The organism is Planococcus kocurii, from assembly GCF_001465835.2.
Lineage (GTDB): Bacteria > Bacillota > Bacilli > Bacillales_A > Planococcaceae > Planococcus > Planococcus kocurii.
This window is the reverse complement of the sequence record NZ_CP013661.2, coordinates 980,415-1,038,085: the sequence shown is the minus strand read 5'-3', so window position 1 is coordinate 1,038,085 and position 57,671 is coordinate 980,415. Positions and strand designations below refer to the sequence as shown.

At 40.8% G+C, this 57,671-nt stretch carries 50 protein-coding genes (2 of these 50 cut by a window edge); 31 read left to right on the top strand and 19 right to left on the bottom strand.

All coding sequences use genetic code 11. The features are described 5' to 3' along the window. The 7 genes from AUO94_RS05165 to AUO94_RS05135 form a co-directional block, all read left to right on the top strand. Positions 1-2,068: the 3' portion of a glycoside hydrolase family 2 TIM barrel-domain containing protein gene (locus tag AUO94_RS05165; protein ID WP_058386221.1), read on the top strand. Its footprint begins 995 nt before the window's first position; the window shows 2,068 of its 3,063 coding nt (coding positions 996-3,063); its start codon lies off the left edge, out of view; its stop codon occupies positions 2,066-2,068. A gap of 147 nt (positions 2,069-2,215) precedes the next feature. Beyond that, entirely contained in the window at positions 2,216-3,772 is a 1,557-nt protein-coding gene (locus AUO94_RS05160; protein WP_237150177.1) for an amylo-alpha-1,6-glucosidase, read from the top strand. Continuing rightward, entirely contained in the window at positions 3,773-4,654 is an 882-nt protein-coding gene (locus tag AUO94_RS05155) for a DMT family transporter (RefSeq protein ID WP_058386219.1), read from the top strand. A 46-nt stretch (positions 4,655-4,700) separates the two neighbouring features. After that, entirely contained in the window at positions 4,701-5,696 is a 996-nt protein-coding gene (locus AUO94_RS05150; protein ID WP_058386218.1) for a LacI family DNA-binding transcriptional regulator, read from the top strand. Between the two features lie 357 nt (positions 5,697-6,053). Then, positions 6,054-6,731, top strand: a complete 678-nt coding sequence (locus AUO94_RS05145; RefSeq protein ID WP_058386217.1) for a type 1 glutamine amidotransferase domain-containing protein — start codon at positions 6,054-6,056, stop codon at positions 6,729-6,731. 3 nt (positions 6,732-6,734) lie between these two features. Then, on the top strand, positions 6,735-7,019 hold the full coding sequence (locus tag AUO94_RS05140) for a putative quinol monooxygenase (RefSeq protein WP_058386216.1): 285 nt from the start codon (positions 6,735-6,737) through the stop codon (positions 7,017-7,019). A gap of 213 nt (positions 7,020-7,232) precedes the next feature. Further along, positions 7,233-7,967, top strand: a complete 735-nt coding sequence (locus AUO94_RS05135) for a plasmid pRiA4b ORF-3 family protein (RefSeq protein ID WP_058386215.1) — start codon at positions 7,233-7,235, stop codon at positions 7,965-7,967. Positions 7,968-8,147: 180 nt separating this feature from the next. On the opposite strand, the gene AUO94_RS05130 is transcribed toward AUO94_RS05135, so the two are convergent. Continuing rightward, positions 8,148-9,023 carry a YitT family protein gene (locus AUO94_RS05130; protein WP_058386214.1) on the bottom strand — a complete coding sequence of 292 codons (876 nt, stop codon included), beginning with the start codon at positions 9,021-9,023 and terminating at the stop codon, positions 8,148-8,150. A gap of 326 nt (positions 9,024-9,349) precedes the next feature. On the opposite strand from AUO94_RS05130, the gene AUO94_RS05125 reads away from it, so the two are divergent. After that, positions 9,350-9,868 carry a YcxB family protein gene (locus AUO94_RS05125; protein WP_058386213.1) on the top strand — a complete coding sequence of 173 codons (519 nt, stop codon included), beginning with the start codon at positions 9,350-9,352 and terminating at the stop codon, positions 9,866-9,868. A gap of 109 nt (positions 9,869-9,977) precedes the next feature. Here the strand turns inward: AUO94_RS05125 and AUO94_RS05120 are convergent, their stop codons facing one another. Beyond that, entirely contained in the window at positions 9,978-10,493 is a 516-nt protein-coding gene (locus tag AUO94_RS05120; RefSeq protein WP_058386212.1) for a DUF2812 domain-containing protein, read from the bottom strand. Beyond that, positions 10,471-10,809: a PadR family transcriptional regulator gene (locus AUO94_RS05115; protein ID WP_058386211.1), complete on the bottom strand. Its 339-nt coding sequence runs from the start codon at positions 10,807-10,809 to the stop codon at positions 10,471-10,473. Before AUO94_RS05115 ends, AUO94_RS05120 begins: the two co-directional genes overlap by 23 nt. 186 nt (positions 10,810-10,995) lie before the next feature. Here AUO94_RS05115 and AUO94_RS05110 point away from each other — a divergent pair, with 186 nt between their 5' ends. From AUO94_RS05110 to AUO94_RS05095, 4 genes are all read left to right on the top strand, one after another. Then, entirely contained in the window at positions 10,996-11,562 is a 567-nt protein-coding gene (locus tag AUO94_RS05110) for a DUF488 domain-containing protein (RefSeq protein ID WP_058386210.1), read from the top strand. Between the two features lie 203 nt (positions 11,563-11,765). Then, positions 11,766-12,227 carry an inner membrane protein YiaA gene (gene yiaA / locus AUO94_RS05105; protein WP_058386209.1) on the top strand — a complete coding sequence of 154 codons (462 nt, stop codon included), beginning with the start codon at positions 11,766-11,768 and terminating at the stop codon, positions 12,225-12,227. Positions 12,228-12,313: 86 nt separating this feature from the next. After that, positions 12,314-13,204, top strand: a complete 891-nt coding sequence (locus AUO94_RS05100; RefSeq protein WP_237150176.1) for a hypothetical protein — start codon at positions 12,314-12,316, stop codon at positions 13,202-13,204. A gap of 448 nt (positions 13,205-13,652) precedes the next feature. After that, a complete protein-coding gene (locus AUO94_RS05095) occupies positions 13,653-16,427 on the top strand; it encodes a bifunctional diguanylate cyclase/phosphodiesterase (RefSeq protein WP_058386208.1) in 2,775 nt (924 codons plus the stop codon). A gap of 196 nt (positions 16,428-16,623) precedes the next feature. Here AUO94_RS05095 and AUO94_RS05090 read toward each other — a convergent pair whose 3' ends face one another. From AUO94_RS05090 to AUO94_RS05055, 8 genes are all read right to left on the bottom strand, one after another. Further along, a complete protein-coding gene (locus tag AUO94_RS05090) occupies positions 16,624-18,357 on the bottom strand; it encodes an AMP-binding protein (RefSeq protein ID WP_058386207.1) in 1,734 nt (577 codons plus the stop codon). A 38-nt stretch (positions 18,358-18,395) separates the two neighbouring features. After that, positions 18,396-19,874 carry an aldehyde dehydrogenase family protein gene (locus tag AUO94_RS05085; protein ID WP_058386206.1) on the bottom strand — a complete coding sequence of 493 codons (1,479 nt, stop codon included), beginning with the start codon at positions 19,872-19,874 and terminating at the stop codon, positions 18,396-18,398. Between the two features lie 38 nt (positions 19,875-19,912). Then, a complete protein-coding gene (locus AUO94_RS05080; protein ID WP_058386205.1) occupies positions 19,913-21,061 on the bottom strand; it encodes an acyl-CoA dehydrogenase family protein in 1,149 nt (382 codons plus the stop codon). Between the two features lie 21 nt (positions 21,062-21,082). Then, positions 21,083-22,276 carry an acyl-CoA dehydrogenase family protein gene (locus AUO94_RS05075; RefSeq protein WP_058386204.1) on the bottom strand — a complete coding sequence of 398 codons (1,194 nt, stop codon included), beginning with the start codon at positions 22,274-22,276 and terminating at the stop codon, positions 21,083-21,085. A gap of 82 nt (positions 22,277-22,358) precedes the next feature. Continuing rightward, on the bottom strand, positions 22,359-22,793 hold the full coding sequence (locus AUO94_RS05070) for a Zn-ribbon domain-containing OB-fold protein (protein WP_058386203.1): 435 nt from the start codon (positions 22,791-22,793) through the stop codon (positions 22,359-22,361). A 12-nt stretch (positions 22,794-22,805) separates the two neighbouring features. Continuing rightward, positions 22,806-23,969 carry a thiolase C-terminal domain-containing protein gene (locus tag AUO94_RS05065; protein ID WP_058386202.1) on the bottom strand — a complete coding sequence of 388 codons (1,164 nt, stop codon included), beginning with the start codon at positions 23,967-23,969 and terminating at the stop codon, positions 22,806-22,808. Between the two features lie 17 nt (positions 23,970-23,986). Further along, complete coding sequence (locus tag AUO94_RS05060) at positions 23,987-24,430, bottom strand: MaoC/PaaZ C-terminal domain-containing protein (protein ID WP_082707501.1); 444 nt, start codon at positions 24,428-24,430, stop codon at positions 23,987-23,989. Beyond that, complete coding sequence (locus tag AUO94_RS05055) at positions 24,431-24,880, bottom strand: MaoC family dehydratase N-terminal domain-containing protein (protein ID WP_058386201.1); 450 nt, start codon at positions 24,878-24,880, stop codon at positions 24,431-24,433. A 137-nt stretch (positions 24,881-25,017) separates the two neighbouring features. Between AUO94_RS05055 and AUO94_RS05050 the strand changes: the two genes are divergently transcribed. Then, positions 25,018-27,066, top strand: a complete 2,049-nt coding sequence (locus tag AUO94_RS05050; protein WP_058386200.1) for a helix-turn-helix domain-containing protein — start codon at positions 25,018-25,020, stop codon at positions 27,064-27,066. A 420-nt stretch (positions 27,067-27,486) separates the two neighbouring features. Here the strand turns inward: AUO94_RS05050 and AUO94_RS05045 are convergent, their stop codons facing one another. Together AUO94_RS05045 and AUO94_RS05040 are read right to left on the bottom strand one after the other, a co-directional pair. After that, complete coding sequence (locus tag AUO94_RS05045) at positions 27,487-28,824, bottom strand: DUF4179 domain-containing protein (RefSeq protein ID WP_058386199.1); 1,338 nt, start codon at positions 28,822-28,824, stop codon at positions 27,487-27,489. Continuing rightward, the gene (locus AUO94_RS05040) at positions 28,817-29,335 is read right to left on the bottom strand and encodes a sigma-70 family RNA polymerase sigma factor (RefSeq protein WP_058386957.1); all 519 of its coding nucleotides are present in this window, start codon (positions 29,333-29,335) and stop codon (positions 28,817-28,819) included. The genes AUO94_RS05045 and AUO94_RS05040 overlap by 8 nt, the downstream gene beginning before the upstream one ends. A 749-nt stretch (positions 29,336-30,084) precedes the next feature. Here AUO94_RS05040 and AUO94_RS05035 point away from each other — a divergent pair. Next, the gene (locus tag AUO94_RS05035; RefSeq protein WP_058386198.1) at positions 30,085-30,531 is read left to right on the top strand and encodes an SRPBCC family protein; all 447 of its coding nucleotides are present in this window, start codon (positions 30,085-30,087) and stop codon (positions 30,529-30,531) included. A 145-nt stretch (positions 30,532-30,676) separates the two neighbouring features. Here the strand turns inward: AUO94_RS05035 and AUO94_RS17230 are convergent, their stop codons facing one another. Then, positions 30,677-30,880, bottom strand: a complete 204-nt coding sequence (locus AUO94_RS17230) for an adenine nucleotide alpha hydrolase family protein (protein WP_156423929.1) — start codon at positions 30,878-30,880, stop codon at positions 30,677-30,679. A 301-nt stretch (positions 30,881-31,181) separates the two neighbouring features. On the opposite strand from AUO94_RS17230, the gene AUO94_RS05030 reads away from it, so the two are divergent. Then, positions 31,182-31,421 carry an SHOCT domain-containing protein gene (locus AUO94_RS05030; protein ID WP_058386197.1) on the top strand — a complete coding sequence of 80 codons (240 nt, stop codon included), beginning with the start codon at positions 31,182-31,184 and terminating at the stop codon, positions 31,419-31,421. A gap of 160 nt (positions 31,422-31,581) precedes the next feature. On the opposite strand, the gene AUO94_RS05025 is transcribed toward AUO94_RS05030, so the two are convergent. Next, the gene (locus tag AUO94_RS05025) at positions 31,582-32,406 is read right to left on the bottom strand and encodes an STAS domain-containing protein (RefSeq protein WP_058386196.1); all 825 of its coding nucleotides are present in this window, start codon (positions 32,404-32,406) and stop codon (positions 31,582-31,584) included. A gap of 244 nt (positions 32,407-32,650) precedes the next feature. Further along, on the bottom strand, positions 32,651-33,322 hold the full coding sequence (locus tag AUO94_RS05020) for a hypothetical protein (RefSeq protein ID WP_058386195.1): 672 nt from the start codon (positions 33,320-33,322) through the stop codon (positions 32,651-32,653). 316 nt (positions 33,323-33,638) lie between these two features. On the opposite strand from AUO94_RS05020, the gene AUO94_RS05015 reads away from it, so the two are divergent. Further along, positions 33,639-35,144 (top strand): phytoene desaturase family protein, encoded by a 1,506-nt coding sequence (locus AUO94_RS05015; protein ID WP_058386194.1) that lies wholly within the window; start codon positions 33,639-33,641, stop codon positions 35,142-35,144. Positions 35,145-35,541: 397 nt separating this feature from the next. Here the strand turns inward: AUO94_RS05015 and AUO94_RS05010 are convergent, their stop codons facing one another. Next, on the bottom strand, positions 35,542-36,237 hold the full coding sequence (locus AUO94_RS05010) for a FadR/GntR family transcriptional regulator (protein WP_058386193.1): 696 nt from the start codon (positions 36,235-36,237) through the stop codon (positions 35,542-35,544). 153 nt (positions 36,238-36,390) lie between these two features. Here AUO94_RS05010 and AUO94_RS05005 point away from each other — a divergent pair, with 153 nt between their 5' ends. Further along, on the top strand, positions 36,391-37,794 hold the full coding sequence (locus AUO94_RS05005) for an FAD-binding oxidoreductase (protein ID WP_058386192.1): 1,404 nt from the start codon (positions 36,391-36,393) through the stop codon (positions 37,792-37,794). Beyond that, positions 37,791-38,774: a bile acid:sodium symporter family protein gene (locus AUO94_RS05000; RefSeq protein WP_058386191.1), complete on the top strand. Its 984-nt coding sequence runs from the start codon at positions 37,791-37,793 to the stop codon at positions 38,772-38,774. The genes AUO94_RS05005 and AUO94_RS05000 overlap by 4 nt, the downstream gene beginning before the upstream one ends. Before the next feature lie 57 nt (positions 38,775-38,831). Here AUO94_RS05000 and AUO94_RS04995 read toward each other — a convergent pair whose 3' ends face one another. Beyond that, on the bottom strand, positions 38,832-39,578 hold the full coding sequence (locus tag AUO94_RS04995) for an SDR family NAD(P)-dependent oxidoreductase (protein WP_058386190.1): 747 nt from the start codon (positions 39,576-39,578) through the stop codon (positions 38,832-38,834). A gap of 175 nt (positions 39,579-39,753) precedes the next feature. On the opposite strand from AUO94_RS04995, the gene nadX reads away from it, so the two are divergent. Together nadX and AUO94_RS17350 are read left to right on the top strand one after the other, a co-directional pair. Continuing rightward, a complete protein-coding gene (gene nadX, locus AUO94_RS04990) occupies positions 39,754-40,533 on the top strand; it encodes an aspartate dehydrogenase (protein WP_058386189.1) in 780 nt (259 codons plus the stop codon). 115 nt (positions 40,534-40,648) lie between these two features. Further along, on the top strand, positions 40,649-40,792 hold the full coding sequence (locus AUO94_RS17350) for a hypothetical protein (RefSeq protein WP_169793160.1): 144 nt from the start codon (positions 40,649-40,651) through the stop codon (positions 40,790-40,792). 125 nt (positions 40,793-40,917) lie between these two features. Here AUO94_RS17350 and AUO94_RS04985 read toward each other — a convergent pair whose 3' ends face one another. After that, positions 40,918-41,994: a CdaR family transcriptional regulator gene (locus AUO94_RS04985; protein ID WP_058386188.1), complete on the bottom strand. Its 1,077-nt coding sequence runs from the start codon at positions 41,992-41,994 to the stop codon at positions 40,918-40,920. Between the two features lie 133 nt (positions 41,995-42,127). Between AUO94_RS04985 and AUO94_RS04980 the strand changes: the two genes are divergently transcribed. The 11 genes from AUO94_RS04980 to ltaS all read left to right on the top strand — a co-directional run. After that, positions 42,128-43,270 (top strand): glycerate kinase, encoded by a 1,143-nt coding sequence (locus AUO94_RS04980; protein WP_058386187.1) that lies wholly within the window; start codon positions 42,128-42,130, stop codon positions 43,268-43,270. Position 43,271: 1 nt separating this feature from the next. Beyond that, positions 43,272-44,621 carry a GntP family permease gene (locus AUO94_RS04975; protein WP_058386186.1) on the top strand — a complete coding sequence of 450 codons (1,350 nt, stop codon included), beginning with the start codon at positions 43,272-43,274 and terminating at the stop codon, positions 44,619-44,621. Positions 44,622-44,837: 216 nt separating this feature from the next. Continuing rightward, positions 44,838-45,191: a helix-turn-helix domain-containing protein gene (locus AUO94_RS04970; RefSeq protein WP_058386185.1), complete on the top strand. Its 354-nt coding sequence runs from the start codon at positions 44,838-44,840 to the stop codon at positions 45,189-45,191. A gap of 236 nt (positions 45,192-45,427) precedes the next feature. Further along, complete coding sequence (locus AUO94_RS04965; protein WP_058386184.1) at positions 45,428-45,982, top strand: restriction endonuclease; 555 nt, start codon at positions 45,428-45,430, stop codon at positions 45,980-45,982. Between the two features lie 556 nt (positions 45,983-46,538). After that, positions 46,539-47,846 carry a hypothetical protein gene (locus AUO94_RS04960; protein ID WP_058386183.1) on the top strand — a complete coding sequence of 436 codons (1,308 nt, stop codon included), beginning with the start codon at positions 46,539-46,541 and terminating at the stop codon, positions 47,844-47,846. A 168-nt stretch (positions 47,847-48,014) separates the two neighbouring features. Next, positions 48,015-49,430, top strand: coding sequence for a YfcC family protein (locus AUO94_RS04955; RefSeq protein ID WP_058386182.1), 1,416 nt, complete (start codon positions 48,015-48,017; stop codon positions 49,428-49,430). 33 nt (positions 49,431-49,463) lie between these two features. Then, on the top strand, positions 49,464-50,681 hold the full coding sequence (locus AUO94_RS04950) for a M20 metallopeptidase family protein (protein WP_058386181.1): 1,218 nt from the start codon (positions 49,464-49,466) through the stop codon (positions 50,679-50,681). 197 nt (positions 50,682-50,878) lie between these two features. Then, positions 50,879-51,442: a PepSY domain-containing protein gene (locus AUO94_RS04945; RefSeq protein WP_058386180.1), complete on the top strand. Its 564-nt coding sequence runs from the start codon at positions 50,879-50,881 to the stop codon at positions 51,440-51,442. A gap of 301 nt (positions 51,443-51,743) precedes the next feature. Next, the gene (locus AUO94_RS04940) at positions 51,744-55,580 is read left to right on the top strand and encodes an AAA domain-containing protein (protein ID WP_082707500.1); all 3,837 of its coding nucleotides are present in this window, start codon (positions 51,744-51,746) and stop codon (positions 55,578-55,580) included. 4 nt (positions 55,581-55,584) lie between these two features. Beyond that, the gene (locus AUO94_RS04935; RefSeq protein ID WP_058386179.1) at positions 55,585-56,346 is read left to right on the top strand and encodes a hypothetical protein; all 762 of its coding nucleotides are present in this window, start codon (positions 55,585-55,587) and stop codon (positions 56,344-56,346) included. Positions 56,347-56,605: 259 nt separating this feature from the next. Next, a protein-coding gene (gene ltaS / locus AUO94_RS04930; protein ID WP_058386178.1) for a lipoteichoic acid synthase crosses the window boundary here: on the top strand, positions 56,606-57,671 show its 5' portion. The gene runs 887 nt beyond the window's last position; 1,066 of the gene's 1,953 nt are visible here — the first part of the coding sequence; its start codon is at positions 56,606-56,608; the stop codon falls past the right edge of the window.

The following is a 57,671-nucleotide window of genomic DNA, read 5'->3' as shown; positions in this document are numbered from 1 at the left end:
CTTTAACGGAGTAAATCGTCACGATTTCAATCCAGATCAGGGAAGAACGGTTACTTATGAAGATATGTTGCAGGACGTTTTATTGATGAAGCAACACAACATCAACGCAGTCCGAACAGCTCACTACCCGAATCAGGATGTTTTTTATGACCTATGCGACGAATACGGACTTTATGTGATAGATGAGACAGACCTGGAATGTCATGGATTTGAAAACACCGGAAATTACAACTGGATCAGCGACAACGAACAGTGGGAAAAGCAATACGTCGATCGTGCGATTCGGATGGTAAAGAGAGACCGGAACCATCCGAGTGTCATCATTTGGTCTTTAGGAAATGAATCGGGTGTGGGCCGAAACTTTACAGCCATGTACGATGCCATCAAGAAAACGGATGCGACTAGGCTTGTTCACTACGAAGGAGACCGAGTGGCGGCTTACAGTGACATGTACACAACGATGTATACTCGGTTGAATGCACTCGAAGAAATCGGACAGAATGCGGAAGGCAAAAAACCACATTTGCTTTGCGAATATGGTCATGCTATGGGAAATGGACCTGGCGGCTTGACGGAATACCAAGAAGTCATGAGAAAATACCCGAGACTACAAGGTGGGTTTATTTGGGAATGGTACGATCATGGCATCCGGAAGACTGATGACGAGGGAAACACTTATTTTCTTTATGGTGGGGATTACGGAGACTTCCCTACTAACGGAAACTTCTGTATCGATGGACTGGTCTTTCCGGACCGCACACCCTCTCCTGCGTTAATTGAATACAAAAAAGTAATTGAACCCATTGTGACAGAAGCAACAGCGGGCAATCCGTTTCGTGTGAAACTAAAAAACCGTTACGACTTCCGAAATTTGAAAGGCATCCATCTTCGCATTCGAGTGGAATCATTTTCAGAATTAATCGAAGAAGTGGAAGTCGAACTGCCCAGTCTTTCAGCAGGTGAAGAACTCGAATATACGTTGCCAATCGATCAAGCAAAAGCATTGGCGCATGAAGAGGTTTGGCTGCGGTTCATCTACAGTGAACCAGAAGCTACAAATTACGCAGAAAAAGGACACCCAATCACGCGTGAGAGTTTCTTGGTTGAGGTGACGAAGCGAAATAAGACCGTTAAAGATCTATCCCTTACTTCAAGAAATCAGATTTGGGTTGAGGAAACACCGGTAAGGTTGCGGGTAACGAGTGCACATTTTCAAGCGGAATTTTCAAAAGTGGAAGGGGCCTTAATCTCTTTTGCTCTCGACGGAGAAAAAATTATTGAAGAGGGTCCGGAACTAACCTTATGGCGAGCATCAATCGACAATGATATGTACAAACGGGATGCTTGGCTCAACAAATACTTCATAAAAAATGCCAAGGAACAAATGGTGTCACTGGAACATCATGTTGGCGATGGATTTGTCGATGTAGAAATTCAAAAGTATATGTCTAGCCTCAACCAAGCATGGGGTTTTAACGTTCGCTATCATTATCGAATTACATCACACGGCGTATTAAATCTTCAATTGGTTGGTGAAAAAGTAATTAGAGGAAACGAAATACCGGACATGCTTCCGAGAATTGGCATCAATATGAAGCTTAACCAGGCTTATAACGAAGTGACGTGGTACGGTCGTGGCGACTCTGAAAATTATCAGGACTCCAAGCGCAGTCAGCCAATTGGTCTCTATACGAAATCGGTTGAAGAGTTGCATACGGACTATGTCTATCCTCAAGAAAATGGATCGAGATGTGATGTCTCCTTCCTGGCATTGTCAAAAGGACAGCAGTCAATCCTAATTAACTTCAAGGAGATTCGCGACTTCACCATTCATGATTACGAAGTAGCAGCGCTTGAAGCGGCACAGCATCGTGGAAAAATTGAGAAATCCCCCTATAATGTGTTGACTGTCGACTACAGACAAAGCGGCCTGGGCAGCAACAGCTGTGGTGAAGAACAGTTACCACCGTATAGAGTAGGGGTAGAAGACTTTGAAATGACGCTTGAAATCAGAGCGATTCCTAAGTCCAACCTTATTGAAGAAAGTCGATTTTTTGTGGCAAGATAAAAAAGGGCTAGGAGAGATCGGATGAAACTAGATATTAAAGAAATCCCGTTTTCCAGATATGGCTCGTATTTTTGCATTTCGGAAGAGAAGGATTCGAAGGATGTTTATATAAGAGATGTTCACGGAGGGGATGATGCCCCTTCTCGGTTGTTCAAAATTGCTTTGGTAGAGAATGGAATTGAGCAGGATTTTGAAGTCCATGCTTCGGAAGTTTCTGTTCAATTCCACATTAAAGGACGTTCCGAAGCCGCTGTAGAAATGATAATTCCAAAAGAAAATGAACTTCATATAGAAGTGAAAAATATTGAACTTAAGCTGACTGCAGATAAAGGTAAGTATGATTCCATTATGGAATTAGCGAGAGGTATGTTTGAATATCATATTTATCCTAAAGAATTAAAACTGATGCTACTTAATCTTGGCGGGACTCTAAATGTTCAAGCGCCTTGGAACATTATTGGAAATGATTATATCGATATTTGTTTGAGTAAAGGACATTTTGTCTTTGAAAGTTACCAAACCGTTTACAAGGAGAAGAAATACTCGTCGTTTCACGAAGGCAAGGACCAGGTCACTAGACAATACAAGGCATGGTTTCAATCAATGAAACCTCTTCAGGCAGATGATCAGTATCTTTCTTCTATTGAAAGAGCGGCTTACATCACCTGGTCGAGCGTCGTTCACCCCCACGGACTATTGCGGGAGCCTGCCATGTATATGTCCAAGTTATGGATGTATAATATTTGGTCATGGGATAATTGTTTTAATGCTTTAAATTTAGGAAGAGAACACCCGGAACTGGCTTATAAGCAATTGAAAATTTTTATGGATACACAGGACGAATCCGGAGCTTATCCAGATTTTGTGAACGATAAATTTATTTCTTATAACTGCACGAAGCCGCCAATATTTGCGTTAGTGTATGATCAGCTGATGCAAAAAAATGATTATTTTAAAGAAACATCGCGAATAAGGGAAGTCTTTGAATCTACTAAAAAAGTAATGTCTTATTACGACAACTACCGGACATTCAAAGAGCGTCTTCCGCATTATAAACATGGCAATGATTCAGGTTGGGACAATGCTTCACTATTTCATGAAGGCATGCCAGTAGAAGCGCCGGACCTCGCCAGTTTTCTCATCCGTTCATCCGATATTTTAGCTTCTTTTGCGGAAATTCTGGGTGAAAAAGAAGAAGCCGTATCCTTTAAAGAAAGAGCCGATTCCATGTTTGAGTTATTGATGAGCCGGCTGTATGACGCAGATGGTTTTTATGGTAGAGTCGGAAAGGAAGGCAAAATCATAACGAATCGTTCCAGCTTGATTCTTAGGCTGCCGTTGCTGATTGCCTACCGGTTGGATAAAACCATTGCAGAAGAACTTGTTAACGACCTTGAGCAAGACTTTGAAACTCGCTTTGGACTTGCAACCGAAAATCCTTCAAGTCCTTATTACAAAGAAAATGGCTACTGGCTTGGTCCAATTTGGGCACCAGTCACTTATTTGTTCATTCACGCATTGGAGGCAAATGGTTACACGGTAGCAGCAGACAGGTTGCGGAAAAAGTTCCTTGACCTGACTTTGGAAGGCGGCATGGCGGAAAACTTTGACCCATTTACTGGGGAAGGGTTGGTCGATACATCGTTCACTTGGACATCAAGTGTGTTTTTACAACTTTTACATGAACACTATGGGGATGATTAAATGCGCAAGTACCTGGGAGAAACGCTTCTTATCATTACAGCGATTATATGGGGTAGCGGTTTTGTAGCAAATGCCATTGCGTTGGATCATTGGACACCTTACCAAATCTTGGCGGGTAGATTTCTGATCGGGGCGGTTATGCTAATCGCTATTTTTTATCGCAGTATTCGCAATCTCAACAAAAAAATAATCATCCAAGGCGTCATATTGGGAATCTTCCTTTATGCAGCTTTTGCGCTCCAGACAGTAGGACTACAATATACAACACCATCAAAAAATGCGTTTTTGACGGCTGTTAATGTGGTGATTGTTCCTTTTTTAGCGCTCGTTATCTATAGAAGAAGAATAGACTTTTTCGAATTAGGCGGTGCCTTTTTGGCGATGCTCGGCGTCGGCGTACTTTCGCTGAAAATAAATTCGACTATCAATATCGGGGATTTGTTGACCCTCGGTTGTGCCGTGTTTTTTGCACTTCAAATTTTTTATACAGCCAAGTACGTAAAAGACTCAGATCCGATACTCCTGACGCTTGTACAGATTACTGTGGCTGCAGTGATTGGTGTACTGGTTGTCGTTTTCAAGGGAGATCCGCTTGTTGTAGCTGAAAAAGAAGGGATTCTATCTCTCGTCTACTTAGGTGTTTTTTCAACTACGATTGCCTATCTTCTTCAAACCGTCGCTCAGAAGTGGTTATCTGAAACGACCGCGGCGATTATTCTTTCAACCGAATCTTTTTGGGGGATGGTCTTTTCCGTAGCGCTTCTCGCAGAAGTGATGACGTTCAAAATGATCGTGGGTGCTGCATTGATTTTATGTGCCATTGTCGTTTCAGAAACGAAATTTTCGTTTCTCAAAAAGAATAAATTAGAAAGAATCAGCTGAACATGTATATAATGGAAGAAAGAGAAAAGTTAGTAGGAGATTAATGATGGCCACAATCAAAGATATAGCCAATCTGGCTAATGTTTCAATTACGACCGTGTCGAGAGTTCTGAATTACGATGAGACACTCAATGTCTCGCCAGAAACTAGAAGAAGAGTATTTGAGTCAGCGGAGGATTTGTCCTATGTAGTGGCGCCGAAAAAAAAGAAAAAAAGTAAATGGCGAGTCGGCATCTATGACTCTTTCTCAATGGAAGAAGAACTGGTCGACACCTATTACCTATCGATTCGCGTAGCTCTTGAAAAAAAGCTGATCGAAAAACAAATCGAATTCTACCGGATCGACGAAGAACAAAATGGCAATAAGCCAAAAAATCTCGATGGCATACTAGCACTGGGTACTTTCAAGAAAAAAGACATTGAAAAAATTCTCGATTTTGGAAAACCGTGCATTTTCGTGGATTCAAATCCGGATCCTCAGTATTATGATTCAGTCATTATTGATTTTAATTCGGCGACGCGAAAAGCACTTGATCACTTGATTGAATTGGGTCATGAATTTATTGGATTTATTGGCGGGGTAGAAACCGACATGTACGGCAACCGATTTAAAGATTTGAGACAAGATGTATTTGAAAAATACTTAAAAGAAAAAAACATATTCAATGAAGAGTTAGTGAAAATTGGGGGCTACGATCCAAAGGACGGGTACACAAACTTAAGAGAAATGCTGGCAGGCAAGGTTAAACCAACGGCTGTATTTGTTGCTAATGATACGATTGCTGTTGGATGCTACAAAGCTGCTTTTGAACTGGGAGTAAAGATACCTGAGGACTTAAGTATTGTGGGATTCAACGATGTAGCTACAGCTAAATATATGATGCCTCCTTTAACTACTGTTAAGCTCTATACAGAAGTAATGGGAGAAACGGCGGTTGATTTGTTAATTGATAGATTGACGACTAAACGGGAAGTCAGTAAGAAAATAATTATCGATACCAAATTAGTCATTCGAGAAAGTTCCGCTAAGCCACAAAAGTGACCGGGTACCGTTTACACATAGACACTTACCACTTCAACAGTTGAAAAAGACGATGGTGAATGTTCTAGTGGAGAGCGGCGAAACGGATGTGGCAGAGCAAAACGAAAAAGTTTGATGGACTAGAAGATAGGTAAATATAGAATATCTGTAATTCAATTGAACCGAGAAAGCACAAGAGGATGCGCGTAACATGCATCCTCTTTTTTGACATGCCCCCTTTTTTCATACCTTGTACTAAAATGTAAGTAGATTAACTAGGTGCTAGAAATTGTCTGTTTTGTCTGCTTGTTTAGACGTGAAAAATTCGGGGATATACTAGTATTAGGATTTTTTATAACCTAGAGGAGGAAATTTAACATGGCAAAAGTATTAGCAGTCTTATCAAGTGGACATAAGGACACTGAAAATAATTACGAAACTGGCTGGTGGGCAGAAGAGTTGTTCGCACCGAAAGAGATATTGGAAAAAGCAGGACATCAAGTAGACTTGGCTTCACCACTCGGTGGCAAACCGACACTTGATCAAGTCAGCATTAGTGAAGATTATGACCCTGAAGGCAAATACAAGAAAATGTATGAATCGGGAATCGCGGACAATACTGCTGCTCTTTCTGACGTCAATGCTAAAGACTACGATGTCGTATTCATCGTGGGTGGTCACGGAGCAATGTATGACTTGACTGAAAGTGAAGAGCTTCGTAATATCATCAATACCGTGTACGACAATGGCAACATCGTTTCGGCTGTCTGCCACGGACCGGCTCCATTAGTTTGGACAATGCGTCCAAATGGCAAAAGCATCATCGATGGGTTAGACGTAACCGGCTACCCAGAAGCGGTTGAACCTGAAGGCCTTCCAGAAATTCTCCCATTTAGCTTGGAAGCGAAAATGAGCGAAGTTGCCAATTATAGTGCTGACAACAAAGTGGTATGGGGCAATGATCAATTGGTAACTGGCCGCGATCCATTTTCTGCTGAAGAATTGGCAGAGGAATTGGTGAAGGCTTTGGAAAAACGAAACAACAAAGGAAACTAAATGATGGAACCTATCGTCATTACCGCGATTCTAAAGCCAAAAGAAAACATGGCAGATCAATTATTAACGGAACTGAACACAGTTCTAATTGCGTCACGCGCAGAAGCGGGGTGCGTAAGCTATGTTCTCCATCAATCGATTGAAGACGACACGTTTGTTCTTCACGAGACCTGGCAAGACAAAAACGCGCTCAAGAATCATGTCGCTACTCGTCATTATCAAGAATACCGGACGCATACGGCGGACTTGGTTGAGAAGCGAGAAGTCTTTAAGTTAAAGGCTCTTTGATTTAGTGGGAATGTTAAAAGTAGAACTTTGCGGTGATTCACTGCAAAGTTCTACTTTTTTTGTGCTGAATTGTCTGTTGGCAGGATGGAGAACGTCGTAAAGTGTGATAGGGTTAAATGAGCCATTGATATTCCTGTTAATTCCTAATGGACTGCTCGTTTTGCTGTGGACAAGAACATAAAATAATCTCAAAAGAAAGCCAGGTGGTCAAAGATGAAATCGTATATTATCCGAATTGAATTGGAACACTCAAATCCACTTATTTGGCGCAAAGTAATCATGCCAGCAGGTGCCACATTTAATATGCTGCACGACATTGTGCAACAGACTAGCAATTTTCAGAGTGGCTATCCGTCGGAAGGCTATCATCTATTCGAATTTGAGTTAGCGGAAGACGGCATTCGAGTGACAAATGACGAAGAAGCTTACGAAGAACACCAAGGGTTTAAAAAGAACAAAAAGATGTTCGCGGAGCGACTAAAGAATATGGAACCGCAGTATAGAAAGTTTGAAGAGGCTTATCAAGAGCGGTTATCGGCAGTTGTTCGGAAACCTTCGGGCATTAAAATTGATGAATTTTTGGAGAAGCACAAAGAGTTAGTATACAGCTACGATTTTGGTGATGGCTGGCAGTTCCGTATCAAGCTTGAAACTATCGTCGACGATTATTATTTCGGTTTCCCAACGCTACTAGACGGGGCAGAGACAGCACCACCGGAAGATGTAGGAGGCATTCCAGGATTTTATGACTTCTTGCAAATTTACCGAGATCAAAAGCATACGGAGCATAAAGAGATGAAAGACTGGGCAGATAGCCAGTCTTTTAGAGAGTATGATCCTGAATGGATTAATCAGCGATTGAAAAGCCGGATGTACAAAAAGACGGAATGGGATAAAATCCACCATGACAATTACCGGATTATTGAGGATAAGTACAGGAAAAGTTAGAGATAGATTTACAGACGCTTACTAAATAAAAAGTTAACTGAAAAACCGCCGATGGAAGTTACTCCGTCGGCGGTTTTTGGGTAATAAAGAAATTAAGAAAATTTTTGAAAATCTTCTAATTTCAATCGTGCTTTTGTTGTAACAGAGCAATTGATACGTTTTTAGTATACGGCAACAAACTCAGTGAATGTCCCGTTTTTTGAAATTACCGCCTCGAACTTCGGCAACGTCGTAAACCGCAACAAAGGCGTTGTTATCAATTTCAAAAATGATTTCTTTCATCTTACTGTCTTCGAGTCGGTTGATGATGCACGTGATTTCTTTGTAGTCCTCATTTGTGTAAGCCCCTTTGACGATATTGTAGGTAGCATTACGTCCGAGACGGTCGTAGATGGTTTGGACGAGCAGTTCGGGGTCACGCGAAATAATTTTATACGTTTTAGAACCACTAAATCCTTCTTCGACCAAGTGGATTACTTTGGCTGCAATGTAATAAGCGATTCCCGACAGAAAAGCGCCTTGCAGACCAAAGACGAATGAGACGATGATAAAGACGAACATGTTGAGAAATAAGATCAGGTCACTCGTCCCAAATGGCAATTTGCGCGACAAGAGTACCGCCAGCATATCGATTCCATCAAGCGCACCCCCGTTTCGCAAAGCAACCCCCATTCCAAAACCAATGATGATTCCGCCAATGACTGTAATCAGTAAGGTATCTCCTACGATGATGGGTGGGAGATGGTGCATGAGGGTCGTTGCATAGGCAAGGGAAGCGATGCCGATGGTGGAATAGATGGCAAAGCTTTTCCCGATTTGTTTATAGCCTAAATAGACAAATGGAATATTCAAGACAGCAATCAGCAAACCTAAAGGCATTCCGGTCAATTGGGAGCCGACGATGCTGATGCCAGTGACCCCGCCGTCCGATACATTGTTTGGAATCAGCACGGTTTCAAGACCATAGGCGGTGATAAAAGCACCGATGATAATGGGCAGTGCTCGTAAAAACAACTTCGCTTTATGGAATTTTCGTTTTTTATTTGTTGCAGTCATGCGATTCCTCTTTTCTGTCATTTCATGTTGTTTTTATCCTCAACTATTAACTATAATGCTTTTACTCCTCGTTTAGTAGGACCAAGTTCAATGGAATCGAGTAAATTTCTAGAGGATGATATACAATCAATCACTCTTGTGATGAAGAGAAAGCTTCTTCAGTGGAGGGAAGACCGATTTACATGACCGCAGTCTGCGCGTTTGGTGCAGGAAGATAATTTTATGAAATGAGGCTATCCAAAAAATTCCTTTCACATGATATGATAGAAGCTTATCAAAGTGTTGAAATGCTATATAGACGGATAAGAATAGGAGCTAACTAAGCAATGGAGATTACCTACGATGTAACCGAAGAGGCGTATATTGACTTTAATTTATACCACGCAAAAAATTCTAAAACGTTAAAAAAGACAATGACTATGCAACGAGTGTTGGTGCCTATTATTTATTTGGTGATGGCCGTCGTTCTTTCGTTTGTATTAGATATCCCCATCTTGTTTATGGTAATTCCATTTCTCATCATCGGAATTTTATGGGCTATTTTTTATCCGAAATATTTTTATCGTCATATCCAGAAATCATCCAAAAAACTGCTTCGAGAAGGGAAAAACGAAGGAGTACTTGGAACACATACGATGATATTCACAGAAGCGGGTCTTCGGGAAGTCAGTGCGACAGGTGAAAAACTCGTATCATGGGCTGGTATTGAACATATCGGCGAAGATGCATCCAATTTGTACTTATACAATAGCGGATTGTCTGCTTTTATTGTGCCAAAAGGCAAGTTAGCTGATGTTTCGGAAGTGCGACAGTTTTTGTTAGCCAAGGTCAAAGGACGAATCTAAAAGTCCACTGTTTTTAGAAAGCGTTATCTACACTAGACGATATCTGACTATACGTAGGAACACAGTAAAACCCTCGAATCTTTGGTCAAAGATTCGAGGGTTTTCGCTGTCAAATCAGTTTTTCGTTTTTCTTCATTTGCTGCGTAAGTTTGATGAACAAGTAAACATAAAGTAAGAGTACGGCAGTAACCAGCGCTAAAACGAATTTTGAGAACAGGTTGCCATCCCACGTCAGCAATAAACCGATTTGAGTAACGAGCATACAAGCAAAGATGACAAGATAGAAGGAAAACATTCTTTTATACATTCCTTTAATAGAAGCGGGATCTGAATAAATCCGTTTGTTGCCAATGATGGTAGTGTCGGCACGGAAATAATGAAATTGCATCACTTCTGTATGCATATGTTCCCAGCCGACTTGTTTATACAAGTCAAAATACTCATCGGTCGCCTCTTGGAAATCGACTTGGTAAATATACGAAATTTCAAGATTTTCTTCGAAATAATAAAATCCCCATTTGTATTTAACGAAATGCCATCCTTTGGCTGACATTTCCGTTAGCCAGTTGGCTTCTTTTTCGATATCATTCGCGAGCGACAGTTTAAACTTCTTCATTGTTTTCATCAGTTTCCGCTCCTTTTAAAATGTCATCACTAATCGTCAGCATCTTTTTAAAGCGTTGATATTCTAATTTGAAAACTACATGACCTTCATCTGTCAGTTGATATGTTTTCTTTTGTCTACTTTCTTTTTCAGCAGTGACAAGTTCAATAAGTTGTTGTTTTTGCAAGTTGGTCAACACGCCATACAAGGTGCCAGGTGCTAAAACAATAGCGCCATCGCTGTATTGTTCGATTTTTTTTATAATTCCATAACCATGCAAAGGTTTTTTCGTTAAGGCTAATAACACTAAATATGTGGACTCGGATAGAGATTGCATTAAATCACCTCTTTTTATATATCGTCACTCGATATATCGTTACTCGTAGTATAAGGGGTAATATATTGAGTGTCAAGTTGGTAGAAAGCGACGTTTGGTTCAACTGGATAGTTTTAAAAAGGTGTTTAACCTTACTAACTGACAGGAATAGTAAAAGTAAATCGCTCGAAAAGGATGGAGAGTCAGATGGACATTTACACAATTGGTCACTCGAGTCACTCAAAGGAATTTTTTAGAAAGATGCTGAAAGACAATTCGATTGAGGTACTGGCAGACGTGCGAGCGTTTCCTGGCAGTCGCAAATGGCCACAGTTTTCGAAAGACATTTTTCCAGAATGGCTGGAAGCGGACAATATCCACTATCAGCATTTTCCAAAGCTCGGCGGTCGGCGCCGCAAATCGAAAGAAATTGAAGGAGAGGTAAACGCAGGGTGGAACAATCAGTCGTTTCACAATTACGCCGATTACACATTGACTGATGAATTTAAAGAAGGCATAGATGCGTTAGTGACAATCGCAAGCGAAAAGCGTGTTGCTTACTGTTGCTCGGAGCGGCACCCTTCTCGCTGCCATCGTTTTCTGATCAGTAATTGGCTTGTTGCGAATGGCCATCAGGTTTTTCACATTATTGATGGGAAAGACGAAACGGTAGAGCTAGTCAAACATGAAATTGCCATGTGGGGCGCTCGGGCTGAAGTGAAAAAAGAAGATGGAGTAGAGGTTGTTTATCCGGAAGATAAAAAAGAACGTTGAAAGCAGGAGGCTGAACCAATGGGTTCGTCCTCCTGCTTTTTATGTGTAAATTATTTTTTTAAAATTTTTAGCTAGTTTATTTAAATCAGCCGTATCATCTTCTGCTGTATATGGTAAAATAGTCTTAATTAAAATTTGTAAAATTAAGACATCTTTTCAGTAGAAAGTAAGATTTACACTATTAATAGAGAGGGGTTGTATGTATGTTAGGGGATAAAGATGAAGATGTGTTTACGAAAAAAACAGTGGAGAAACGCAGGCTCGGAGAACCGACTGGCGCGTTTAAAGGTGCAGCATGGGGAGCATTGCTCATAGGGGTATCAACTTATTTGATTGGATTATACAATGCAACGATGGAGTTAAACGAGAAAGGGTATTACATCACAGTCATGATCCTTGGCCTTTATTCCGCTGTGTCACTTCAAAAAGCAGTTCGAGACCGCGATGAAGGAATACGTGTTACAAATCTGTATTATGGCATCAGCTGGTTTGCGCTCATTTCAGCAATCGCACTTATGGCGATTGGCTTGTTTAATGCAGGCAGTATCATCTTGAGCGAAAAAGGATTCTACGGCATTTCGTTTGTCTTGAGTTTGTTTGCAGTAGTGACGGTACAAAAGAACGTCCGCGATACAGAAGAAGCGAACAATATGGATAAATCGTGAAATTGGTAGAACAGTTTTGTCAGATCCATTAAGAAATCAGAGGAATAACAACGATAAAAGTTTACTAAACAGAAAGAGGAAACCAATTGAAAATCCAATTTAAGAAACTGATGGTCTCTATTTTTTTAATCAGCATGTTGTTTACAGGAGGAGTTGGCAACGTTTTTGCACAGGAAACGTCGACTACTGTTCAACAAGCACAACAACATAAACAAGATACCAAGTATTCCAAAAAAGTTATGGAAGCCGTACGTGTTGGTTTAGGAGAAGATGCTAAATCTACACAGCTGGATAGTGTCATCAACAAAATGCCGAAAGTGAAAGTCATGGATCATTACGTAGCTTCCTTTGGTAAAAAGCTGAAAGGCAATGAAGTTCGTCGTGCAGTAGACGAAGTTTTTTCAGTTGATTTAAATCTAGTTTCCAAAAAGGATTATGGCAGTAAGCTGAGCATTTATTCGGATGAAATTATGAAAAGTTTGCGAGTATCTCTGAAAGAATCAGCAGAATCAACAGCTAAAGACGCGAAGATTATGAAGATGAAGAAAAACGAAGTGATGGACCGCTATATAAAAGAACATGACTATGCGCTTACAGGAGCAGCGAATCGAACGCTGATTAACGAGATTTATGGCGTTAACTTAGAGGGGATTTCTGGATTGGAATACTTACAAATAGCCATCTACTCTAAAGGACAGTGGATTATAAAAAGCGATAAGGATTTATTCATGCTAACATCTAGTTTAGACGATGTGGATGTGTCGATTTCGACAACTCCGTACTTTAAAAAAATGACAGGCAGCGACCAACTGCCACCGTCTTTAAAGAGCCAATTTCTAGAAATGGGTTTTACTTATGTGGAAGAAACAAACCTTCTGTATTATAAAGACCCGGCCGGTCATTCTGTTCCAGATCAATTTAAAGGCCAAGTAATCGGTCTTCTTGCTAAAACAGTCGTGACGCAATATCAAAAGTAATCAATAGCAGTTTGAATAGCATTACTAACTATATAGACCGCAAGAGAAAAGTTCACCATTTTCTCTTGCGGTTTTTGATTTGACTTAAAAATAAGTAGAAGTTTAGAAGGAGTGAGTAAAATTGAATCGACTGAGTAAGTTCTTTGCTTTCACTGTACAGAAAGAAGTCGCCAATAGGATGCTGAGAGTAGATTTTTTAAAATTTATCGCTAACAGATAAATTATCTGAATATCAATTAAATTATTATTAACTTTTAACGAGTCTTTGTCGATATTAATGATAGAATGATTGTACAAAAAATACATGAATAACCTATTGTCTAAATAGAATAGGTAAAAAAGAAGTTCTAAGTGTTAAAAAAAGGTAATTTTTATTTTGGATGTTTCGATGGCAGTTTGTCACCTTTTATAACATAGATAACGAAGTCAGTGAATGGAGGTTGTGCTAATGAAGATTGAACAAACCCGTTATTCCCGGTTGGCCGATATTACGAAATTAATCAACACGAATTTTGAACTCCGTCCACTTCTTGAACATGTGATTACGGCTATATCCGAAGAAGTTGTGCAATGTGACTCGGTTGGAATTTACTTGCCGCAAGAAGATGGGAGTTTCCGTGGATACGTGGGGAAGCCGAAAGTTATTAATGGTATGACACTCGATATGCATGTAGTAGATACAGAATATGATTTATTAGCAAAAGAAGTAATTGAAACGCAACAAACCATTTATATCGCAGATACGTCAAAAGACAATCGTCCGGATCCAAGAGCAGTTGCAGGATTTGGCATCAAATCACTATTAGCACTTCCTATTTCATATGAAGGTGAATTGTTCGGACTGGTTTTTCTGTTTGACTACGGCATCCCGATGAATTTGACCGCAGATGAAATACAAACGGTAGAAGCCTATGTCAATATGGCAGGTGTAGCAATTCGAAACGTCAACAATTTACAACGTAAGGAAAGTATCCTTGCTGAAAAGCAATTGCTGCTAGATTTGACGCGTGACTTATCTATGACTTCCTCAATGACAGATGTAATGGAAAAATGTTTTCATTATGTCGGTAAGGTTTTAAAAAATGATAATATAGGTGTTCATTTATTAGATCCAATAGTAGGTGCGAAGATGAAACCGACTAATTTAAGTACGAAAAGTGAATGGGCTGAAGAAGACTGGCTGGACAAGCACGAGGAGTTGCAGTTTGATCCATCAAATGATCGTGTGTTTGATGCCGTAGTCGTTTCTAAAAAGCCGCTGTATATTCGAGACGTGACAAAAGACGAACGAGTTAACCAAGAGGTTTCTAAAACATTTGGGTTTGAAGCGATGTTGATGCTTCCTTTTGTATCGATGGGGGAAGTTTTAGGAGCGCTTGTCCTCGTCAGTTTTAATAAAACGGAGCAATTCTTCAGTGAATCCGATATCGAACTAGCTCAATCGATTGCAGAAGCTACTGCCTCCACACTATCTAATTTGCTCTATATGGAAAAACAAGAAATGCTAATTGAAAAAAGAACTTCAGAGGTTGTTTTGAAAAATAATGAACTTAAAACAGTGGTTACAGAATTAGAAAACTTGAGTCGTGAAAAAGAGCTGATTTTAAATTCGGTAGATGAAGGTATTTTCGGTTTTGATTTAGAAAACAAGATCACGTTCTGCAACCGAGCGGCAGAGTCTATATTAGGTTATAACACGGGCGAACTGATCGGACAGTCTTACAAGACCTTGTTACACGAAAACCAAAACCTGATGATTACTTCGGTTTCTTTAGAAGAGGACTTGAAATTTCTAAAAAAAGATGGGCATGGTTTTTCTGTTGAGTACGTCGTTTCTGCTATAAAAGAAAACAACCAGATTATTGGTGAAGTTGTTACATTCAGAGACATTACCAAGAGAAAGCAATTAGAAAAGGAAATTAGTCACTTAGCTTACTACGATCATTTGACAGATTTGCCAAATCGAATTTTACTTGAAGATTATTTGAAAAAAGAAACAGAAAAAGCGGGACTGTCGGGTCAGAAAGTCGCAGTATTATTCTTGGATTTGGATCGCTTTAAAATGATAAACGATAGTTTTGGGCATAGTTATGGAGATATGTTACTGAAAAATGTTGCCAATCGATTAAGGCGGTGTGTACCAGAAGGCGCGTTTGTATCGCGTCAAGGAGGCGATGAATTTACGATCGTCTTGCCGAACTACAACAAAAATCAAGATGTATTAAAAATTGTGGATAAGTTAGTTGAATCCTTTAAAGAACCGTTTTCGTTAAAAGGAAACGAAGTATATATTAAAGCGAGTATTGGCATTAGCTTATTTCCAGAACACGGCGACACAGCTGAAATTTTGATCAAAAATGCTGATGCTGCCATGTATAAATCGAAAGAAAAATCCGGTACCTATCATCATTTCTTTAAGAGTGAAATGAGTGACTGGAGTATGGAAAGCATTTACTTGGAAAATGCATTGTACAAAGCTTTAGAAAATGGTGAACTGAGTCTCCATTATCAACCACAAGTAAATAGCAAAACCAACAGCATCGTCGGAGCAGAAGCGTTGCTGAGATGGAATCATCCAACTCGAGGCATGATCTCTCCAATTGAATTTATTCCGGTTGCAGAAGAAACCGGATTGATCGTCCCCATTGGCAAATGGGTACTTTTGAACGCCTGCAAGCAATTGAATACATGGCACAGTCAAGGGCATTCCCAGTTGTCGGTTTCTGTGAATTTGTCAGGTAGACAGTTTGAGGAAGACGACTTGATTTCAATGATTGAAAGTATCTTAATAGATACAAAGATAGCACCAGAATTTTTGCATATCGAATTGACTGAAAATCAGATTTTCAAAAATACACATGTGACATTGGAGAAAATGAGAGAAATCAAAGCATTGGGCATAAAAATAGCACTAGATGACTTTGGAACGGGCTATTCGTCATTAGGTTATTTGAAAGATTTTCCAATCGATACGTTAAAAATAGACAGATCGTTTATGCTTGATATTTTAACGGATAAAGACAATGCGGCGATTACGAGTACGATCATTACCTTGGCTCAAAATCTTAACTTGAATGTTATTGCTGAAGGTGTAGAAACAAAAGAGCAGTTAGACTTTTTAATCGCTAGAGATTGCCTTAATATCCAAGGGTATTATTATAGTAAACCTTTACCAGTCGAAGAATTGGAATTCTTCATGGATCGATTTGCACCAAAAATATAAAATTTGTAAGCAAAAACCACTGCTGGCAAAGCCATCTCGAAATAGTTTATGATTCAAAACGCCAATAACACTAATGAACAAACTAATAGCACGTTAAAAACAGCCGATCAAATTATTATAGAAGATAGAAAAACTCGCCATTTCAAGAAGAAATGGCGAGTTTTTATTGTTACCCCAGGTGTTTTTTCATGTGATATTAGTGCTTTTCCAGTTCTTGTTTCTTCAAATGGATTTTTGAAATCTTTCCTGCTGCTGTCATCGGGAACTGCTCAAGGAATTCGAGTTCTCGTACTTTTGAATAGTGGACGACGCGTTCATTTGTATAGGTCATGAGTTCTTCCTCAGACAAGCCACTGCCGGGTTTGAGGATGACGAATGCCTTTGGAATTTCACCGATGCCTTCTACAGGTTTTCCGATGACAATAGCGTTTTGGACGTCGGGATGAGAGACAAGAACTTCTTCAATCCGGCTTGGATAGACGTTGTAGCCGTTGTAGATGAGCATCTCTTTTTTTCGATCGACAATCGCGAGATAGCCGTCTTCATCAATGATGCCGATATCTCCAGTATGCAGCCAGCCACTTCGAAGTGTCGCAGCCGTTTCTTCCGGCTTATTGAAATAGCCTTTCATGACTTGTGGACCGTAAATACAAATTTCTCCAGCCTGTCCAGTCGGAAGAGGGTCTTCGCTCATGCCGTCGAGCGATACGACTTTGATTTTTGTATTGTAGGTTGGCAAACCAACTGTTCCGACTTTATGAACGCCGCCTGCGACCATGACACTGCCGGCTACAGATGCCGTCGCTTCTGTCAGTCCATAACCTTCGCCAACACGTGCATTCGGGAACATTTCTTTTAGCAGTCCTAACTCTTTTTGTGAGAGAGGAGCTGCACCAGAACTGATGTTGCGGATTGTCGAGAAATCGTATGAGTCGACTCCAGGCAAGTTTAATAAGATATTCCACATTGCAGGTGCTCCGTTAATAGAAGACACACTGTATTTTTCGATTAAATCTAGAAATTGTGTAGGAACGAACCGGTCCGGTAACAAAGTCGTGACTCCTTGTGCCATCGGAGAGACAATCATTCCAATACCACCCGTAATATGAAATAGCGGAGAAGGACTTAACCGCACTTCTTCACCGAGAGGAATTAAGTATTTTTTCTTGTAGATTTCACGGTCTTGTTCGACCGCTACGAAACGCAGTGCACCGTCACTATCTAAAATAGGTAACGCCCCAGCCGTCCATGCGGCAATTTGTGTAATATTACTGACTAAATTCGCGTGGGTAATCATCACGCCTTTCGGACTGCCTGTTGTGCCTCCTGTATAGGCGATATGAGCAAGATCAAGTTCCGGAACGATACCCGCATCAAAGTCGTCTTCTGATGCCGCTGCTTTTAATGCTGCAAAACTATAACAGCCATCGTAGTCATCCATTGGTACAGGCGTTTCGTTGGAATAGATTTCGGACTCTCCAGTGAGAATCACATGTTTGACTTGCGTATTGGTAAGCACTTCTCGAATGGAATGTGCAACCGATTCATGTGTCACGACAACTTGAGTTTCGGAATCATTCAATTGGTGCGTTAAATCTCCTGTAGGTAAATACGGATTGAGTGGGGAATAGGCTGCACCTGATAAAATGATTCCGTAATACGCTGCGACGTATTGCGGGCAGGTTGGCAAATGAGTTGATACGACCATGCCACGACCAATACCAAGTGTTCGCAATGCATTTGCAAAACGCTTTGCCTCTTGATAAATCGCGTTATATGAAATCGGAGTATCTCGATAAATATAGGCATTTTTTTCACCGTATTGTTTAACGCTACCTTTTAAAATCGCACCCGCTGATACGTTGGGAATGTCGAGAATTTCAGGTAAATCCAAGTCATAGTTATCTTTTTTTGGGAGTTGGACATTCATCTGATCACCGCCTATTTAAGAGTTTGAATGCAATCTATTTATAATTCAATAACACAAGATTTTTCGCGACAGTAATCTTCAATCGAATCTGTGCCAAAGCCACTACTTTTTACACCACTAAAGGGCATTTCAGGTCCGACGCGCGCATACGTATTAACCCATACGTTTCCAGCCTCGATTGCAGAAACCATGCGATGCGCAAGGCTCAAGTCTTTTGTCCAGACACCTGCAGCCAGACCGAATTCCGTGCCATTTGCGAGTGATAGAGCTTGTTCTTCCGTGTCAAATGGAATCATAACTGCAACAGGTCCAAAAATTTCTTCCTGGCAAATACGCAAAGTATTGGACTCAGCTTTTAATAAGGTGGGCTCAATCCAATAGCCCTCTGCTAAATCACTGTGACCGGGTGCAACTTCTGCTCCTCCAGAACGACCGCCAAAGAGCAGTTCCGCGCCTTCGTCTAATCCGACTTGGATATAATTACGAACGATATCGTATTGTGATTTGTTTGCGATGGGGCCAGTTGTAGTTGTAGGATCCAGTGTCGGCCCGTATGTTTTATAGGCAGGATTTTTTAGGCGTAACACGACGGCTTCAGCCACTTTGTCAAAGATTGATCGATGGACAAGTAAGCGTGAACTTCCGACACAAATTTGTCCTGAGTTTCCAGAGAAGATGCTGTATGTACTAATCGCATCTGCTACGGCATCGATGTCCGCATCTTGAAAGATTATATTGGCAGATTTTCCGCCAAGTTCTAGAATGAGTGGCTTTGGTTTATCAGCTGTCGCTCGTGCAATAGTAGCAGCTGTACGACTAGATCCAGTCAAACTAATTTTGTTGACGTCGGGATGACTCGTTAAGGTGTCTCCAATATCTGCGCCGTATCCAGAAATTACGTTGAAAACTCCTGGCGGAAAGATGTCTTTTACCAACTCAGCGAAATACAGAGAAGCTGAGGATGCATGCTCAGAAGGCTTGATAATGACCGTATTTCCTGCTGCCATGGCATTTGCTGCTTTGATGGAAAGTGTAAATAATGGAGCATTCCACGGTGTGATTCCGACAACAACGCCATAAGGCTCACGAAGTGTGTAACCGAGACTTGTCGCTGTCACGGGAACGGTTTGACCGCGGTTCGCACCCAATGCTCCAGCGGCAGCGTTAAACCAAATTTGTTGCAATACGGGGATTAAGCCATATGTCGTTTCGCGAATAACCCAACCCGTGTCTTGCGTTTCAAGAGCTGCAAGCGCGTCTCCGTGTTCACCGATGAGTTCAGCCACTTTTCGTAAAGCGGCTGCTCGATCTTCAGCTTTCGCTTTTTTCCAAGCTGGGAATGCACTCTTCGCAGCGTTAACTGCCAACACCGCGTCTTCTTCAGTGCTTTGAGGAATGTATGCCCATACTCGACCAGTTGAAGGATCGATGCAGTCAATTTTTTCGTCACCTATTGCCCCACGTAATTCACCATTAATTAAATTCTGATAGACTTTCAAATCCGTTGATACGGTCATTTGCTATTCTCCTTCTTAACTAATCTGTAGTTCGTTACTTACGAAACAGGTACGGGATGTTGTTTAGTGGATTTTGTATGCCAGCCGAGTGCGCGCGCTGCTTTTTTACGAGAGTCGCGAACCGAACCGAAATAGTTCTCGTAATAGCGTGCACGTTTTAGGTAAAGTTGAACATCCAGTTCTTCTGTGAATCCAATTCCGCCATGAAGTTGAATCGAGTCGGCAGCTGCTTTTATATAGGCTTTCGAAACGAAAGAACGAGCGCTATGAACAGCTGTTTCTTTATCTTCTGTATTATTTTCTACAGCCCAAGCTGCGTAATAAGACAAAGAACGTGCTGTTTCTAAATCGAGTTTCATGTTCACAATGCCGTGTTTGACTGCTTGAAATCGACCAATGGGTTGATTAAACTGAATACGAATTTTTGCGTATTCGGTCGTTGTATGAACCAGTTCATCCATGCCACCGACCATGCTAGAGCAGAGCGCCGCATTGAAATGGAGCAGTGCATTGTCCAACATTTGTGCCGCCTCGCCGGGTTCACCGAGCAATTCAGCAGGTGCTTGATCAAAGGTCAATTGTGCAATTTGCTGCGTCTCGTCAATGCCTGGAAGAATTTTTTGTGACGCAACATCACTTGCTTTAATAAGAAATAAAGATTTTCCTTCGGCTGTTTGTGCAGCTGTGACGAAGATGTCTGGATTTCCTAATACGGAAACAAGCGTTTTCGTACCTGTTACGGCGTATCCGCTAGTTGTTTTTGCTGCAATGGCGCTAAATGATTTTGGTGTCAGTCCTCTGTTTTGTTCATACCACGCAACAGAGATTGTGCTTTCGCCTGTGGCGACTTTTGTTAACCAATTGGATTTTTGGACTTGTGTTCCGTAAGCGTTAAGTAACGGTACGGCTAAGGCGAGTGTTTCAAGTTGGATGCCCGGTAATAGCACGCGTCCAGTTTCTTCAAAAACTGGAACGAGATCAAGTGCACCAAGTCCAAGTCCATCTTGCTCTTCTGGAATTGGAATCGCAGAGATACCCATTTCAGCAAGACCGGAAGTTACACGTGTAATCGATTCTAGTTTGCCATCAATTATGGAACGGGCAATATCGGTTTTGCCTAAATCAGTCATGTATTTACGAATGGCTGTACGAAACAACTCTTGTTCTTCACTTAATGCGAAATCCATGTTCTTCACCTCTCCTAACAGTTATCGTCCTAAATCTTTTGGAAGTCCGAGAATTCGTTCGCCAATCGTGTTACGCTGTACTTCGCTTGTGCCGCCACCAATCGTTGCACCGAATGAAGCGAGGTATTGCCCTTGCATATCCGAATCGAACAAGGCATCTTCTGCCATAAGTATGCCTGCATGACCTTGAATCGTCATCGCAAAGTCGAAAAGTTCTTTCGTCAATTCACTGACCAGTAATTTATCAAGCGAACTTTCTGGTCCCGGTTTCCCGTTTTTTAACGTATGTGTGATGTTGCGATAGTAGTTTAGTTTGGCTCCATTGATGCGTGTATATAAATCAGCAAGTCCGTCTCCAACGAACGGATCTTCCATTAGCGAGACACCGCATACTTGCACGGATTTTGCCATATCAACGACGCGATCAAATTGCTGTTCGAGTGTAAACACTTGAGCTGCAATACCAGATCGTTCATGCAACATAAGTGCAATCAGCACTTTCCATCCTTTACCGACTTCGCCAACGACATCTGCGTCCGTTGCAATGGCATCTGTTAAATAGACTTCATTGAATTCTTGGTGGCCGTCCATTTGGACAATCGGCACTGTTTCAACACCCGGTTGGTGCATATCAAGCAGAAATACGGTAATTCCGTCATGTTTGCCTTCGCTTTTTTCTGTTTTTGTTAACAAGAAACAGCGATCTGCAAGGTGAGCAAAACTGGTCCATACTTTTTGCCCATTGATGACCCACTTGCCGTCTTTCTTCACAGCCATCGTTTGGATTGCAGAAAGGTCAGAGCCTGCACTCGGTTCTGAATAGCCTTGGCTCCATACTTGCTCACCAGTTAAAATTTTCTCGATAAATTCATCTTTTTGACTGTCGGTTCCCATTTGCATCAAGGTTGGAGCAACCATATGAATTCCGATGTAGTTAATAAGGGGAGGGGATTGGACACGAACCATTTCCTGATGATAAATAATTTCTTCCATTAACGTTGCGTCGCGTCCGCCGTATTCCTTTGGCCAAGCGATGGCAGCCCAACCACCCTCATAGAGCGCGCGTTGCCAGTCGCGTAAAAACTGAGAGTAGTGTTGTGGGTCTTTAGGAAGTTGACGATCTCCTTCTAACCAACCTGTCGGGAGATTCGTTTCTAGCCAAGCGCGTAGTTCGCCGCGAAACTTTTCTTCTTTTTTCGTAAATGTAAAGTTCATCAAGACACATCCTTTCGTTCTATTTCGTCGTTAGTTGCAAAGTTGAACTGCACTATTGAAAAGAGCGGGACTCTAGCTGTTGTTACTTTTTAGCAGGTATCCATTGAGGTAATGCTCGGTCTTCCGTGATATCTACCCACGTCATTTGGAGTGGCATGCCGATTTCTACATCTTCTGCGTCACAATTAATAATGTTCGCCATCAGTTTTACTTCAGGAGCGGCATCAAGTGACGCTACAGTAATAATCGTTGGTAAGTCATGCTGGAAACCGGGGAGGAATGGACGGTATGACACAACGTATGAATACACGGTTGCTGAAATATTTGACCCAAGCAATTCCCATTCAGTTTCTGGACTGCCACAACTAGGACACGCTGGACCTGGTGGATGAATAAATGAACGACAAGCTGTACATTTTTGCAACTTCAACTCATGTTGATCTGCAGCATCCCAATACGGGTGATTGTCTTGGTTTTTTAATGGAATCGGTTTTTCGTAATCAGTTTTTATCGTCATAAAAACGCCTCCTTAGTTTCGTAGAATCATAGCACCGGCCATATCAGGACCCGCCCAGCCAGTTGCAATCCCGAGCTCACAATTTTTTACTTGTCGATCGGTTCCTTTGTAGTCATGTCGCAATTGGCGAACGAGTTCGAGTACATTATTCATGCCATGGGTATAGCCTTCGGACAACATGCCACCTGCTGTGTTAGAAGGAAGTAAGCCGCCCATTTTCAAATTGCCGTCAGCCACGAAATCACCAACTTCGCCGCGTTTGGCGAATCCATAGGACTCTAATTGGCGAAGAACGACCCAGCTAAAGCAATCGTAAATCGCTGCGACTTGAATGTCTTCAGGTTTTACACCAGCAGAACGATACAATTCTGCCGCCGCATAGTCGGCCGCAACTTCATCCACCTGAGTCCAATAGTGAGTGTTGGAATGAGTCGTACGAGGAGCCATTCCCGCAATAAATACAGGTTTCGATTTGCAATTTTTCGCATTTGCTGCAGACGTTACAATAATCGCATTTGCTTCATCTAGTTCTACGCAGCAGTCATGAATATTAAATGGTGAACTGATATCAGGTGTCGCTAAATACGTTTCCATATCAAGTGGCTTGCCATGTAAAAATGCATCGGGGTTTCGCTGTGCATGTTCATAAAAACTAATACATACATGACCTAAATGTTTTTTCGTGATTCCAGTTTGCTGCATATGTCGCGTCGCGAACATGCCAAACCACTGTGTAGGACTGGCAGTTCCATAAGGCATCAAGAAGCTGCCACCTGACAGCATTTCTTGTAGCATGTTTGGGTCATAGCCACGTCCGACTTGATGGCCCGAACTACCATTCATTGAACGATAGATTAGCACCGTATTCAGCATGCCCGCTTCGATTAGTGCAACGGCGTCAGCGATAAGCAATTCTGTGCTACTGCCGCCACCACTTACGTCTTTGACGTATTTAGGGTGACATCCAAGAAACGTTGCGAGTTCATGGGAAGGACACGAGTCAGCGCCGGTAGAGTAGTTCATGATGCCATCAAGGTCGTTTGCTTCAAGTCCGGCATCTGCTAATGCATTACGTGCTGCAGTGAGTGCCATATGAAGCGGAGTGGTTCCTGATTTACGTGAGCGCTTATTTTCGCCGACTCCGACGATTGCGCATTGATTTGAATAAGTTGCCATGTGTGGAGCCTCCTTCTTTAGTTAAGTGGGTTCGAACATACTAGAACAGCAGAACCGGTCCCGACTCGCTCACCCGGTGCTTTTTCTGCAAATAACTCAAGTGCCACTGCCGGTTGTCCATCGATTTCCATCAATTGCTTTACAAAACCACCACATGTGATCACGTCACCAGGTTTTGTCATGGCACCGAATCGCATATTGAATTGGTGAACAACCGATTCGGTTCCAGCAATTTCTTGAACGTATTGACCAAGAAAGCCCATAATGAGCATGCCGTGGGCAATAACGCCATCTAGTCCAATGCTTTTTGCAAAGTTATCATCTGTGTGAAGCGGATTCAAGTCGCCAGAAGCTTGTGCATACTGAACGAGTTGTTCTTTACTGACAGCAGGTTTTGTAAAAGAAGGAAGAGAGATATTGGACTGAAGTTCCGAAAAAGAAATAGCTGTAATCGCTTTCATTTATTTCGCCTCCTTCGGAACGGGTCGATAAATAATCGTGTTGCGAGAAACTGCTACAAGTGTGTCGTCTTCAGTTGTCATATTCGTGTCGAGAACAAGAAATTGCATCGTTCCACTTTTCCCAACCCGGTCGTAGACATCCGTGACGGTCATTATACAGTCTAATTTATCGCCAATTCGTACGGGTTGATGGTAGATAAACTCCTGCTCCCCGTGCAACATGCGTTTGAAATCGAGTTTAAGTGGAAACTCAGCGTGGCTACCCAGCGCCACTAAAAAAGTAGGAGGGACAGTCATTCCTTCGTAAGCGGTTGTTTTTGCATAAGCTTCATTTTCATACAACAAGTTGTTGTCGCCGATTGCTTGTGCAAATCGCGTAACATGTTCTCGTTCGATGACGACACTATAGGGGTTACTGGCAATCCCTATCATGCTTTTATTTAAATTCATGAGGCACCTCCGAATTTTTTGTTTGAATATTCTATCTAAAATGAATATTAAATGAATTATATTGACAGAACAATGTATGAATCTCTATATTTATAGTATATAAAGTAGATTTTTCTCTACTGAAGGAGCGTGAGGCTATGGATAATTCGATTGCAACACTCTATAACCGAATGGGGTTCAAATTGCCTTATTCCGTATGGAGGAAAACCGGGGAGTCTAGCACGTTGGAGGCAATCGTTAATAGATCAGAAATGACACCTCCTGCTATGGAAAATATGCGAGGAACGCCTATTCACACCTTTCAAGAGAACGATGAACAAAAAGTCCAATTTACATATGCAGATGATTACCGTGTCTTTCTCGTTTTTACAGAAAATCGTGTAGTTGGTGAAGACGAGTTGGCTGTGCTTTTTGACTTTTTCTATAAAGGCTATGCACAGTTTATCGATGTTACGGGACGTGTGAAATTAGCAAAGATTGTTGATAGTATTCGTTATACAACCGCATCACTCAATTTAGAAGACGTTTTTTGCAATATTTTGACGCATACGCTTGAAGTTATTACAAATGCAGATTATGGAACACTTTGGTTGTATGATGAAACGAAAAAGAAAATTGTTTGCAAAGCATCACAAGGATATCGGTACGAAGAAATCCGTCACATGGAATTCGAACTAGGAGAAGGTCCTGTTGGTCATGCCTTTGAAGTTGGGACGCCCGTGTTAATAACAAACCCTAGCGATCTGAAATTTGGTGAAGTAAAACATATTTCGAAAGAAAACAAACAGCGTTGGGGAAGGCGAGTTGAAGATATCACGAATATTCGATCTGTGATTGCCTATCCCATCGTCGTAGAAGACCGTATTGAATGCGTCATGTACCTGGGACAGATGCATTCAGAACATGTCTTAACCGATCGAGATTTATGGCTGCTGCAAATTTTTACGACTCAAGTGGGTATCGCAATTCGCAACGCCAAGCAGTTTGCGAATATCAGGGAATTGAATGATGCTTTGGTGCAGCGAGATGTTATTCATGCAAGGTTGACGGATTTATCCGTTCGAAATATGGGGACAGAGAAGATGGTTGAGGAACTAAGTCAGATGGCGGGACAGTCGCTAGTGTTTATTGATTTGTTGATGAATGAAATGATTCCAGCTATGGCCATACTTCCCACTGGATTATCATTCAGTCATTTACTGCAGATTATTCAAAAAGAGTCTCAAGCAAAAAGTATCGAACTTAATACAAAAGAAGGCGATGTCGTATACCCAATTCGTTCAGGATCTGTCGTGCTGGGTTGTTTGATTGCAAAGTCACCACAAACCTTGACGCGTCTTGGTGAAGTAGCACTCGAACAAGGCAGTGCAGTACTTGCCTTAGAACGTGTTCAAAAGCAAAATGTGTTAGCATTTTATTATAAAAATCAGCAACAATTGTTTGATGAACTTCTCTATACGAACGATCCCGAGCTACTGAATGAAAAAGCAGAGGCTCTCGGAATTCGGAATTCTGAAGGGTTTGTCGTGGCGATGCTGCAAGTGACGGGTTGCTCCGATCCGCAGGAACTAGAAGCGCATATTTTTCGCCTTATAGCGGAGTTACGTTCCGCAGCAGGTGCACTTGTTCAGACCGTATTTGGTTGGCAAAACAAAGTCATTTTGCTGGCTGGCGTAACCGGAACTGTGGAACTTGGTTTTTTCGAAAGGCAATTGGATGAAATGTTAGTGTATCGAGCAGATGGCCGAAACGATTACGTGTTGCATGGGGGAATTGGGTCGTTGATCTCTTCATACAGCGACATTGAGCGATCGTATCGTGAAGCCGAAATTGCGCTGACCAATCCACTTGCAGGAAAGGTGAATCACAAACTTGTACGCTATACAGATATCGGGATTAGTCGGTTATTCACGAGTCGGAATACCGAAGAAGTCAGTAAGTTTTTATCAGATGTCTTTCAACCATTACGCGAAATTGACCGTTCAGGTGGCATGTTGGAACAGACACTTCTTGTCTATTTCGAAAAAAATCGATCAGCAGGCGAAGCGGCAGAAACCTTGCATATCCATATTAATACGCTTTATCAGCGGTTAAAAAAGATAGAAGAGGTACTTGGCTTATCGTTAAAAAATGCAGATGATGTCTTACAATTGCAGCTGGCTTGTTATTTGCGCCAGCGTGCATAGAAAAATTATCACCTAACAAGGAGAGGATGTCTCAAAAAAATTAGGAACAATGACTTTCGAGATAGCTCCTTTTGCATGCTAAAGAACAAGTTGCTGTTTATTATGACGAGGCTAGCGAACATATCTTTGCTCTTCTCCATGTCCATGCCTATCAGCCGTTTTGAATCTTAAAAAAGAGACAAATAAACGTTCAGTTGTGTAAGAAAATGAAACGATTATGCAAAAATAATATAGAAAATGCGTTCGGCCCTATCAAGGGAAATCAGTCGTTCTGAAATTTCACTTCCAGGACCTTGAAAAAGTGCCCACCGAGTTCTGGATTATAGGTCACGAGTCAATAAAAAAGACGAAGAAAAAAGAACTCTTTTTTCTTCGTTTGTTTTATGTTAAAGCCTATAGGGCGACACTCTTTGTATAAAACTATTTTTTTTGTAACTCGATTTTAACATCTCCATTAATATAATTTGGATAGGAGAACAAGTCGATTTTTATTGGATTGACATACCCGTTATCTACGATGCCAATTGCAAAGTTTTGTCCGTTTTTATAACTAGTAGACATGCTAGAAGATGACAAGTCTAGTAGTTCATCATTTGCATCCTTTACTTGATAATCAATTCCGTAAGCATGTTCTTTATCTGCATCGACTTTCAAAGTCATTTCAACTTCAGTTCGACTAGATTTAGTTAAGGTCAACCTACCATCTTTTGGACTGTGCAATAAAACGTTCTTCTCCGTATCTACTATCAAATAAGCGTCTTCTTGGTCGACCGCTTGCATAGTATTGATGCGTAAATACAGTTGCTTCGGCTTTTCAAAATAATTGCTTTGAAGATAGTAAAGCATTTCGCCATCTTCCATATTACCAGTAGTCGAAATTCCATTGGATATTGAACTCCAAATTTCACCGGTGTCATCTTCTAAGCGCATATCTTCAAATTGAAGTATTTTTTTAGTGTTAGTTGGATCAAACGAAATCTTAATACCTACGCGAAGTGGATGAACAGTGATATCTTCGATTGTGAATTTTTGTCCTTCGACTTCCACTTCTTTATTGATGCCATAAATGATACTTGGTTTTACATTTTCAGGAACAACAAACGGTATGGAAAAATCAAACGAATTGCCGTTCAAAATAGTTTCTAGTTCAAGTGTAAAAGATAGGTCTTCAAAATTTATCGGGTCTTCAAATGTATATTTCAGGATATCTGTATAGATTTTTGGAGACAGATCTTCAGACACTGGGGAACTGTAGGAAATGCTTGCAGAATCAAGTTCTTGTTGCTGATTGTTTAAAACTGGCGTTTCTATGACGACATCGTCTATTTCTACAGGAGATTCAATGGTATAAAAGAGATTCATGCCCGATTCGTCTAAAACGACACCGTCAATCGTCATCGTCGTATGTCCAATTGTTTGAGACTCACCGATCGGTTGGTAGTAGTCATTTTCAAATATAGCAGTAAGTCCTTTGTCATCTTGTATCAATTCAACAAATTTTTCCATTCCAGGAATTGATGCCACCGCATTAGCGAAAGTGGGAGATACCCGGATTGTCGTGAGGACTGTGAGAATCATCAGCGCAGCTGCGGCTAGGCTCCAAAAAGTTCGCTGCCGTTTAGCGCGGAGTTGCCTTTTTTCTCGTTTGGCTTGTTCAAGACCTTGTCTAATTGCTCCGTCTGCTTGATCAATGGGAAGAGGGATCTGTGCTAAGTGGTTTTTGAAATCATTTAATTTCTGTTCCTCTTTTTCATACATGATCGATCTCTCCTTTGTCTTCAAGATATCTACGGAGCGTTCGTAGTGTTTTATGCAAGCGTGATTTTACAGTACCTTCAGGAATTTTTTCGATGGCTGCGATGTCTTTGATTTTAACGTCCTGAAAATATTTCATGTAAATCAATTGTTGTTCAGTGGGAGAAAGTGTACTTAAAGCTTCCTGTAATTCAATTTGGGCTAAATTATCTAAAACTGGAAGGTCAAGATTTTTCTCGCTCAGGACGAACCGTTTGCCTCTTTTTAGTTGATCCTGGCAATAATTAATCATAATACGAATTAGCCAGGTTTTGGCATAGGCAGGCTCCTTTAAGGTGTGAATTTTCTTGAATGCTCGGTAAGTCGTTTCTTGTAAAGCTTCAAGTGCTGCGTGTTCGTTTTTAAGAAAAGCTAAAGCAGTCCGTAATAAGGCTTCTTTATGCATATGCATTAAAGCGATAAAAGCTTCTTCTTCGCCTTGTATCGCTTTTCGGGCGACGTTAATTTCATCCACAGCCAACACCTCACTCTCTACTTACATATTAGACATCTCAGCCTCGAAAAAGTTCATAGAAAATATTTTTTTGTTAAAATAATTTTTTTTCCATATTTATATGATTCTAGCTCAATACAAATTACGGTTTTTATGTACTTGATCGATTAACCAACAAAACACTCTTTCGACGCTTACTCCACACAAATTGATGCTGCCATTATCAGCGCGCTTTAATGCGTCCGTTACCCGCTTCAAAATCAATAGGAAAATCGAGCGTGTCGGTAGCTAGTTGGATACGCTCATTCTCCGCCTTCGCCTGCAATATTGGGCTGGACGGATAAGTTAGTTCAGTACTTTACTTACCCGCGGAAGTCCCCACTATTTTGCTCCATCTCTTCTTGTTACCAACGAAAAAATAGATCCTACCTTCCTGCTCGACAAGTTACTTAGCACCGGTGTGTCGACGGGCTTGGCGAAGTAAGAAGACCGGCGAACTTTACCTGGCTTCTCGAGGAAGCCATTCCCAAAGCGTTGTAGAAAAATTGGCTACTTTCATTCAATTTATATAAAAAAAATGGTGCAAAATAGTCATCCTATTGACTAAACCGTAAACTTTATCATAAATGTATTTATTTATCAGAAAAATCAGTTCATTAATGGTTTACATGTTATATTATGGAGTAACAAAGTGAATATGATGCTGAATTTATTTTTTCGCAACTGCTTGAAAGAATGCATTGTCTCTATTGTAGAAGGGGGATGCTGAAATGTGGCATGTAGAGAAAACGATTTTCATCGACCGCAGTGTGGAGGAAGTCCATCGATTCGCAACGAATCCGAAATTCTGGTACCAGTGGTATGCCAATTTATCCGAAGCTGAAAATCAAATAGGAACAGGTAAAAAAGGAACAAGCATGGATTTAAAGTATTTTTTTTTAGGAAGAGAACGATCGGTGCATGTACTTGTGGAAGAAAACGCGCCCGTTGGTAATGGGTATGTTTGGCGATGCCTCGTCACGGGTTCTTTTGACGCGACTCAAACATGGAGTTACGTACCGAAAGAGGAAGGCACTGAACTTCATTTTGAGATGAATTATGAACTTTCAGGAAACATCGTCGGGAAAGTGGCCAATACGTTTTATGTAAAAAAGCTGATGTCCAATTCAGTAAATCAGACATTGCAAAATCTTAAAGATATTAGTGAAAGCGAATAACGTGTCTCATATGGCGGATTGTGTGAATCGAAATGGACTAATTGCAAAAAACAGTTTGCTTAAAGAACAAGTCAACGGGGCCTCTTATGAAAATGTCAGGGGCAAATGGAGAACCCGAAATGTTGTCACCTGAGATTCACTTTTTTTACTCTTTTGTATTACTGAGTTGGTGGACGACTAAACCATTATAAGAGCTGCTGATAATGTACTGGCATATGCTTTCCAATGTATAGCGCTCAACAGCATTTAATCCTTGGACTCCACATGCGATAAGTCCGACTTCCGCTTGTTTTGCGTAGTCGCGCGAAATGACCTTATCAGGTGAACTTGAGATGACAAATACGTTCACTTCAGATATGTCACCTGCTAAGGCTTTTTAAATCATCAAAACGCTTCTTGCCACGATCAAAGATTCGATTAACATACAAATTCCTCCGAAGCTTTTTTGTTCATAGGCTTGGTATAATTTTTCAACCATGATAAAAACCTTTAGAAATCTTTTTACTAGCTGGCTAAAATGATATGAAGCTTTGTTTATAAAGGTTCATATCATTTTGGTGAATTGAACTGACTCCACACTTTCTGCATGTATAGCGCGTACATTTAAATTGTAGACAGATACAAGGATTTTAAAAAGGAGGCAGAAAGAAATGATGGGACCAGGATGGGGAATGGGTTGGGGAATGGGAGGTGGAATTTGGATGATACTCGCATTATTGGTTATCATCGGCGTTGCTGTTTACTACTTTACGAAAAATAAAAACAACAATGGTTTTACTAACTCGCAGCAAGGTACTAAGACAGACGCACTGGAAATAGCTAGAACTAGGCTGGCTAAAGGTGAAATAACGACCGAAGAATTTGAAGAAATTAAAAAGACGCTGTTATAAAAAAGACTAATGAGATGCTGAAAAAGCGTGCATGAAAAATACATCCGTGCAAGACGCAATTTCGAGCTGTACAGTTTTGTAACATAGAGAAGATAAAGCAAAAAACCGCGATTTGGGTCTGGCCCAATCACGGTTTTTCTATAGGTATAACTTTATGTTTTCATACGACCAAATATGTTTTAAGCGCTTGCTGCAACGTACCCAGTGTTTTCGTTTTTGGGTCAAAAGACAAGTCTAAGTGAATCATTTTGCGGACAACTTCTGCACGTAAACCGGTAATTATCGTGTTGCAGCCCATTAACGCTGTACCATCGATAATTTTCATAATGTGATAAATGACTTCGGTTTCCATATCGGCTATTCCAGACAAATCCAAAATCAATGTATCGATACGAGAGATACCGACTTCGTTTAATACTTTTTCTTCAAGAATCGATGTACGGAACAAATCAACCGAACCGATTAACGGAAGAATGGAGACAGATGAATTGATGGGAATGATTGGCACAGACAAGTTTTCAACCAACTGTCGGTGTGCTTTAATCAACGAATCTTTATAAGTTGAATAACTGATAAAGAACGTATTTAAGAACACATCAACGCGTGAGTTAATATCTTTTTCCATAGCAAAAAAATCAAATGTACTTCCATTGTCAGTAGCCTCGTTGTATTGTTGAAGGAAGATCCACAAGGTACGACGAATGGCTTGAATCCATTCTAATTTGAAGGAAAGTTCAATAGAGTGTGTAGCCCATGCAATGCCTTCTTGCTTAGCAAATAACCGGAGGTCTTCTTCTTGTCCATCAATGATGTAGCCAACAACTGCATGCGCGTTTGTAACAAGATCAATATTGCCAACCGTTAAGATTTCATCCATTTTGTTTTTTACGTTAACGGCTTCCTCTGACAATTTTTCTTCAAACGCTTCTTGATGCTTCAAGAAAAAAGCTTTGATTTCTTCTGATTTTTGTAACGGCTTGGCCATTCCTTTTTCTCCTTTAGAGTGAATTTTAATGAGTAAATCGAGTGTCTCTTTAAAGTATATCATTAACGATTTTTTTTTGTGAAGTGGTGTTAGGAGAACGGGGATTTCTGATTTCGTCTGTAATTCTGAGTAAAAACGGCGTATTTAGAAAAGGGGAAGAGCATTGTAGTAGATAAATTGACGCAACAAACCATCCGAAGAATTTGACAATCCTAGGAACGCAGCGTCAATATGCATATTACGTTTATTTGTATAAACTAATAATGTTTTTTAATGTGTCATTGCCAACGGCTCCTAGATTTAACACATTCGCATCTGTCCAATAAAGGATTCGCACAGAAGAGCCATCTTTAAGGTGAATATCGAGAAACGTTCCTTCTTCATCTTCGATTTTCTTGTATACATTATCAAACCCTACGAAATCTAGCGTCAAAAATTCATTAATAAATTTTGTCCAATGCTCCTCCTTCAAATCCATGACATGACTGCCATCGTAAGAACTTCTAACACTCATTCCTTCTACTTTTCCTTCTATATCATAAAGTTCGCCGATTGTTTTGGCTTTATCATTTTCTTGAACTTCGTAAACGATTCCATCGGCAATTATTCGGAAATCACTTTTGTATCCATTAAATTCATATAATGTAGTGCCAACAGATAAAAAAGCAGCATCTCCATTTTTTATTTGATGATTTAAGCATGCTTGATCGGCCATCTCGTATTTAACTTCACCAATAATTTCCCCTAAATCTTTCTCTTCAACCGTATAATTGGTGGCATCTAATGCATGATATTGAATATCGTTGATTTTAACCAAGTCGACCCATTCAACGATTGTGTTGGGAGGACACCCACGAGGGATCGAGCAGCCGGACAACATGACGATGCTCATAAAGAATAGAAATGTTCTTTTCAAATGATTTCATCTCCTTTAGCTTGTTAGGCGCTTTAGTAGAAGAAAAGTTACACCGAAAAAAGCCGGTTTCCTTGAAAATTCATAATTCAGTGGGAGTCATTTGGTGTTTGGAGATACAGGTGTCCTAGGCAGAGGTTTAGGATAGACATTCTGATAATTCTGCTTCTATAATAAAGTGTGTATAAAAATTATACAAAAATTATATAATGAAAGTTTTTAAAATCAACAGGTAGGGAATTGTAAGGACGATAACAATATTTTTACAAGTTAACAGATTCTCCAAAAGTATAGATGAGACAAGAAGGGCGGTACCTGTATGAATCATTCACAAAAATCGGTAATCGTAATTGGGGGAGGCCTTGGCGGCTTGTCTGCTGCTATTTCACTTGCACAAAAAGGTTACGCGGTTTCTTTATATGAAAAAAACGATCACATCGGCGGGAAAGTAAATCGTCTCGAGCAAGACGGATTTGGTTTTGACCTCGGCCCGTCTATTTTAACGATGCCGCATATTTTTGATAAACTGTTCCAAGGGAGCGGCAAGCGGATGGAGGATTATGTGCCCATTGAACGCCTTGAGCGGGAATGGCGTTCGTTCTTTCCAGATGGTACCGTACTGGATTTGTACCATGATCTTGATTTAATGGAACGAACAAATCCTGCACTTTCTCACAAAGACATGAAAGAGTATTACGCATTGTTGAAATACGCACAAAAGATTTATAAAACGACAGAGCGTAGTTATTTAAAAGAAGGCTTTGAGTCACCCCAAGAAGCGGTGGCGCAAAATGGCATCATTGCGACGTTGACTGGATTCGATTTAACGTCAACCATGTATAGTGCGATTTCGAAACGCATTAGTAACCCACATCTACGCGACATGCTGTCGTATTACGTTAAATACGTGGGTTCTTCTCCTTACAGTGCACCTGCCGTTCTCAACATGATGATTTACATGCAACACGCGCAAGGGTGCTGGTATGTGAAAGGCGGTACGCATAAATTGGCGGAAGGCTTAACAAAACTTGCAGAAGAAGCAGGCGTTCGACTCCATACAGGCATGGGTGTGATTCGTGCATTGACTAGCGAAGATGACAAAATTGTCGGTGTTGAACTGGAAGATGGCTCATTCGAAACTGCAGATTATTACGTATCTAATATGGAAGTTATTCCGTTTTATAAAAAAATGGTCGCCGCAGACGAAGCGTTTGTTGCGGACTTGAAGAAAAAGTATGAACCTGCAAGTTCTGGTCTTGTGCTGCATCTGGGGGTCAAGAAAACGTATCCCTTGCTAAATCATCATAATTTCTTCTTTTCTGAGAACCTGCATGAACAAATGGAGAAAGTGTTTGAGAAACACGAGTTGCCAGACGATCCAACCATCTATTTAGTGAATGTGAATAAAACAGATCCATCTCAAGCACCAGAAGGACATGAGAACATTAAGATTTTGCCACACATTCCGTATATCCAAGACAATCCATTTACACCTGAGCAATACGCGGATTTTGAAGAACTTGTGCTTGATAAATTAGAACGCATGGGCTTAGACGGGCTGCGGGAAAATATTGTGACACGCGACGTCTGGACACCACACGATATCGAACGCGTGTATGGTTCAGACCGAGGTGCCATTTACGGAACGGTTTCTGATAAAAAGAAAAATGGTGGCTTTAAGCACAAGAAACAAAGCGAACTGTACGACAATCTTTACTTTGTCGGGGGCACAGTAAATCCAGGTGGCGGAATGCCCATGGTAACGCTCAGTGGTCAACAAGTGAGTGATAAGATTGTTAGACGTGATCAAGCAGAGAAGAAATAGAAACGCTATATTTACAGGCATAATCTGAAAAGAGGTGACTCGGTGAAGATGATGAGATTTATGGATGATTTGAGCGGTGCAATTTTCGATTCGGACCCACAGGATATGGGGCGTGCAACTGGCGCATCAGGACGTAGCGGTACCCGTTGCTAATGGAAAAACAGACGATCTCTTCTTACTTAGCCAGTTATTTAGCGCCGGCTCATCAACAGCCTGGGCAAAGTTAGGAGACAGGTGAACTTTGCCTGACTTCTTGAGGGAGTCAGGCCCAAGGCGGTGCAGAAAAGTCGCTTTCTTTTATTCAACTTATATAGTTTTTTATTAAAATATGAATAGCAAAAAAGCCATCTTTGTTTTTTTCAAAGATGGCTTTTTTGTCGGTAAAGAGCTTCGAAATTTAAGAAGAGCTGTGCAATTCAGAGCGAATACGTGAGATGTGTTGGCTCATGAGGTGTTTGGCCAAGTCACTATTTTTGTCTGCGATAGCATCGTATATTTCCTGGTGTTCATTAAGTGTCTCTTGTTGGCGATTGGAATCGGTAAAGCGGTGTTTGCGTGTTTCTCGGATGTTTTCTTCTATTCGCAAGGCTAATGTCGCCATTAAATCAATCAATAATTGGTTTTTCGTGGCATAAGCAACTTGTAAGTGAAAGTCTAAATCTGCTTGTACTCCTTTTTCGGTGTCACTTTTTGCATTAGCCATTTGGATAAGGACGTTTTGGATCGCTTCTAGGTTTTCAGGACTGGCTCGTTGGGCTGCTAAAAAAGCGGCTTCGACTTCAAATGCACGTCGCAGCTCAAGCATTTCGTCAATCAAAATCGCTTTTGCTTTGTCAATATGCGTTCGAAGTTCATTGCCAAGGAGGTCGCGTTTGGTCGTTGACAGAAAACTCCCACCACCTTGCCGTATTTCGATGAATTCTTTCCTTTCCAAATCTTTCAAAGCTTCCCTAATGGAATTTCTACTGACGCCAAACAAACTCGCAAGGTCCCGTTCGGAAGGCAGACGATCGCCTGGCTGCAGATTTTGTTCTAAGCAGAGAAGATTGATTTGTTCCACGATTAGTTCATAAGTTTTTTTCTTTGGATTCAAAATAAGCGCTCTCCTTGCATATTTTTAAAGGTTAACTTTAGTATACAGAATAAAATCTGCAATAGCTTAAAGAAAACGTTGTACTTTTCAGATTATTATGTATAATTGGGTTAATTGGTTGGACCAATTTTAAACGCAAGGGAGCGAATAGCTATGACAATTGCAAATCAAGAAGCCATCCTCGATCACTTAAGAGAACATTTAACAGCTGAGCAAATCAGCATGAACGAAACCATTAAAGAACTTCATGGGCAAGATGAGTCTTATCATCAAATGAAATTACCCGATCTGGTGGTTTTTCCAGAAACAACAGAACAAGTTTCTGAAATCATGAAAATATCCGCACAATACCAAATTCCAGTAGTGCCATTTGGTCTCGGTTCCAGTTTAGAAGGACATGTAATTCCAGAGAACGGCGGAATCACCATTGATTTCTCATTGATGAATCGCGTGTTAGCAGTATCTGAAGAGGACTTTCTGGTGACTGTACAACCAGGAGTGACACGGTCGCAGCTCAATAAGGAATTAAAGAAGCATGGTTTGTTTTTTACCGTAGATCCTGGAGCAGATGCAACACTTGGAGGCATGGCTGCGACAAATGCCAGTGGCACAACTTCTGTGAAATACGGCGTGATGCGCGACCAAGTACGTGATTTGGAAGTGGTGTTAGCAGACGGAACTGTTATACATACAGGCAATAAAGCCGCCAAATCTTCATCGGGCTTGCACTTAAACGGTTTGTTTGTCGGTTCTGAAGGAACGCTCGGTTGCTTTACTGAAATGACGCTGCGCGTTTACGGCATTCCTGAATTCATCACAGCGGCTCGTGCATCGTTCCCAACCGTAAAAGACGCTGTCGAAGCAGTCGTATCGATTTTACAGGCGGGCATTCCAATTGCGCGCGTTGAACTAGTCGACGAGCAATCAATGCAGCAAGTCAACAAATACAATGATACCGCTTACGCGGAAAAACCTACACTGTTTTTAGAGTTTCACGGCAATGAAGCAGGGTTAAAACAAGATGTAGAATTTATGCAAGAAATTGTGCAAGGGCATGCCTGCGAAGAAGTCGCATTTGAAACAGATACGGCCGCACGAAATCTTCTGTGGGAAGCACGACATACATTGGCGTATGCCTACATTCACGGTTATCCTGGCAAAAAGATGATGGTCACAGATGTTTGTCTGCCCATTTCTGAACTAGCAGGAGCTGTGGGACATGCCCGTGAAAATCTGATGGAACTGGGATTGCCTGGTGGCATCGTTGGACATGTCGGTGACGGCAACTTCCACGCACTTATCATGATGGATATGAATAATCCAGAAGAAATAGCAAAAGCACAGGAATTCAATGAACGCATTGTGTTGTACGCACTAGCAAGAGGCGGTACATCTACCGGTGAACATGGGGTTGGTATTGGGAAGCAGAAATACCAGCAACAAGAACACGGACATGCGCTAGATGTGATGGAGAAAATAAAAGCAGTACTGGATCCAAGCAATTTATTAAATCCTGGCAAGAATATTAAATCAGTAAAAAGGGAGTTGAGTAAATGAAAGTTCTCAATGGATTGAGTAACATAGCTGGAAAATACTTTGCGGTTTGGGTCATTTTGATTGCACTCGTTGCCTTTTTGTTTCCGTCTGCGTTTGTGGGCTTAGGCAGTTACATTACGATTCTTCTAGGTGTCGTGATGTTTGGTATGGGATTAACGTTAAAGCCTGTAGACTTTAAAATTATTGCGAAAAGTCCGCGTCCAGTTTTCGTTGGGGTGGCTGCACAATTTTTGGTTATGCCGTTCGCTGCATTTGGTATTGCGTATCTACTAAATTTGCCTGCTGAATTAGCAGCTGGACTTGTTTTGTTAGGTTGCGTACCAGGAGGAACCGCGTCGAACGTTATGGTGTATTTGGCAAAAGGAAATTTGGCATTGTCTGTTGCTATGACCTCGTTATCGACCTTAATGGCACCGATTATGACACCCTTATTGTTACTCCTGTTAGCGGGACAATGGCTTCCTGTAAATCCAGTATCTATGTTTGTGTCCATCATTCAAGTGATCATCGTGCCGATTGTACTTGGTCTATTGGTTCAAAAGCTAATGCCAAAAGTGGTCAAACAAACAATTTCAGTGATTCCCCTTATTTCAGTTGCCGCGATCTTGATTATTGTGTCAGCTGTTACAGCAGCTAATGCAGAAAACGTCATCAGTTCAGGATTTGTTGTTTTCTTAGCGGTCTTTTTACACAATAGTTTTGGCTTAATGCTTGGTTATTTAACGGCAATGGCGATGGGGCTCGACGAAGTGGATCGTCGTGCTATTTCACTGGAAGTCGGTATGCAAAACTCTGGTTTAGGAGTCGCGTTAGCCACGGCTCACTTTGGCCCGCTTGCTGCGTTACCAAGTGTTTGGGGCGCAATTTGGCATAATATCTCTGGTCCGATTTTGGCCACAATTTGGTCGAAGAATCCTTCGCAAAAGGAAAAGCTAGTCAACGTAAAAAGAGTACCTGAAGTTAAAATAGATAATGTGTAACTTTAACGGCCAACACAAAACCCGTAGTCGAAAAGCTGACTACGGGTTTTGTTTCGTTTATTTTGTATTCGTGAATCCACCATCAATACGGATAGTGTCACCGTTAATGTAATCGGCTTTTGTTAATAAGAAGGTCACCAGTTCTGCAACATCTTCTGGTTTACCAAGACGTTTTTGCGGAATTCCAGACTCGGCACTTTCTTTCATGTCTGGATTATCTTCAAAGAACTTTTTAACCATTGGTGTTTGAATAGGTCCAGGTGCAATGGCATTTACGCGAAGTCCGTCTTTAGCGTACTCGGCAACAAGGCTTTTGGTCATACCCACAATGCCATGCTTAGTTGCACCGTAAGTCACGACAGAAGCTTGGCCAATGACGCCAGCACTTGAAGCGGTGTTGACAATTGAGCCGCCGCCGTTTTTCACCATAACTTCAGCGACATAACGTAAGCCGTACAAAGCGCCAAGCATATTGATGCCTACAATTTGTTCAATTTCTTTGATGTCGGTTTCAAGGAATTTCTTACCACTACCAGAAATCCCAGCGTTATTGAAAAAATAGTCAATCGAGCCGAAATGCTCGAGTGTTTTGTCTACGTAGTTTTTGACTTCTTCCGCTTTAGAGACGTCCGCTTTAATGAAAATCGCATCAACGCCTATTTCTTTAAGTTTGGCGACTGTTTCGTTGCCACTTTCTTCGCTAATATCGACAACTGAAATATTGACGCCTTCTTCGGCTAAATAAAAAGCTGCAGATTGTCCTAATCCACTACCGCCACCTGTAATAATTGCTGTTTTACTCATTAAATTTCCTCCTCTGCTGTAAATACCTGCTATAAGTATTCTTTTCCCTATCGTGATTGATCTTAATCAGGAAACAGTGAAATAGATTTTTTTCTAAAATTTGTAAAAGAGACCGACAATAGCTTACACTTTATGCAATACCATAAAATGTGAGTTTAAAGTGAGGAGGACAATTATGAAAATCGGAATTATTGGAACAGGTAACATTGCTTCATTTCTACTAGAACAGGTAAACAGTAATCAGATGATCGAAGGGAAAATCATAGCCATTTTTGGCCGCAATCAAGAAGTAGGTTCACACTTGAGCGAGCAATTTGGTGTGGACTTTCATACAGACATTCACGAATTTTTAGAAATACCACTCGATATCGTGGTAGAGGCAGCGACGATAGAAGTGGCGGGTCTATATGCAAAAGAAGTAGTGACTTGTAAGAAAGACCTTGTTGTTAGTAGCATTGGCGTGTTCAAAGATAGCGATTTTTTAGAGGAAGTGGATCGATTAGCTGAGTCTGTAGGCACGCAAGTTTTCTTGCCATCTGGCGCAATTGGCGGATTAGACGTATTGCAATCGGCTAAAGCAACTGGAGGCTTAAACCAAGTTCGAATCACGACACGAAAATCACCAGCATCTCTTGGTATCGAAGCCAGTGAAGAGAAAGTGATATTTGAAGGCTCTGCTTATCAAGCTGTCGAGAAATTCCCGAAAAATGTTAATGTCGCAATGACGCTGGCACTTGCTGGAATTGGCGTTGAGAAAACCATCGTACGGGTTATCGTCGATCCGAAAGTTGTACGAAATACCCACACCATTGAAGCGATAGGGGATTTTGGACGCATGGAACTAAAAGTAGAAAATAATCCGATGCCAAACAATCCGAAGACCAGTCTTCTTGCAGCATTGAGTATTGTGGCAGTATTGCAGAACAAAGACAAGGCGTTACGGATTGGGAATTGATTTCGACAAAACGATCGATGTTCTAATTTGCTCTTTTTGTAATCAACAAATGTGTTGCGAATAAAACATAATTGGAGATAGTGACTCAAGAATACAAAAGTTAAGGGGAATTACTTTGGAGTCTTTTGCAATTTTGGGATTTACTTTTGGAATGACAGGATTCTCTTTCGGCCTGATTGGATTTATTTTAAGTACTACAGCAACGAGTAAACTAACCAAACTGGAAAAGAGAATGGATGATTTGGAGAAAAAATCTTGAATCGTTTTGTTGAGCAAATGAAACTGTCTATGCAGTTGGCGTATAGAAGACTCCAGAAACCTTGTTCAAGCAGGTGGCTGGAGTTTTTTTATATGAAAGAAAGTCGCAAAGTATTTTAAGACAACTCAATCCCGCAACGTCAGTGCCAAATGTAGTACAACTGCGTCTTGAAAATTAGTCGGATCTAATCCGGTTGCATCATAGATTTTTTTTAGCCGGTAACTCAAAGTATGGCGGTGAACTTTTAAGCAGTCAGCGGTTTCTGCGCTGTTTTTGTTGCAGATAAAGTACATAACCAGTGTTTGGCATAAGGAATCGTTCAAATCTACTAGTATTCTATTGGTAAAATTTTCGAGCTCGACATGCGGATTATGTTTTAATAGCGCTATCAATTCCACGTCTTCAAAATAAACGAGCGACTGATCAGGCTTTCCGAAATCCAATGCGTTTTTTGCCGCGAGATAAGAAGTTCGGGTATCCAGAATGCTACTGACTGTTACGCCGACACCCATTCTAACGAGTGCCGTTTGTTGCAGTATTTGGAGCAGGGTAGTTAATTTTTGTTGAAGGTTTGCCGGTTCATCGTTCTTCATCAATAGGAAGATTTCGTTTAGTTGCGAGTGACCCGTAACAATCGTTTGACCATCGAAATGGCTTTCGAGCTGTTCGATAATTCTGCGAGAAAGTGAAGGAGATTTTTTTATTTCAATTAATAGCGTGATAAATGACGTGTTTTGGTCGAGTCTCATTTGTGAAATCCGTTCATGGACAGCGGCAGACAAAGGATTGCCACTGGTCAGTTCATCAAAAATCAATTCATTGCGCTTACGATTCCATTCAATATGAGAGGTAATCAGTGATTGATGGACCATCATTTCTGTCGTCAATTGAACGAGCGTCGAGATTTCTTTGAGCTCTTCTGGGTTACCTGTAATCCCGATGACCCCCACAAGTTTTTCTTGAAAATAAATCGGTAAGTTGACGCCGGGTTTGACGCCATGCCAAGCTGCTAAATCCGTTTCTTTAATCCACAAGGTTTCACCGCTTTTAGCGACTTGAGCTGCGGCCTCATGAATTTTTTCAATCCGCTCGGTTTCTCCTGAAGCCAAAATCATGCCGTTGGTATCCATAACGTTTAAGTTGCGGTTTAATCGGATCATGGTTTGTTCTACAATTTCCTCCGCCAGCTGTTTTGTAATCATAAATACTCCTCTGTGTATATATATTCTAAATATTTCGTCAAAAATCCATACCGTCAGTATAATGTATATTGGCTTCTTTTTCATTATAATTTTATGTAAGCGCTTTACTAATAGGGTAAGGAGGTTTTAGAGATTGAAAATTATAGTAGCACCCGATTCATTTAAAGGCAGTTTGTCTGCTACAACAGCCGCACAAGCAATGGCAGAAGCCATACAGGAACTGGGTCGTGAGATAGAAGTCGTCTTGCTACCGGCAGCAGACGGCGGGGAAGGAACGATGACGGCCATGGTCGAGGCGACAGGTGGCAAATTGATCACGCACGACGTCGAGGATCCGCTTGGCCGTAGAATTACCGCTCGTTACGGAATTCTTGGTGACGATCAAATATGCGTTATCGAAATCGCAGAAGCTTCTGGACTGACCTTATTGAAAATAGAGCAACGAAATCCGTTCAAGACTTCGTCATTCGGTACAGGAGAACTGATCTGTCACGCTTTAGATGCTGGTTTCCGAAGCTTTATCATTGGACTTGGCGGCAGTGCTACCAATGACGGAGGAGCAGGAATGCTAGAAGCTCTTGGTATGACTTTTCTAGACCGCAGTGGGCAACGTTTAAGAAGGGGTGGGGGCGCACTCGGTGAACTTGCTGAAATTGATCGTAGTCATTTTGATCCGCGCATTGCGGAAAGTACGTTTCTAATTGCCTGCGACGTAGAGAATGTCTTAATCGGTGAACAAGGAGCTTCTGCAGTATTCGGTCCACAAAAAGGAGCGTCTCCAGAAGCAGTCGAGCAACTCGATAGCAATCTACAAAATTTTGGAGATGTTGTCGAGCGACTTACTGGAACGGCACTTCATCATAAAAAAGGTGCCGGTGCAGCAGGTGGTGCTGGTGGCGCGATGCAAGCGTTTTTTGCAGGTAATATGCAGCGTGGTGTTGATGTCGTACTTGAAGCGATTGCATTTCAAAATCATTTGGAAACGGTCGATTTGATTGTGACCGGAGAAGGGAAAAGTGATAGTCAAACTTTATCGGGAAAAACCCCTTTAGGGATTGCTGAAGCTGCAAAAAGAACGGGGACTCCAGTGATTTTAATTTCGGGGATGGTTGAACCGGAAAGTACAGAGTTACTAGAGCCTTATTTCACCGAAATTCACTCGATTGTCAGTGACACCGTATCGGCAGAACGAGCGGTAGCCGATGCCTATAACCAATTGAAAATAAAAACCAAAACAGTCGTTAAAAACTATATAGAAAACCAAAAGGGGTGTTAACATGTTGTTTTTCGTTATTGCGTTAAGTGTCATCTTGGTTGTGTTGTTAACTGCTGTATTCAAAGTTCATCCGTTCTTATCGTTATTAATCGGCGCATTTTTTATGGGCATCGCGTCCGGTATGCCGCTAGCTGACGTTGTACTGAACGTTAACGAAGGCTTTGGCGGGTTGATGACCAATATCGGGATTGTCATTGTTGCCGGAACAATTATCGGTGTTATTTTAGAGAAATCCGGTGCAGCTTACCGGATGGCAGAAGTGGTATTGCGTTTGATTGGTGAAAAGCGACCGCAACTAGCGATGTCGATTATTGGCTTTATCGTATCAATTCCTGTGTTTTGTGATTCTGGATTTATTATTTTATCGAGTTTACGAAAAGCCTTAGCAAGACGTGCGAAAGTATCCATGGCTTCGATGTCAGTGGCGCTCGCAACTGGTTTATACGCAACCCATACTTTGGTACCGCCAACACCAGGACCAATTGCTGCAGCTGGTAACTTAGGTGCTGAAAATTACTTAGGGACAATTATCTTAATCGGTTTAGTCGTCGCAATTCCAGCAGCAGTTGTCGGGTATCTTTGGGCTGTTAAAGTCGCTGCCAAAATCGAAGTGCCTGATGATACTTTAGAAGACGGCGAATTGAGCTACGAAGAAGTCATTAAATCATTTGGGAAAATGCCTTCTACATTTAAAGCCTTCTTGCCGATTGTTCTACCATTGGTATTGATCGGAGCAGGGTCTGTTGCCGGTATTCTTGGTGGTGATGGTGGGCTGACAAGTTTATTGAAATTTTTAGGATCACCAACAGTGGCGCTATTATTTGGTGTCTTAGCAGCGCTCTTATTACTGCCAAAATGGAACGAAGAAACCTTATCTGGGTGGATTGGCGAAGGAATCGTCGGTGCAGCACCTATTCTATTAATTACTGGAGCAGGTGGCGCATTCGGACGAGTTATTAGCAATTCAGGTGTGGCAGATTTGATAGCGGGAATGGACATGACAGCACTTGCTGGTGGCTCGTTGTTCTTACTCATTCCATTCATTATTGCAGCGGCATTAAAAACCGCTCAAGGTTCTTCAACAGCAGCACTGGTTATCACGTCAACGTTGATGGCACCGCTGTTGCCGACGCTCGGCATCGAAGGCGCAGTACCACTGGCGCTTGTCGTGATGGCGATTGGGGCAGGCGCAATGACAGTGAGTCATGTTAACGATAGCTTTTTCTGGGTTATCACACAGTTTACAGGCATGAAAGTAACGGAAGCCTACAAAGCGCAAACAATGGCGACTTTGTTGCAAGGTGTAACGACGATTGTCTTCACGATGATCTTGTGGACAATTTTAGTTTGATGGGGTAGTACAAATAACTGTATAAATGAAAAATGCCTCACCCTGGAATGCATATCCAGGGTGAGGCATTTTTAAAAGAGAAATAATATTTACAAAATCAGTAAAAATTTAGTTAGTAATAGATGCTTGATGTGATACTATTGAATCATTAGTTAGGTCTTATTAATTAGGAAGGCGATTTTAACTACATCACAAAAAAACTCAAGGAGCAAACCGATGACAAAACTAACTGAGAACCTAAAATCACTTCGCTTACAGAACAAATTGTCACATCAAATCGTTGCAGAGCATTTAAAGATTACTAAAGCAGTTTATGGGAAATTTGAGGTGGGTACTACAGAACCACCTCTGAGATTAATGATCAAACTAGCTGATCTATATAGTATTTCTTTAGACGATTTAGTTGGTAGAGAGTTTGCAGCTAATGGTCAAATAATTAACCAATTGTTAATGAAGAAAGAAATGACTAAAGAGATTAATGTCCTAGTGAAACAATTAGGTAACCAATTTATTCAAAGCAAAGAAGCAGACATTGTGAAAAGGTTGAAGCAGAAGTTTGATTTGAATTGAATGATTGAAGTAATAAGAAAACGTTCAAATTATAATGAAACTCATTGCATAATCGATAGAGAGCAATTTAATGTCGTTAAAGAGAAGAGACATATAGGAAATGTTATGTCGCAGTCACTACACATTGGAGTGATTTCTTCACTGTCCTAGTTTATTGAGTTGAACTACTCTTTTTTAAACAAACTTATGAATAGTAACTAGAAATAAAATTTTATTTTTAAAAAAGGAAGTTTCCCATGGCCAGAAAGAAAAAGAAAGATAATCTATCAGAACTGCTAATGGCAGTTTTAATGCTTAGTAGCGCAATCACATTTGTTTACACACAGTCACTCACAGCAACGGTCGCTGTATTTGCTGTCGGCTTTGTTGGCATGCTAGCAATCGTAAAGACCATTCAAAACAATAAGCAGAAGAAATTAAATGCGTCAGGTATTTTGCAAGTGGATGCAATGTCGGGGGCAGAATTTGAAGAGTTTCTGCGTCTCCGTTACAAGGCTGAAGGATATGCAGTTCGTAAAACGCCTTATACGGGCGATTACGGGGCAGACCTTATTTTGGAAAAAGGATCGCAAAAAATTGCTGTGCAGGCAAAGCGATATAAAAGTAATGTTGGCATCAAAGCCGTGCAAGAAATTTCCGCAGCAAAACTGCATTACGGAGCAAATGAAGCATGGGTGGTTACCAATAGTTTTTTCACAAAAGCGGCAGCGGAACTAGCGCGAAGCAATAAAGTGAAATTAGTAAATCGCGATGAATTGGTAGAGATTCTATTGGCAAAGAAGGTAGGATAGACAAGAGATTTCCTTTACAGCGCGATTCGTAAAACCAGATACAGCAAAATTTAAAGTATCTGTTGGCATTTTCGGTGTTGTAGCATTTGCCTCGAGTTTTGTTGGCTTCGTCACTTTGGTCAGCACAGTTTATCCGGTTATGGGTTATTTAGGATTTGTCTTGATCCCTGCGCTTGTTGTAGCTTGGTTCCGTTCGAAAAAAGTAGCAGCTGAACGCAAAGTGCTGAGTTATTAAGAATATTTACGATAGATTTAAGGTTTACTAGTCTGTAAAATTTGTGCAATGTAAATAGCTACTCCGAAGGGATTTATCTCCTAAGGGGTAGTTTTTTATTAAATAATGATGACGTGAATATCAAATGTAGGTTTCATTCCGAATCGAGTAAAAGTAGTGATTCCCAACTATTTTAATCGAGCGCTAGTGATATAATACATACATTTCAGCATTGGAAAATTCTTTTTCTAAAAAATTGAATACATGATTGTTAAAATAAATGACAAGATATGTCTTTACCATTTTATAAAATAGTTGCTCCTAAAGAAAGGAGGGTGTTTAATGATCCGGATTGCAGTCGTAAGTTCAAAAAAATTTGCTGAAGAGATTAAGAAATTTGAGAATGAAGTTCCGACTAGTCGAGTTACTTATTATACATACGACAATCCTTTGGAAAGTCTAGCAATTGTTAAGAAAATTCGTGAATGTGACGTCATTATGTTCGCTGGTCCGCTTCCTTACTTTCTGTCAAAAGCATGTACTAAAGCTCGAAACTTACCCTCGGTATTTATTCCATCAGATGAATATACATTAACGCACACTTTACTGTACTTGTTGCTCAATCGAAAAGAAGGACTAAAAGGATTATCAATAGATATCCATAATGAGCATCATTTACATCAAGTAGCAGAGGAAATGAATATGGATGTGTCGGATTGGCATGTCTTAGATTCAAAAGAAACAATAACTGAAAACCAAGTAACTATCGATCCCAATGCAGTTCTCGAATTTCATCAAAATTTATGGGAGAGTGGAAAAACAACTTATGCGGTAACAAACATCGATTACGTGAGAGACAGGCTCCAGAAAATGGGTATTCCGTCCACGGCAATCATCGTACCAGGGAAAGCCATTATTGATACCTTTCAGCAAGCAATCATGTGTGGGAAATTATCCATTAGTAAAAACATGGAATTCTCAGTAGGTATTATTTCTGTTACCTTATCTGGTGCAGAACTCACTACTGAAGGAGAACAAGCAGTCTTGGCAGAGCAAATGTTAACGTATTTGGCACGAAATTTGGAGTCTCCTATTCAAAAAAAATCACCGGGACAATTTATAGTTTATGGGACTATCGGAAGCATGGAACTTTTCTTGTATAGTGAAAGATTACAGAAATTGTTGAACCATTTTAGTGAGGTCCAACAGTTGGTTATTCATATCGGTTGTGGCGCAGGTATGACCGCGAAAGAAGCTGAAGAAAATGCGCAGACTGCATTGTTTTATGCTCGTCGAAAAAGTTTGGAACACGGTGTTTTCTTTATGACTGCTGAAAAGAAAATTATTGGACCACTTAATGAATTAGTAAAAACGTTTCAAGTCAAAACTGAAGATACGGAGACGTTGAAGGTAGCAGGTAAAACGCATTTAAGTGTAGCTACAGTGACAAAGCTCCAAGAGTTTGCGAAATTGCGTCATGACGAGGGATTTACGACAGTCCAACTTTCAGAATATCTTGAAATTGGTCGACGCAGTGCGGAGCGACTAATGAAAAAAATAACTGAAGAAGGTTATGCTCTGCAAATTGGAGAAGAACAGCCTTATAGCAAAGGACGTCCACGTTCAGTGTATCGAATGAATCTAAACTAACTTATTTGTTTTTCATTTAGGTATGCAACATATCTGAATTCTATTGACTGACTTTTCTTTCTATAGTAATCTAGTAAAAACATTTAACGACTATATAACGACAGAGAGGAAAGTGTAGTGATTGATGAAGTGTAGTGATCTGTAATCCCTAAAAAAGGAGCTAATAAAATGACGATCGTTACTGACGCAACAACGAAAGAGAAAAAGAAAAAAGAGGCAATTCACCCGTTTAATATTTTATTCATTGTTATTTTGTTTATGGCTATTTTGACTTATTTTGTTCCAGCAGGTGAATATGAACGATTAACAAACGATGCTGGGCAAACGATCGTTGTTGACGGATCGTATGCACAAATCGATTCAAACCCAGCAGGATTTTTAACTGTGTTTCAAGCCATTCATAAAGGAATGGTGCAAAGTGCACCGATTATTTTCTTTATCTTTATTGTAGGTGGGGCATTCCATGTGTTCCGTGACACAAAAGCAATCGAAGGTGCGTTTGCCAGTTTGTCTGCGAAGACAAAAGGAAAAGAAATGATCATGATTCCAATTGTAATGATTTTCTTCGGCATAGGTGGTGCAACAATTGGAATGTTCGAAGAAGCATTTCCATTTGTCATGATTATGGTGCCACTTGCTATGATTTTAGGCTATGACTCAATGGTCGGACTTGCTATGGTGTTGATTGGTGTATCGGCTGGATTTACCGCTGCATTTATGAACCCCTTCACTGTTGGAGTTGCTCAAGGATTAGCTGAACTACCACTATTTTCTGGCATGTTACCACGTGTCGGTTTTTGGCTCGTCTATATGGCTGCAGCGATCATTTTTGTCATGTTGTATGCAAATAAAGTGAAAAAAGATCCAACCAAAAGTATTGTTTACGAAGTAGACCAAGCGCGTGAAATTGACCGGAACATGATGGGGATGGAGAAAATCACTAAAAGACAAGTTGCAGTTCTTAGCGTACTGGGTCTGACACTTGTGGTTTTAGCGTATTCCGTTATTCAATTTGGCTGGTATATTGGTGAAATTTCCGCGCTCTTTATTATTATGGCGTTAGTGATGGGTCTTGTTTATGGAATGGGCTTCAACAAAATCACCAAGTCATTTGTCAAAGGCTGCGAAGAAATGGCAACTGGGGCCTTAATTGTGGGTCTCGCTTATGCTGCCGTTGTCATTCTTCAAGAAAGTTTCATCATTGATACAATTCTCTATAGTATTTCAAGCTTGATCTCTACTATTCCAGCGAGTTTGAGTGCTGGGGCAATGTTTATTACACAAGCGCTGTTGAATATTGCAGTAGCTTCAGGCAGTGGCCAAGCGGCGCTTAGTATGCCGATTATGGTACCTCTCTCAGATTTGATTGGCGTTAGTCGTCAAACTGCGGTCTTAGCTTTCCAAATGGGGGATGGCATTACGAATATGTTTTCTCCAACGAACGGCTTGTTGTTTGCAGCGCTTGCTATGGCAGGAATACCAATTCTTAAATGGTTTAAATGGGTATGGCCTTTAATCTTAGTACAAGCAGTATTGAGCCTGATTTTCGTAACTGTAGCTCATTTCTTTATCTGGCCGGTGTAATAGAAGAGTTAAAATTAGAAGGAGGACAATCTGTTGCTTGATAAATTGTTTGCGCGTTACGAAGAGCTTTATCCAGAGTTAGTTGAAATTCGACGAGAACTGCATAGGAATCCTGAAATATCAAACGAAGAAGTAGAGACTCCGAAAAAAATAGCGGCATATTTAATCGAACTTGGGCTTGATGTACGAACAGGCGTAGGTGGACGGGGTGTTGTCGGGTATCTTAAAGGTGGGAAACCGGGAAAAACAATTGCTCTTCGTGCAGACTTTGATGCATTGCCAATTCAAGACGAAAAACAAGTCGAATACAAATCACAAGTAGCTGGAGCTATGCACGCGTGTGGACATGATCTACACACGACGACGCTGCTTGGAGTAGCGAAAGTGTTAAGTGAAATCAAAGAAGAGATACCAGGGACTATTGTGTTTTTGCATCAATTTGCTGAAGAAACAACTCCTGGTGGTGCACAATTTATGATAGAAGATGGCTGTCTTGACGGAGTAGATGTGGTTTATGGCGCTCATGTTATGTCACACGAACCAGTGGGTACCGCGCAAGTGATTGAAGGTTATGCGTCTTCAGCACAAGATGATTTTTACGTGGAAGTCCAAGGTGTTGGCGGACATGGTGCATCACCACATATGACGGTTGATGCGCTTGTTACAGCTTGTCAATTAGTCGTGAACTACCAGCAAATCATTAGCCGCCGTGTGAGTCCAATGCGTCAAGCTGCATTAACAGTAGGAGCTATTCATAGTGGGAGTGTAACGAATATCATTCCAGATACAGCTTCGTTAAAAGGGACAGTTCGAACATTTGACGAAGAGACGCGTGACGTGATTGAAAATGCTATGCAACAAGTAACAGCATCTACTTGTGAAGCAGCGGGAGCAACTGTGAAGTTCAACTACATTCGAGACTGTCCATCGATATTCAATGATGCGACCGAAACAGATCGCATTCGCGAAGTTGCAAAATGGGTATTAGGCACTGAGAATGTTAGTGATGCAGAAAAAATGACAGGCAGTGAAGATTTCGCTTTCTATCAACAAGTAGTGCCTGGCACCTACTTTATGGTTGGTGGAGGAAATCCTCAACTAAATGCCGTTTATCCTCACCATCATCCTAAGTTTGATGTGGATGAACTGTCCATTCAACATATCGGTAAAATTTTTATTGGTGGGGCATTGAATTATTTGTCAGATGGAGAAATAAAGAAGGACTTGAAAAAAAATTCGGTACTTTTATAAAGAGAAATCCTTACGCTAGCAGATTTGGTGTAAGGGTTTTTATTATGAAAAGATTAGTGGAACTTAATAAATACTTTATGTAAACATATAGATAGTTCTCATCAAATTTTAATGTTCTTCTCATTCTCAGCTCATTTTCAAAGATTATGCTTAATGTGTAAAACAAGTAGAGGAGGAATAATTTTGAAAAAAAAGTTATGATTGGAACAGTAGTAGGTACGGTGGTTGTAGGGAGTCTTGGTGGAGTAGCAGCTTTTGCAGCGTCCAATGACAGTAATTCGGTAGGGCAATCTGGAATTACTGCAGAAAGAGCACTTGAAATTGCATTTGATCATGCAGAAGGAACTGTTCAAGAAGTCGAACTTTCTTTTGAAGAAGATGGCAATTATTATGAAATTGAAATCACAAGCAATACGAGTGAGTATGAATTTAACGTTGATGCAGTAAAAGGTGAAATCTTAGATCAACATGCAGGTAATGTGGAGCAAGAAGAAGAGGAAGGCAATCCTTCAGATAATGGTCATTATCCAAATGAGCCAGCTGATGTAGCTTCTTTTGAGGAGTACGGCATGATTGTTGATCAAGTGAACACAGATGGACTAACTTTCCACTTATCTACTGACAATCAAGGAAATCGGATTATGTTCTTAGTGAGCGAAGATGGAAAAAAACAATACAAAACCATTTTTGTGAAATACGATCAGCACCTTAAAATTATTGATGTGAACAATGGTGGATTGGTGTATAACGGTACGATTTAATTGATCCGTCCATGTGAGTAAGAAAATAAATAAAACGATTAAATGCCCCCTTCATTTTTGAAGGGGGCATTTGTGTTTGAAAGAGTGTACGTAAATTAAAATTTACACGGAAGAGTATCTGTTTCTTCTTGATTGCTGGATCTTCAAATATGCTATTTCTTCTACTAAACATAACCGGATGTCATTTAAAGCTAAGCTGAGAGTAATTAAAAATTATCCGTTTGTTCGTTAATAAATCTCAGGCGTCTAGTAAAATTCACAACTAAAAAAACGCATAAGCTCCAATAGATGATATGATTAGATGAAAACAGATCAGGCGAAATACGTCGATTTGAAATTTAGTCAGCTCCAAAGAACAGGTGATTACATGACGAATGCACAGACAGCAACATATAAAACTTCGGTACGACTAACTAAGACGGCAGCGGAAAAAATGGGCGTGTTCGGTATCAGCGAACGCTCATTTTTTGTTGTGGACAAAGCCTTTAAGGTGTTTATCGAGCGTTATCCTTCCAATGCGGATGGCGAGCTTTCGGTTGCGTTGATTTTGGACAGGTCGGAGAACGCACGATTGACTGGCAAAGAAGCAGAAGCCTCGATTGTTTTGCACGGGGTCTTTACCAATCATCAGTTGCTCATCACTAACTTGACGCAACGGAAATCCTACCACGCGCTCGGAACTAATTGGCAACGAGAGGCAAACTTGACGTTTGAAAAAACACGTGAACCAGCGTCGGTGCCTTTGATCAATATGATCAAACGGTTGACGCCAGCCAAAGAAAGTTCAGATTATGTTAAAAAACGGATTGGTAGTTGGGAAGGCTATTTGAAGATTCAAGAGCGTGGCATGGACATACCAGACATGAAGACTTCTTTTTCTAACTTGTCATTTAGCCATGATTTTAGCCGTATTACGTTAAAAGGGTGTCAGTTAAAAGAGACGCAATGGAAACAGGTGAAAAACCTGACAGTGCGCCTCACTGGAATTACAGGGGATGTTGGAACGGTTATTAAAGCGGCAAATCGAACAGTGGAAGTAGAATTGCAAAACTATATCGTCAAGCAACTACGGGAAAAAGGGTTAACACTCGATAAGAAAGAAGTGGTTTTCAGCAATTTCGCAGCCTTGAGCCAAATCAGAAGGTTGCGGCAAGGATTTGCGAATCTTGAAAAAGGTCTCGCGGTAAATCCAAATCTAGACCGAATCTTGTTTGAAGAAAAGCCTCCAGTCCAACCACTTCAACCTTTAGAGCGTTTAACTTTCCATAACCGACTCAATGAGTTCCAACAACGAGCGGTGTCGGGAGCAATGGCGGCGAAAGACTTATACGTTATTCAAGGTCCGCCGGGTACCGGGAAAACTACAGTTATTTCGGAAATTTGCTTACAAAATGCTAAAAAGGGGCTGCGAACACTTGTCGCTTCGCAGTCGAATTTAGCTGTTGATAACGCACTTGGAAGGCTACTTGCCAACAAAGATATTCGGATTTTACGTGTCGGACGAACGGAAAGCATCGAAGAAGAAGGCAAGAAATTTATTGAGGAAAATGTCGGTCAGTATTGGAAAGACCATACCTTAAAAGAAATTACGGCTCAATACGAGATGCGTGAAAAACGTAAACCGCAGTTGGAAAGTGAACTAACGAGTAACCAACAAGCTACTGAGAAGTTGCAGCCGCTATATAAAAGTTTGGCAACAGCCGTCGAAGAGAAAAAGGCAGCGCAAGTTAAACAACAAAAAATTCAGCAACTGCTTGATAGTGAACAAAAAAAGGTAGACGCTCTCGAACTTCAAAAAGACAAGACGACCTCTGAAAGCCAGGAGATAACGCAAGTTGTCGAGAAAATTAATGCATCTATTCACCGAGACACAGCATTTACTGATCATCATGACAGCGACAAAAGACTTCAGCAAGAACAGCATATTCAACAAACTATACAGTTGCTTGAACGTGCACTCGGTTTGAAAAGACTGGAACAAGACTTAGTCGTGAAAAGACAAGAAATTGCAGTGATTACCGAAAAGCGTGATCAAATGGCAGAGATTATTGAACAAAAGGCAATAGCTGTTGAGAATATGGATAGCATTAAAAAAATGGATGACTTGCTTCAGGTAATGAAAGTTCAACGAATTGAAGAAACATCTGCTATTACTTATTTAGTGAATCGGCTAGAAGCCAACCGTGAAAATATGGCAGATTGGACTAAGCTTAACGAATACAACGTGCTGGTATCTAACGCCATTACGTATATTGAAAACCTACTGACTTCTGTTGATATTTCTGTAGATAAGTTAAAAAAGCAAGCATTGTTGAAAACAGAAACGTATAGTTCAGCTGAAATTGATGAGTATTTAGAGAAGCTGAGAGCAGTTTTGAAAAGTACACAACGCAACGATCCGACCATTTTACAAAAAGCGTTAATTGGGTTGTACAGACGGCAACATAATTTGTGGAGAAGAGGCGCAAAGTTTAAACCGGTCGACGTCTATGCAGCTGAATCTAAGCGAGCTTTCGATGACTTGAAAAAGGCGTTATGCGAAGAACTAAAAAAACAGCAAGAACAATATCGTGTGTGGGACGAAAAATGGTTAGAAAAACAAGAAAAGCTAGAAGAAGATCTAGCGCCGCTTGAACAACGTTACCGCCAAATGCCCAACTCAGCGGACTTGCCAGCTGATGTAGAAGCCGCGATTCGTCAACACAAAACAGAACTTGTGGAGTTGCAAAAAGAACAAGCTTTAGTGGAACAAGTGCAACAAAGAATTGAGAACGATAAAGCTAAGCGCACGCAACAGCTAACTTTACTAGCAGAAAAAGAAGCCCAGATTGGCAAAGTAGATGTCGAAATCCAACAACTAAAAACAGTTGCCACCAGCTACGAACAAGAGTTGAATTCTTTGAGTGAAGTACTAGCTTTAAATCCAGAACAGGATTATGAAAGAACGGCAAAAGAACTAGCTAGTTTGTCCTTTACAAAAGAATCGCTCAAGCAAGAAATGAAAAATTTACCGCTGCTTCAATCGGTACAGAAAAAATGGCTGGATTTACTAGTAGGAGCGAGCGAGCACGATTTGGACGAAATCCGAAAAATGTATATTAAGCATGCCAACGTTATTGGTACGACTTGTGTTGCTTCGGCACGCAAAGATTTTATCGACAACTATCCCGAGTTTGATGTCGTCATCATTGATGAAGTATCCAAAGCCACGCCGCCCGAATTATTACTGCCCATGCTTAAAGGCCAAAAGATTATTTTAGTCGGTGACCATCATCAATTGCCACCACTTCTTGGCAATGACACATTAGAGGAAACGCTTCAAGAAATGATTGATGAAGACAACGGTTTTGAAGAAAAGAAAGAGCTTGAGAAGTTACTTGAGGAATCGTTGTTTGAACGATTGTATAAAAATCTACCAGCAGCCAATAAAACGATGTTGGCCATTCAGTACCGAATGCACGAAGATATTATGGAAACCATTTCGCCGTTTTACCGGTTAGAAAACGACCAGCTGCAATGTGGCATTGAGGATTCTGACAAAGAGCGTGACCATTTACTCGAATCAACCACCGTGAAGCGTAGCAATCATCTGATGTGGCTCGATTTGCCAAACGAATCGGCGTATTTTGAAGAACGCATGAACGGGGGCAAGAGCTTGTACAACGCAGCGGAAATTCAGGAAATCCGTTCGTTATTGGTAGAATTGAATAAAGCAGCTGGTGAAGCGAAACAAGCTGGACGAATCGCTCTAGACCAACAAAAAAGTATTGGCGTCATCAGTTTTTACGGGGAACAAGTAAAACGACTTCAGCGAATGATTGACCAAGAGCTACAGTTGCCACATTTAACGGTTCGAACAGGCACAGTCGACCGTTTCCAAGGAAGTGAAAGAGACATCATCGTACTAAGTATGGTGCGCAACAACCAAAACAAGCATGGCGATATTGGCTTTGCGAAAGACTACCGGCGATTGAACGTCGCATTGTCACGTGCCAAAGAATTACTGGTACTTGTCGGTAGTTCTCAGATGTTTACAGAACGGGCCAAGCAAACAGAAACCAAAAAAATGTACAAGCATGTATTAGCAGTCGTGAAAAAGACAGATGGCTTAAAGACCTTAGAAAGCAGCAAGGGGTGACGATGTGGACGAATTGATAAAAGAGCTACGATCAACTGTAGCAGAAAATCCAGAGGTCACCGTCGTCAACGAACAGCTATGGAAGTTGCCAAGTGTATTATACGAAGTCAGCTTTAGCCAAGTTAAGCGATTAAAGATGGACATTTTAATGAAAATGCTGCTGTTATCGTTTCAAGAAGCGGATATTCGCCGAGCTGCGACTTTGGCTGAAATACTGTTTGTAGAAGAATTGTTTATTCGTGACTTGATTGATAAAATGCAACGCACCGGATTGATCCAACTAGAAAAGCCAGGTTATAAGTTAACGACCAAAGGCTATGATTATCTTAGTCAAGGTATTTTTGATGAAGAAATTGCAGGTGACGAAACCGTAATTGCCTATAGTGCTAGTCACGACAACTACAAGTTAGCAGAAGAAAATAGACATCCCGAAGCCGAAGAACCATTACCGGTGTATCGCTATCCGGGAAAAGGCAGTTTGAATAAAGAACGCATGCAACAACTTCTTTTTGAGAAAAAATCAGCTTTAAAAGAAGAAGGTTTCCAAACAATCGTTACAGGCATTACAGCATGTATCGAACAAATTACAGATTATCTCCCGTGCATTGAATTTCAATTATACGACGAAAAGCAGGACATTTTTTATGCTCGTGTCTGGAATACAGCAACTGGCGGTTGGGATGAAATGTTGGAGCAGCAGATTGAAGCACGTGAGCTTGTGAAATGGCGCAAAGTGATGGAAGAACAAAAAGTAGCTTTAAGTTGAGGAACTAATTCTACTGCAGTGACGTCTACTAACTTAATAGGTTGAAGAAAGCAGGCATGGTTTCGAAACTGAAACTATGTCTTTTTCTATTGGTTTAAATGAATATTCTGAAAGAACGACAAGCTGTCATTTTCTAGTATATTAGAGTAAAATAGAGTTTGTCATAATTTTTACATGAAATTTACTTAAGCTATTGGGTTCAATTTTTTAACCAAACGTCCCCAAGTCCCTGTGAATACTAACAATGAGAAGGTGCAATATGGAAAAGAGTAAATCATTAAATAAAAAAACAGTTAACAAGTATGTGCCTCTGTTCGTTTTGGCAGTCGCTATGCTCTGGATAAAAACCTATGTATCTCAGAAAATGCAATTTAAACTAGATGTTGACGGAGTGCTCCAAGAGTTTCTGCTGTTTATCAATCCACTTGGGTCCGCGTTACTCCTATTAAGTTTGTCGTTCTTCTTTAAAGGTGCGCGAAAATACTGGTCGCTGCTACTCATTTACACATTAATGTCGGTGTTATTATATGCCAACGTCGTGTATTTCCGTTTCTTTAGTGATTTTATAACCTTGCCAACTTTGTTTCAAACGCAAAATTTCGGTGATTTAGGCGGCAGTATTATTACATTAATCCAGCCAACCGATGTGCTATTCTTTGTTGATGTAATAGTACTCGCGATTCTTATAGGATCAAATCGAGTTAAAAAAGAGTCGGGAAATTTTAAGACGAAAGTTATTCTCCCGGTTATTACGATTGCGTTAGCCATTTCGTTCTTTAACTTGGCTCTAGCGGAAAAAGATCGCCCGCAGTTGTTGACGCGTGGATTTGATCGAAGCTATATCGTAAAATATTTAGGTATGTACAATTACGCGCTTTATGACACGGTCGAAACCTTGAAATCCTCTTCACAACGGGTTCTTGCTGATAGTGATGATAAAACTGAAGTATTAAATTATACAAAATCGAATTACGCAAAGCCCAACGAAGACTATTTTGGTGCTGCTGAAGACATGAACGTTGTTTACCTACATCTTGAATCGTTCCAAACCTTCTTGCTGGACTATGAACTGGACGGGGAAGAAGTGACGCCGTTCTTGAATTCACTGATCGGTGATCAAAACACATTGTATTTCGATAATTTCTTCCATCAAACAGCTCAAGGTAAAACATCAGATGCAGAATTCATGCTTGAAAACTCTTTGTATGGGTTACCAAAAGGCTCGGCATTTATAACAAAAGGCCAGAATACGTACCAAGCAGCTCCGGCAATATTGAAGGATAAAGGTTATACATCAGCTGTGTTCCATGGCAATAACGGAACGT

Bases quoted from the DNA above. Each gene is read 5' to 3' on its own strand.
- AUO94_RS05155 (WP_058386219.1), top strand. From the start codon at position 3,773: ATGCGCAAGTACCTGGGAGAAACGCTTCTTATCATTACAGCGATTATA.
- AUO94_RS05150 (WP_058386218.1), top strand. From the start codon at position 4,701: ATGGCCACAATCAAAGATATAGCCAATCTGGCTAATGTTTCAATTACG.
- AUO94_RS05145 (WP_058386217.1), top strand. From the start codon at position 6,054: ATGGCAAAAGTATTAGCAGTCTTATCAAGTGGACATAAGGACACTGAA.
- AUO94_RS05140 (WP_058386216.1), top strand. From the start codon at position 6,735: ATGGAACCTATCGTCATTACCGCGATTCTAAAGCCAAAAGAAAACATG.
- AUO94_RS05135 (WP_058386215.1), top strand. From the start codon at position 7,233: ATGAAATCGTATATTATCCGAATTGAATTGGAACACTCAAATCCACTT.
- AUO94_RS05130 (WP_058386214.1), bottom strand. From the start codon at position 9,023: ATGACTGCAACAAATAAAAAACGAAAATTCCATAAAGCGAAGTTGTTT.
- AUO94_RS05125 (WP_058386213.1), top strand. From the start codon at position 9,350: ATGGAGATTACCTACGATGTAACCGAAGAGGCGTATATTGACTTTAAT.
- AUO94_RS05120 (WP_058386212.1), bottom strand. From the start codon at position 10,493: ATGAAAACAATGAAGAAGTTTAAACTGTCGCTCGCGAATGATATCGAA.
- AUO94_RS05115 (WP_058386211.1), bottom strand. From the start codon at position 10,809: ATGCAATCTCTATCCGAGTCCACATATTTAGTGTTATTAGCCTTAACG.
- AUO94_RS05110 (WP_058386210.1), top strand. From the start codon at position 10,996: ATGGACATTTACACAATTGGTCACTCGAGTCACTCAAAGGAATTTTTT.
- yiaA (WP_058386209.1), top strand. From the start codon at position 11,766: ATGTTAGGGGATAAAGATGAAGATGTGTTTACGAAAAAAACAGTGGAG.
- AUO94_RS05095 (WP_058386208.1), top strand. From the start codon at position 13,653: ATGAAGATTGAACAAACCCGTTATTCCCGGTTGGCCGATATTACGAAA.
- AUO94_RS05090 (WP_058386207.1), bottom strand. From the start codon at position 18,357: ATGAATGTCCAACTCCCAAAAAAAGATAACTATGACTTGGATTTACCT.
- AUO94_RS05085 (WP_058386206.1), bottom strand. From the start codon at position 19,874: ATGACCGTATCAACGGATTTGAAAGTCTATCAGAATTTAATTAATGGT.
- AUO94_RS05080 (WP_058386205.1), bottom strand. From the start codon at position 21,061: ATGGATTTCGCATTAAGTGAAGAACAAGAGTTGTTTCGTACAGCCATT.
- AUO94_RS05075 (WP_058386204.1), bottom strand. From the start codon at position 22,276: ATGAACTTTACATTTACGAAAAAAGAAGAAAAGTTTCGCGGCGAACTA.
- AUO94_RS05070 (WP_058386203.1), bottom strand. From the start codon at position 22,793: ATGACGATAAAAACTGATTACGAAAAACCGATTCCATTAAAAAACCAA.
- AUO94_RS05065 (WP_058386202.1), bottom strand. From the start codon at position 23,969: ATGGCAACTTATTCAAATCAATGCGCAATCGTCGGAGTCGGCGAAAAT.
- AUO94_RS05060 (WP_082707501.1), bottom strand. From the start codon at position 24,430: ATGAAAGCGATTACAGCTATTTCTTTTTCGGAACTTCAGTCCAATATC.
- AUO94_RS05055 (WP_058386201.1), bottom strand. From the start codon at position 24,880: ATGAATTTAAATAAAAGCATGATAGGGATTGCCAGTAACCCCTATAGT.
- AUO94_RS05050 (WP_058386200.1), top strand. From the start codon at position 25,018: ATGGATAATTCGATTGCAACACTCTATAACCGAATGGGGTTCAAATTG.
- AUO94_RS05045 (WP_058386199.1), bottom strand. From the start codon at position 28,824: ATGTATGAAAAAGAGGAACAGAAATTAAATGATTTCAAAAACCACTTA.
- AUO94_RS05035 (WP_058386198.1), top strand. From the start codon at position 30,085: ATGTGGCATGTAGAGAAAACGATTTTCATCGACCGCAGTGTGGAGGAA.
- AUO94_RS05030 (WP_058386197.1), top strand. From the start codon at position 31,182: ATGATGGGACCAGGATGGGGAATGGGTTGGGGAATGGGAGGTGGAATT.
- AUO94_RS05025 (WP_058386196.1), bottom strand. From the start codon at position 32,406: ATGGCCAAGCCGTTACAAAAATCAGAAGAAATCAAAGCTTTTTTCTTG.
- AUO94_RS05015 (WP_058386194.1), top strand. From the start codon at position 33,639: ATGAATCATTCACAAAAATCGGTAATCGTAATTGGGGGAGGCCTTGGC.
- AUO94_RS05005 (WP_058386192.1), top strand. From the start codon at position 36,391: ATGACAATTGCAAATCAAGAAGCCATCCTCGATCACTTAAGAGAACAT.
- AUO94_RS05000 (WP_058386191.1), top strand. From the start codon at position 37,791: ATGAAAGTTCTCAATGGATTGAGTAACATAGCTGGAAAATACTTTGCG.
- AUO94_RS04995 (WP_058386190.1), bottom strand. From the start codon at position 39,578: ATGAGTAAAACAGCAATTATTACAGGTGGCGGTAGTGGATTAGGACAA.
- nadX (WP_058386189.1), top strand. From the start codon at position 39,754: ATGAAAATCGGAATTATTGGAACAGGTAACATTGCTTCATTTCTACTA.
- AUO94_RS04985 (WP_058386188.1), bottom strand. From the start codon at position 41,994: ATGATTACAAAACAGCTGGCGGAGGAAATTGTAGAACAAACCATGATC.
- AUO94_RS04975 (WP_058386186.1), top strand. From the start codon at position 43,272: ATGTTGTTTTTCGTTATTGCGTTAAGTGTCATCTTGGTTGTGTTGTTA.
- AUO94_RS04970 (WP_058386185.1), top strand. From the start codon at position 44,838: ATGACAAAACTAACTGAGAACCTAAAATCACTTCGCTTACAGAACAAA.
- AUO94_RS04965 (WP_058386184.1), top strand. From the start codon at position 45,428: ATGGCCAGAAAGAAAAAGAAAGATAATCTATCAGAACTGCTAATGGCA.
- AUO94_RS04960 (WP_058386183.1), top strand. From the start codon at position 46,539: ATGATCCGGATTGCAGTCGTAAGTTCAAAAAAATTTGCTGAAGAGATT.
- AUO94_RS04955 (WP_058386182.1), top strand. From the start codon at position 48,015: ATGACGATCGTTACTGACGCAACAACGAAAGAGAAAAAGAAAAAAGAG.
- AUO94_RS04945 (WP_058386180.1), top strand. From the start codon at position 50,879: ATGATTGGAACAGTAGTAGGTACGGTGGTTGTAGGGAGTCTTGGTGGA.
- AUO94_RS04940 (WP_082707500.1), top strand. From the start codon at position 51,744: ATGAAAACAGATCAGGCGAAATACGTCGATTTGAAATTTAGTCAGCTC.